This is a genomic window from Shewanella sp. SW24 (assembly GCF_025653395.1).
Lineage (GTDB): Bacteria > Pseudomonadota > Gammaproteobacteria > Enterobacterales > Shewanellaceae > Shewanella > Shewanella oncorhynchi.
This window is the reverse complement of the sequence record NZ_JAKKSH010000014.1, coordinates 57672-115342: the sequence shown is the minus strand read 5'-3', so window position 1 is coordinate 115342 and position 57671 is coordinate 57672. Positions and strand designations below refer to the sequence as shown.

Here is a 57671-nt window from a genome sequence, read left to right as displayed (position 1 = left end):
TTGGATAAATTCATCCTATTGCCCCTTCGCAGATATAGCTGCGTCCGAGTCATGAACTGTCACCGCTGCATTGCTGTTAACTGTGGTAGACAGTAATTTACGCGACAGGAAATATATCAAAGGTATCAGACAAATAAAGCCCCAATAGCTAGTGATTTGGCTCGCTACACTTGGCCAAGTAGCGCCATAACTCACGATACTAACATGGGACTCAATATAATGGCTCGATGGCATGATAAGTCGCCACCACTGGGCTAATTGCGGCATTTCGTGAGTCGGGAAAGTAATGCCCATAAAGGCAAACGCTGGCGCAAATAAAGCGGTACAAAAGCTGATGACCCGCGCACTGTCACGCATCACTACAAATATTAATAACACTAAGCTCCAGACTGCCAATAACATGACTAATTGCGCGAGCAATAATAGGGCTAAACTCCCCGCCATCGGCAGAGCAAGATACAAATACAGCCAAGCTAAAATAAAGCCGCCCTGCAGCATCAATATCGGCGTAAACAGCACCATTTTCGCCCACACCTTAGGCCAAAAATGTTCAGTTAAGAGATTCGACATGCCATCGGCCTGAGTGGTAGGCGCTAAATGCAACTCTCGATTTAAGCTGTTTGCCATCACTAACATAGATAACAACTGCCACAGCGCAATCAGCACTGGCGGTACTAAGAAACCTATGTAGTTGTTATTTCGGTTAAACAAGGCTGTTGTTTGGCTTTTGACTGGGCTTAAATTCACTGCGACTTGGGATTTCGGTGTACCATTTGCGAGCTGCTTTAAACCCGCAACTTGCTGTAATCCGTCGCCTAAACTCAGCTGAATTTGGCTTGAGAGTAACTTACCCACCAGCAAAAATTGACTGTTGTAGCGCACATCAATTGTAGGCTTATGGCCTGTAAGTAAATCCTTTTTCATATCATAGGGAAAAACCACAATAGCGTAGACTTTCGCCTGTTGCATCGCGCTTATCGCCGAGGATAAGTCGGTAAAACTTTGCGGATCGGTAACTGGGTTTGCCTTAAGCTGACGGGTCAACATGCGGCTCAATTGACTATGATCTTGGTCGACAATCGCCACGGGCAGTTGCCTTGGCAGACCTGCACTGAATAACCACCATAAGCATAAAATCCCCAGTAGTGGAATATAACTTATCAGCGCTAACTGCCAAGGGTCATGCCATAGGGCACGCAGCTCACGGCGAACTAACGCTGTGAGCAACGCCATAAAGCTTATGCTCGATGGCTGTAATTCGTCCTTAATCTTGTCCGCCGCGTTGGCGTGAGGCGTACGTTCAGTCACGACTTTTACTCACTGCGCAGCAGCACAGACATGCCGACACGCAGATCGGTAATCGGCTGGTTTGGACGCAATTCCACTTCAAAGGTTCGCATATCAAAATCATGGCCACTTTCAGTCGAACGCCAAGTGGCAAACTCACCCATCACACTGATATGGGACACAGTAAAATCCACATCCTGCCCGAGTGCCGGAATCGTTAATTGAATTGTTTGACCTTTTTTGAAACGTTTAAGTTGGTCTTCTCGCACTTGGAACACGGCCCAAGCATCCTGCATATCAATCAGACTGACAATCGGAAAACCACTGGGTGCCAATTCACCCGCCTGTAACAGCACGTCGCTGATCTCACCTGATTTAGGTGCGCGCATTTGGCTATCTTCCATAATGGCGCTAACTTCTTTCACTGCACCTTCAGCCTTACGGGCATTACCTGCCGCAGCCACTTTGGTTTCCGCCCGCGCACCTTCCTCGGCCATTTGGTACATGGCTAAGGCCGCTTGTTCTGTGTATTTTGCCGCTTGCCATTGGGTAAAGGCTTCATCGCGTTTTTGTCTTGCCGCCACACCTTCGTTAAATAAGTTTTCGACTCGGGTATAAGTGGTTTTAGCAAGTGTTGCTGCCGCCTGCGCCTTAAGCCATTGCTCCTTGGCTGCCATCACTTCTTGGCTGCGAGCACCGTTGTTGGCTTCAAGCTGCATCGCCTTAGCGGCATCACGACCACCTTCGGCCTGCATTAACTTTGCATCTAGCTCAGGACTGCGGATCGCAAATAATAAATCCCCTTGGGCAACACTATCACCGCGGCGCACGAGCACTTGCTCAACTCGGCCTGGCACCTTGGACGAAACATTGTACTCACGGGCTTCAATCTGGCCCTGCAACAAACTCTGCTGCGGGCTATAAGCGAGCTTGAGTCCATAGGCTAAGATAAGGCCTAATGCGACCAACGCCACAAGGGCAAGTATTCTGTTAGCGCGCATTGTTTGTCTCCTGCACTTGGGTAGGGGCTGTGGTACGACCGATAAATTCATCTAATTGACCACTGATGGCCATTAATCTGGCATAGGCTTGCACATAACGATAACGGGCAGCCAATTGCTGAGTTTTCACTGCGCTCAGTTTCAGCTCCGCATCGACTCTGTCGATAGAGGTTGAAAGCCCTTGATTAAAGGCGATTTCCCTAAGATGCAGGTTTTCAATAGCAAGTTCGAGCGAAGTATCAAGCGCCGTCACTTCTTCCTCGGCCTGTAATAATTGGCGATAGCTTTGATCCACCAGCAGGCTCAAGTCTTGTTTAGTTTGTGCCTTGGTATAACGAGCTTGTAAGAGTGCACTTTTCGCCGCTTCGACTTTACCGCTACGACCATCGCGGCTGATCAGTGGCACATTGACCCCAACCCCAACCATCCAGTCAGGTGTGATGCTCGTCAAGAGTGTGTCTTCTTCATACAAGGTGTAGTTACCGAAGAGGAAAACCGTTGGATGGTATTTACCTTTTTCCAACGCTATTAAACCGTTCGCTTGCGTTTCTTTCGCTTCGAGCAATTTGAGCGCCGGATGTTGGCTCAGGGTAATTTGGCTGAGTTGAGCGAATGAAGGAGCCTGTGGCAGTACAAATAAGGGAGAATTTGTGCTCACCTGACTTTGCTGCAGCATACGAGCCAGCGCGATCACTGCCATTTCATGTTGCCGACGAGCACTGCCTAAATTGACTTTAGCATTGTCTAGGGCGACCTGAGCATTGAGGCGCTCAACCTTAGCAATTTGCCCTTCGCGCTCTAGTGCTAAAGCATGATCAACATGCTTAGCTAACGAGCCAACCAGATCAGTCTGAGTATTCACCAATGCCAACGTCACATCGACAGCGTAATATCTGTCCACCAGCAGGGTAAATAAATCACGCGTTGCCAATTGTAATTCTTGTTGCTTCTCGGCCACCATAGCCGCGTGTATACCTTGAGCCGCAGTGATCTGTCCGCCCGTATAAATCGGCCACATTGCCTGTAAGCTGGCGCTAAAAATATCTTGTTCACTTAAGGGCAGCGGCGGAATACCCGCAATAATACCGCCAAGCGATGGCGGGATAGAAACCACAGAATTTAATTCTTTCAGATCAAACTCAATCGGTTTATCCAAATGAATATAGTTACCGCGAATGTCTAATGAGGGCAAATTTAAGCTCTCGCCCGCCTCTTGTTCACCCTTAGCGCGGTTAACTTCCTGCGATTGCGCTTGCAACTTGTCGCTCACCTTCAGCACTTGCTGCCAAGCATCAGTAAAGCTAATCGGCTGAGCATAGCCAGCCGAAGGCAATGATAATAGGCACAGCCATACCACACGTGATAGTTTCATTAACACCTCTAGAGTAGTTACTCTAATTTCCTTTGCGAATGATAACATTCATGGTGGGCAGCGACTAGAACCCATAGACGTAAGGTTCTAGGTTTTATGCTGTTCCGCCCACGGTAAGCTTATCGAGTTTTAGGGTCGGTTGACCCACACCCACAGGCACACTTTGACCATCTTTACCACAAACGCCCACACCTTGATCTAAAGCCATATCGTTACCGACCATAGAAATCTGGCTCATAGCCTCAGGGCCATTACCGATTAAAGTAGCCCCCTTAATGGCTTGAGTCACTTCACCATTTTCAATCAAATAGGCTTCGGATGCTGAGAACACAAACTTACCCGAAGTGATATCGACTTGACCACCGCCAAAGTTAGGGGCGTAAATGCCCTTCTTCACTGACTTAATAATCTCACTGGGATCTGACTCACCGGCCGTCATATAAGTATTGGTCATACGTGGCATAGGCAAATGCGCGTAGGATTCACGGCGGCCGTTACCCGTTGGCGCAACACCCATTAAGCGAGCATTGAGTTTGTCTTGGATGTAACCCTTTAAAATACCGTCTTCAATCAATACGGTTCTTTGGGTTTGTACACCTTCATCGTCGATACTCAGTGAACCACGACGATTAGGCAAGGTGCCATCGTCGACCACAGTCACTAACTTAGACGCAACTTGCTGACCAACCTTGCCGCTAAAGGCACTGCTGCCCTTACGGTTAAAGTCGCCTTCTAAACCATGTCCAACCGCTTCGTGGAGCAATACACCGGGCCAGCCATTACCTAACACCACTGGCATTTCACCCGCTGGTGCATCGATGGCATTTAGATTGACCTGCGCTTGACGCACGGCTTCGCGGGCAAAGGCGAAACACATAGGTAAACCTGTGTCATCGCTTGCCATTAAAACACCGTAGTCATGACGACCACCACCACCGGCGCCGCCACGTTCCCGTTTACCGTTTTCTTCCAAAATCACGCTACAGTTAAAACGCACCAGAGGACGGATATCGGCCGCAAGAGTGCCATCACTCGCAGCAACGAGGATTTCTTCGTGCACACCAGCAAGGCTAACCACCACTTGAATAATCCGGCTATCTAGACTGCGAATAAACGCATCGGCTTCTTTCAGCAGGTTGATTTTTTTGACTTCTTCCATCGCCGCAATCGGATCTAAGCTGTCGTATAACGCCAATGCTTTTTGACGTTTAAAGGCTTGTACCTGAGTCTGCTCACCCGCACTAGCAATGCCACGGGCAGCCTGTACTGCAGCGCTTAAGGCGGCAGGAGTGATGTCGTCGGCATAGGCAAAACCCGTTTTCTCACCGCTGATGGCCCGCACGCCCACACCGCGTTCAATATGGAAACTACCGTCTTTGATGATGCCGTCTTCCAGCACCCAAGATTCGTGGCGACTACCTTGAAAATAGAGATCGGAATAATCGATTTTGTGCTGATGTATGGTGTTTAGATAGGTTTGCAGGCCATCTAACGCTAACCCATTCTTCAATAAACTTTGCTCTACTTGTGCTAAAAATGGCATCTATGCTCTCTTTGACCCCAAGGGATCTTGATATTCTGAGTGTAAATTCGGTGTACTAATTCTATGTGTTAATGCTGCGTATCGACTCAAGCGCAAATTCAGCATTTCAACTCGTCTGCTGGCTATTGGCACATTATTTCAAGCTTGGTTCAAGGAAACGATTATGCTGCATGACGAGCATTTTACTGCGAATACTGTGCAGTTCGGTTAAGTCGACCTCAGCCTGTACCCAACCCGTACCGGTTTTAAGTTCAGCCAAAATATTCCCCCAAGGACCGACTATCATGCTCTGCCCCCAGGTTTCTCGACTGCCTTCGTTATGCTGTCCCCACTGAGCTGCAGCAAGAATAACGCATTGGGTTTCAATCGCTCTTGCCTGTAACAATACCTGCCAATGGGCTTCCCCCGTCACCTTAGTGAAGGCAGAAGGGACAGTAATAATCTCAGCCCCCGCAAGGCGCATCGCCCTAAACAAGTCGGGAAAGCGTAAATCATAACAGATGGTTAAGCCAATTTTGCCAAAAGGTGTATCGATAACGCTAATGTGATCACCGGGGCAAAAGGTTTCGCTCTCGCGATATTGTTTTGTACCATCGGCAACATCCACATCAAAAAGGTGTAGTTTATCGTAATACCCTAAAGTATCACCTTTATCATCAAACAGATAACTGCGACTATAGACACGACCATCCTCAGCCAACGCCGGAATAGTCCCCGCGACCATAAACACCCGATACTTGGCGGCCAGTGCACTTAACGCCGATTTGAGCGGACTCTGATGAACATCGCCCGCATAGGCAAGTTGCTGACTTTCATGGCCACCAAACAGTAAACTGCATTCGGGTAACACGACTAAATGGGGCGCATCGACATCCCGTTTGAGTTCGTTAAGCTGCGATTCGATAAACTGCAGATTGGCGCTGACGTCGCGACTGCTCTGACATTGCAACAGGCTGATATGCATTTTGATCTCCCTGAATTTGCTTAATCGGTTCTACTGCTTCGCGATGCTCTGGTATGGCTGGCACTTCTGGCGTAGGTACTGCTTGAGGTTGCTCCCGCTTTAAATCGGGCGCTTTAATTTGATCTGTTGCTGGCTTTAGCTCTTCTGACTTTGATTCTTCAGATCTGGCCTCTTCAGGCTTAACGTCTTGTGGCTCGAGCGCTTCTGGTTGTGTTGCTTGAAGCTGTGGCTCAGATTTAGCGTTGCTTGGTTTAACTTCAGTTGACTGAGCTTCAGTTAACTTAGTTTCAGTTGGCTTAGCTTCTGTTAATTGAGCCTCGGTCGATTTAGTTTCTACCGGCTGAGTGATATCGGCGTTATGACTCGCGGCTTCAGTCGGCACCGCTGGGCGCTCAACGCCAACCACAGGTAAAATAGATTCTGGAATTTCAATCTCTTTACTCTTACGCTCTAACTCTTCGACCACAGGCTCTGCCATAGTCCCTGTCACCCGAAAACGAATTTCTGAAATCACTTCAATCACAGGCTCAAGCACTTTTGTTAGGGCAAAGGCCCCCAGACCCAGTGTCCAAGCGCTGGTACTGAGCAATACGACAGTCGGCACACTTGAGGCCAACTGCGGCACAAAGTGGATATCGTAATTCAAACTTTCAGTGGTGAGATCCGTATAGCCACGCACCTTCATATTACCCGCGATGGCATCCATTTCAGTGTCAGTGGTTTTCACCACGCCATTATCAATCTGCAAATTGCCATTGAAAGAGTTGAAATACATGCCCTGACCGAAGACATCGGTGAAATCCAGCGACAGTTTACGCACCAGAGAATCTAAACTGAACAGGGAGAAAATCCGCGCGCCCTTGTCACTCACCTGAGATAAGTGGCCTTTGCCTAAGTTGAATTTCACCTTGCCATTTAAGGTTTCGAGGGAGAAGGCATAGGGAGCACCTTGCCAAGATAAGTCCGCATTAACCTTCAAGGGGGCTTCATTAACGCCAGGATCTATACCCAATTGAGCAGATAGATAACTAAACTGAGTGGCATTTAACTCAACACTGAGATCAGTTTTATTCTGTCCAGCCTGTTGCTGCCAAATGCCACTGCCCTGCAAATTGACATTGGGCGTAGTTAAAGACAATGTTTGAATCTTATATCCTGCCGCTTGTGGGCTCGCCTGCAAAACGAGCTTTCCAAAGGATTTATCGAAGAAACGAAAATCTTCCACATTCACTGCAACTGGCGGCAAGTTAGTGAGCACTTGATCACTGGCAAAATCGGCATCCGTGTTCGACTTTACCTTAGGTGAAAAATAAAATTTATTCGCCACAACTTTGAGACCTTGAGTTTTCCAATTTGGATAGAAATCGATCCAACCGTCAAATTCGTTGGCAACGGTATTAAAACGCCATCCCGTCTCGTTAGGCTTAGCATTAAGCCTAAGCTCCGTCAGTTCTTGCCCTAAAAGATCGAGCCGACCGATATGAGAATCGATACTCGCCACCGCGGGAAATAAACTTTTATGTGGAATATCATCAACTAAAATGCCCGTTTTCGGTATTTTCTCTTGACCAACAAAGGCATTAATCACAGGTAACCATTCGGCTAATTTGGCCTTACCGAGATCGATTTGAATATGACCTTGTTCCGTATTTCTGGCTTCATCCTCATCAAATAAACGCCCCAATAACAAGTCAAAATAACTAAAATTTGCACCTTTATCGGCATCAAAACCACCGATAAACTCGGCATGACTGGCAAGTTTGACATCGAGCGTCGCATCATCTTGATCGCCAACAAACTCAGCGACTAAAGGTCGTGGTTCATTTTCGGGTTTAGCAAAGTATCCTGGGAGCAACAGTTGCGTCCCCAGCATATCCGAAGTCACTTTGGCTTGGATTTGATAACCTTGCTCAGTAAATAGCATAGTCATAGCACCGTCCCAACTGATTTTTCCCTGATAAAAATCGCTCAAGGGATTGTGTAATTCATCGGGGAGACGGCTGAGATCCCAACGACTTTTCAGCGAAAGATTAAGGCCAAAATCTTTACCTTTAGGCTGAGTGTCGAAAGTTAAACTGAGCGGTTGTTCGAACAAGCGCGCTTTGATGCCTTTTCCTGTCACAACTTCATTCGCAAAGTCGACTACACCAGTCACGCCATGAAGTTGAAGCCCTGGCTGAGCAATATATACAGGCTTATTATCAAAACGGATTTGACCACGAATATCTTCAGCTTCACCTTCATACAGTGGAATGCTGATGTCTAAAGTGCCAGTGACAGCACCTTGCACTTGCACGACATCTAAGGTTTTACCTACTGAGTTCGCCAAAGGTGAGGCTTGTAACACCTTAGTCGCCGCACTGCCTTGAGTAGCAAGTTCGGCTTCAATCCTTAGCAGCGTCTGTTCACCAATGGCGGGAATAAATACATGGGCACCTGTGGCATCCACATTCATCAGCTTGCCTTGGTTTAACCAAAGATCCATGCGGGTATTTTCAAACAAAGCGTTAAGGGACAGATCTGTGACCGCTGGCCAGTCGGGTTGAAACTGAAATTGGGCATCTGTTAAGGTAAATGCTGCCTGAAACACGCCGCTATTATCGTCGAAGGGAAAACCACTTAACGAACCACGCCAAACAACTTGCGCATCTTGGGTCTGACCCGCTTTAAGCCCAGTATCCAAATACTCTGCCAGTGATTCACCCATCGCCTTATTAGGGAAATACTTGTCGGCATTGGCCACATTGTTGATACGAACATTGGCCGCCAGCGCCATGTGTGCAGCACCGCTAAAGTCCAAATTCAATGCAGCATCAACGCCGATATCTTCGTTTTCAAGCTGCAACTGAGGCACATTTAAACTCAGATGTTCAGTATCGAATTGACCATCAATTGGCGCCCCATTGAACACTAATGGCGCCGAAAATTCATCACCAAAATCAAGAGTGTACACTTGTTCAGGTAGAGAGAAATACAGCGTCTTATCTTGCCAGCGCAGGCTCACATCTATTGGATGAGTATTGGGAATACCCTCGACCTTCTGCCAATGCAACTGCTTCACTTCGGTACTGGCGAGCAAAGGCTGGTCGGCTTTTTGATACAGGCGGATTGGTCCAATATTCGCCTCGGGAGCTAACGCATGCCATTGACGTAATACAGCTTTATCGACTCCCGGGAATAGCGGCAGCAGCGGTAATAGACTCTGAGTGTTAACTTGATTCACATAGGCAAATAATTCATCGTTTTGACGCTTCGCGGCCAGCGTTAATGCCGGCCAATGCTCACCATTGGTGACAAAATCCAGTCCTGAACTTTGCACTTCCCAACCTGTCGCCTTTGGCTGCCAGACAATATCGCCCGCTTGAATTTCAAATTTCTGCGGCTCTTGCTTTAATGTCCATTGCAGCCAGCTCGGCTCAAAATGAACCATAGCAGAACTGATGCTGCGGTCGGCAAACGTAAGCCAAGCCTTAAGATTGACAACCCCTTCTAAGGGTAACTTTTGAGTGGAATCATAGGGATTAGGCTGACGTGAAGCCCATTCACCTAAATCCAAAGAGTTAGCCGCCAAATAAATCTGCCCAGTCAAACTGTCGGGATTTGCACCATCGCCCTTGATATCTAACTGTAATCCGAGAGACTCATGCTCAGAGGCATCACTATCAAGATACAACTCTCCCGCACCGCGGTGACGCTCCCCCTGATTGCGCCAGTTCAAATGACGAATATGGATCGGGCGAAACTCTTGGCGCATGCTCAGCAATTGCACTGTGGCATTGGTTAAGGAGAATCTATCGAGTTGTTTGAGTAACAGGGCATAAAGCCAATCGAGTTGCGGGGCTTTATTAATTGTGGCGGGATCGTTTTCAGTAAGCTTATCCATGTCTAAAGCGACATGGACACCCTCAAAATTGACATCTTCGATTCGTGGGGTGAGCGTGAGCAGCGATTGCCAAAAATCTAACTTCACTTGTACGTTCTTGATCATCAAGGTCACAGGCAGTTGTTCCTGTGGCGGGATCACTAAGTCATCGATGTTAAGTGCAGGACCAAATGCCTGCCAATGGGCGGATAACTCCCCCACTTGCACATCGACTTTATATTCGCTTTTTACGTAATTAACCAGTTGCTGGCGAACTTCATCAACCTGCGGTAATAGGCCACGGATCAAACTAACGGCAAGCGCAAACAAGACCAAAATAAGCGCCAGAAATTGCCAACAAAAACGGCTAAATTTTTTTGCAGTAAAAAGCGTAGCCACTACATCATCACCACATCATATTTATGCTGTGAGTACATAGGCTCATTTTGCAAACGGATGCGCTTACCTATGTAAACCTCAAGTTCAGCAATAAGATGATTATCATCGGTATGCAGACTTTGATACACGGCAGGCGAACAATACAACAGGAACTCATCAGCATCGTAGGCACGGTTTAAACGGATTATTTCGCGAAAGACCTCATAGGAAACCGTCTCGACTGTCTTCATGCTCCCCGTGCCATGACAGGCCGGACATTCGCCACAGACGACATGCTCTAAACTTTCGCGGGTACGCTTACGGGTCATTTCGACTAGACCTAACCCCGAAAAACCACTCACATTGGTTTTCACCCTATCCTTAGATAAAGCGCTGGTTAAGCTGCTAAGAACACGAGCCTTATGATCCGCCGTCATCATGTCGATAAAATCGATAATAATGATGCCGCCGAGATTACGCAGACGTAACTGCCTCGCTATCGCTTGGGTCGCTTCGAGGTTGGTATTAAAGATGGTTTCTTCAAGATTCCTGTGCCCCACAAAGGCGCCGGTATTGATATCCACAGTCGTCATGGCTTCGGTTTGATCTATGATCAAATAGCCACCAGACTTAAGCTCGACTTTACGGCCGAGTGCACGTTGAATTTCGTTCTCCACATCGTAGAGATCAAAAATAGGCGCAGGTCCTGAATAGTGCTCAATCTTATCGGCAATCTCTGGCATAAACTCCTGCGCAAAAGACTGCAACTCGGCAAAAGTGCGGCGAGAATCCACTTGAATACGGTCCAGCTCAGTACCGACAAAATCACGCACAATACGCACAGGTAAGGCTAAATCTTGATACAGGAGCGACACACCACTGCGTTTACGTCGCTCACTCACCTTTGACCAAACTCGGCGTAAAAATGCCGCATCTTGGGATAACTCATCTTCCCCTACGCCTTCGGCGGCGGTGCGGATAATAAAACCACCGTCATCATCAACATAGGGCAAAGTAATTTGTTTGAGGCGACTGCGTTCTTCTTCTAGTTCAATACGCTGGGAAACACCAACATGGCTAGAACCTGGCATAAAGACTAAATAACGGGAAGGCAGCGTGATATCGGTCGTTAGGCGTGCGCCCTTAGTGCCCAGCGGATCTTTAACCACTTGCACCATAATGTCTTGCCCTTGACGGACTAACTCGGCGATATCACGAACAACGAAATGACCTTTCTCAACATCAGCGACACACTCAGTGTGCGGCACTATGTCGGACGCATGTAAAAAAGCCGCTTTATCTAAGCCAATATCGACAAAGGCGGCTTGCATACCGGGTAACACACGGCTGATTTTACCTTTGTAAATATTACCCACTAAACCCCGTTTCATACGGCGTTCAATATGGACTTCTTGCAGCACACCATGCTCAACTAAAGCAACGCGCGCCTCAGATGGAGTTACGTTGATCAGTAATTCTGAACCCATCTTGCGCTGTATTTTATTTGGATTTAAGCGACTGGTATTCACGACTCACCCCATTCGGGAAACTAGATTAATTAATCGAAGTTACAAACTCTCTAAGCATGAAAACCGAATAAAGGAACAAGGTCAACGTCATTGGAGTACTCGATTCAGAGCCCTAAACGCCAATAAGGTTCATTCTAACCTCAAGCCAAAATCGCAATATAAGCAACCAGCAGCAGTTAAATAAAGCCAACTTCGGCTAACAACTCACGCGTTTCAACCAGAGGTAAACCTACAACGCCAGAATAACTGCCTTCAATTGCAGCCACAAAGCAACCGCCGAGCCCTTGAATGCCATAACTGCCCGCCTTATCCATGGGCTCTTTTGAAGCCACATAAGCCTCAATGTCAGTTGTCGATAAAGCGCAAAAACGCACTTGTGTTTCAACTAAGCGCACTGAGGTTTTTAAGGTTGAGTCAGACTCGCCTGCTTTGTAGGTCAGTGCCACAGCCGTCATCACAGTATGCGTTCGGCCAGACAGTTCACTGAGCGTTTGCTTAGCATCGGCCACATCCAGCGGTTTACCTAATATTTGATTTTCAAGCACTACGATAGTATCAGAACCTAATACAGCAGGCTGTGACATATCTGCGCATAATGCCAGTCCAGCTTGGGCTTTTTCAGCGGCTAAACGTCGTACATAATCCCTTGGCGCTTCGCCCTGTTGCACAGTTTCATCAATATCAGGTGCCACTTGCGTGAAACTAAACTCAGGACGACCGAATCCAATTTGTGCCAATAATTCTTTGCGACGTGGCGAAGTTGAAGCTAAAACTAAATCCACAGTTAACGAACCTTATAATGACGTCGAACCCGACGTAAAATCCAAAATATCCAAGGCCAGATCACTAATCCTGAAATCGCAGGTAAAAATAGATCTGTTTTGAAAACCGCCTCTTGCATCACAAATTCCACCCAGTAAATCACTAAGTGATAAATACAAATCAGTAGCATGATCACTAACGACTGCTGCCATTGAGGGAAGTTTCGCAAACGCTGGCAATGCAAGATAGCGATATAAATAACCAAAGACATGGCTAAAGAGCGCACACCTAAGGTGGCTCCCAATAAAATATCTAATACTAGGCCTAAAACCCATGCGGTTAAGATGTTGTATCTGTGGGGTAATGCGATAGACCAATAGAGAACAATCATTAATAGCCAGTCTGGACGCCAAGCATCAACAGCACTTGGTAAAGGCATGATCTGGCTGATCACGCCGATAAATAATGTCACCCAAACAATAAAGCGCCCATTGGCGGCCTGAAAACTCATTAATGCACCTCAGCCACAGGAGGAGTGGTTTCCGTTGACGGTTTGGTCGCAGGCGCGGTCACAGGTTTAGAAGCCTCTGCTGGCGTGACACTTCCGCCAGCAGGAACAGCGCTATCTGCTTTTGATACATTATCGCTCGATGAATGATCCGCAGCAGGCACGGTAGGCTGACTCGGTAAAGTCACACCAGAATCGGGGGATGGCCAAATCAACAATAAATAACGAATACGATCTAACGCCGCTAAAGGCTGGGCGGTGACTCGAGCGTAACTTTGACCATCTTCAGTCAACACTTCCATAACCCGCGCGACCGGATAACCTTCCGGGAAACGATTCCCTAAACCTGATGTGACCAGCAAATCGCCGACACGAATGTCAGTACTCTTGGCCACATGGCGCAGTTCTATTTCATCTAGCTCACCCGTACCATTGGCAACAAGGCGCACATCATTACGGGTGATACGCACAGGTAATCCGTGTGATACATCGGAGAGCAATAGCACCCTACTGGTCATTTCACTGACTTGTACCACTTGGCCAACAACCCCTTGGGCGTCGACCACAGGCTGCCCAACAAATACACCACTGCGTGAACCATGGTTTAACACCGCATAGTGATGGAAAGGATCGCTAGCCACCTCCAATACTTCAGCCACCATTTTGCGCGAATCAAGGTAGGCTGGTGAGCCCAACAGTGCGCGTAAACGTTCATTTTCTTGGCGTAAGTGTTCGAAACGCTGTAAGCGTTCACTCATCAGCAATTGCTGCCTGAGCAGCTCTTTATTCTGCAACGCTAACATATTGCGGGTGGCAAAACTTTCAGACGACCAGTCAAGCGCAACACCGGGCACGCTCGCTAAATACTGCAATGGACTAAAGAAAGAGGATAACGATTGCCGTACAGGATCGAGGCGATGATTAGCCACGAGCAAAGCCACCGACAAAATAATTGCCAGTGTCAGACGGAATTGGTTTGAAATACCACGAACAAAAATTGGCTTCATAGGAAAGCTAAGGCGGTGATTAACCGCCCCATACCGAAGTTAAATTAGGTTTCTTCGGAGAACAGATCGCCGCCGTGCATATCAATCATTTCGAGGGCTTTACCACCGCCACGTGCTACGCAGGTCAATGGATCGTCCGCCACCATTACAGGAATTCCGGTTTCTTGCATTAATAAACGGTCTAAATCACGCAATAAAGCGCCGCCGCCAGTTAACACCATACCGCGCTCAGAAATATCTGAAGCTAATTCTGGTGGAGATTGTTCTAACGCCACCATCACAGCACTTACGATGCCAGATAATGGCTCTTGTAAGGCTTCTAAAATTTCATTGCTGTTCAGTGTAAAGCTACGAGGTACACCTTCTGCCAAATTACGGCCGCGGACTTCGATCTCTAGCACTTCATCGCCAGGATAAGCAGTGCCGATAGTGTGCTTGATACGCTCAGCCGTGGCTTCACCAATCAAGCTCCCGTAATTACGGCGGACATAGTTGATGATCGCATCATCAAACTTATCACCGCCGATACGTACCGAAGACGAATACACTACACCATTAAGTGAAATAATCGCGACTTCAGTGGTACCACCACCGATATCCACCACCATAGAGCCGGTCGCTTCAGATACGGGTAAACCCGCACCAATCGCAGCTGCCATTGGTTCTTCAATTAAATACACTTCGCGAGCACCAGCGCCCATGGCTGATTCACGAATAGCACGGCGTTCTACTTGAGTAGCACCAACGGGCACACACACAAGCACGCGTGGACTTGGACGAAAAAAGCTATTGTTGTGCACTTGTTTAATAAAGTGCTGCAACATTTTCTCCGTCACATAAAAATCTGCAATAACACCGTCCTTCATTGGGCGGATAGCTTGGATATTGCCAGGCGTTCTGCCTAGCATTTGTTTAGCTTCTGTGCCGACCGCGGCAACAGATTTCTGACCGGAGCCACTACGCTCACCACGTATAGCAACAACAGAAGGCTCATTGAGGACTATGCCTTCGCCACGAACATAAATTAATGTGTTAGCTGTACCCAAATCGATCGATAGATCATTAGAAAAAATGCCGCGTAGCTTCTTAAACATGTAACTAGCCTGTATTCTGTGGAGTCAGAAGAAAAGAAAAATCAGCTAACTTTATCAATGCCACCCTGATTCCACAAGACCGATGAGGTTAACAATCGCTAATGAAGTGATTTTTTTTCAAATCGCCACGTAAAAAACAGTATTTAAGCGGAAAATACTGTTTATTGACGAAAATATCAGCAACAAAAAACGAGTAAACACACAATTCAGCAACAAATATCAAACTAAGGCATTGCATTTAGAATCTGTTACAAGCGTTTTCGTCGACTTCTAATAAGTAAAATGACAGCCCATTTCAAGGGAAAGCCTGAGTTCAATTTAATGAGAGAAATAACTCAGATTAGTTTACCTCACGCCAATAGATTATTTTGTCATGCCCTCGATAACGACCAAAATACGCACTTGCCCGCGGTTCAGTGACCCCTGTTGGCGATACGCCATTCCAATTCCAGTACCATTCTAGCCATGTCGGCACATCCAAGGGCGCCGTCACTTGGCCGCGGTATGGCAACCCACTTGTTGTAACGGCTTGCCAAAGCAACTCAAATTGGCCAGCTTGGAATGTTGCAGTCCCGCCAGAACGCACAACACTTTGTCCCGCCACTAAGTCGGGATCAAAATTGTAACCCAGAGCGGAACGATCAACCTGCGAACCCAAAGCATACACTGCCGTTGTGCAGTTATCGGCAGTATTTAAGGCCCAGCTGCTGCCATTCCAATATTCGGCTCGAGTCGGCATACGCAGTATTTCTGTCTCAGGACCATAGGTGTTATCCATCACCACACGGCCATGACGAAGGGTTTGAGTGCTGATTTTCTTAGCATTACAGTTAGTGCAAGTGCCTGTAGATGCCGCATCCATGTCTGGTGAGGCCACATAGCTGTAAAGCCCATTCGGCCGAGGATCGTTATCCATCAATTGCACGCCAATATCGAGCAGCTCGAAGGGGCCATCCTGATACAGATTCGTCGCCACATTTGGGGTCACCCGACTAAAGTTAGCTTGGTAAGAAGCATCGACCGTCGCCACACCTTGATTCCAACTATCAGCCTTTATACGTAAGTCACTTAAGCGACTCTGTAAATCGACACCATTATTGTTGTTTTCTCCCACCAGTTTTGCCGTGGCGAGGGAAAATGGCGGGAAATAGTTTTTCGTTATATCCCCCGCGATATTTAAAGCACTGAGCTCCATCGACATAGGGAACAACTGATCCATATAGCTAAAGCCGCCGCAGGCGGGTATGACCGATACGTTACTGACTAAAAATCTATCGGGCACAAAACGGCCAATATTGACAGAATTTGCGGTAGGGATATTTAAACTACTCGCAGAACCAAGGTAATTAGCCTTGGCCGTAGCTGAAATCTGGAATACTCCAACCTCGCTAATCGTTTGATTATTGATGGTATTCAGATTATTAATTTGCGCGCTATGGCTGTAAGAAGTTACACCTAACACACCATTGTTCGCGCCACTGGCTAGAGTTGGAGCGATCACTTTACTGGCTAGTGTCATAGCAGTATCAATAAAATTGGGCGTTGGCAGATTACCACTACAAAAATCGCTATCATTATCTACCTGCCAAGCCATAGCTTGCACCGTCATGCCAAAGGTTTGACCCGCTTTACGATAGACATTACACGTCATATTCGCGCTTGAGCAGCTAGCATTGGCATCTACAGGCTTAACACACAATCCCGCTGGTACGCTGACAAATTGGTCTGAACCTGCCATGACTAAGCCCTGTTCATCACCAGTACCTGTATATTTTGCATCTAATTGTAATTTACCTGCATCAGGGTAATTGACTGAAATGCTTGCTTGTCCGTTGGTATCAAACAGCAGGTTCACCGCCGTAGGCAAGGTACTCGAGGTGCCAATTGCCGTATTGTTGATGGTGACGGCTTTAGGCGAGATAGGCGCGCTTGGCGTTTGGTAACTGCTCCAGAAATTCAGCGTTTTGGTCTGGCTTTGGAAGCTTGGGACACACTGCTTCGTCACATCGGATTTCTTCACCGCTTTGACTAACACTTGCTCGGGGCGATTCGCACGCTTATCGGGTACATCGAATACAAAACCACTGTCGGCAAAGGTGAGTGAACAATTGTTCTCACTCAAGCCACCATTACCAATACGGCAAAGGGTTTTGCTTAAGGGTTTGGTGGTGGGATTAGAGCCCTTCACCCCTAAAGTCACTACACCGGGAGTATTTCGCCTCAGTTGCAGTTGCGCCGTGCCACCGCTAAAGCTCACTTGATTACCGCCAACCCATACGCCATCTGCCGCAGAATCAGGTAATAAGGTTGCGCTAATAGGTGCAGTAAAGAGTTGACTACAATTGGCATTGGCACAGGCTCTAATCGTTACCGTCTCAGCATTACAGGTCAGACCTTGACCCGTATGATCAAACTCAAAATGATCGATCTGAGCACCAATAGGATTCGATTTTAACGCACAAATTTGCACGTTATCGATTTCGTGGTTGTTATTTGAGCCCCCCGTTGAGCCCGTTAAAGACAATAAAAAATCACTTGGAATGGCCGCCTGACCATTTTGTGCTGCGGCGTTAAATGCGGGAACTAAAGTCACAAAACCCGAACCTGTATTACGCTCAATTTTCACAATAGATTGATTCGCGGCTTGCGAATCAATTGTGATTTTATACCTGTGCGCAGGCGATACATTATTGCCGTCTACCGCAGGCGATAAGCAACTACCGTTCGTATTAGTAGTGCCATTACTACAAGCGCCGCGTAAATAATTATACCCTGACGTGCCGACACCCGAACCGCGAACCGCAACGGACTGGCGTCGCTGGCCGACATTAGAACTACCGCCTTCACCAGAGAAGTTACCGAACTCATCAATACCAAACCCAAGCCAACCACCCGCGAACCCATTAATACCAGGTTTATAACCGTAACCCAATGGACCGCCAAAGGCACCAGGCTGCGGCGTTATAGAAGCATCCGATAACACTACCGCAATGCCGTCGGCACCATTGCCACCATAGGCATAGTGATCAAACTGGATCTCCACTAAGTTAGCTTTTCCAGGAAAGAGTCTTTGATAGGTAGATGCCGTAGATTGGTCAGATTTAGCTTCGGTTAAGCGTAATCGACCACTTCGAATAGATGGAGTAAAAGTGCCACTGCTACGGGAAACGACCCAATCACTGCTTAATGCACTTTGGGAGAAAGTGTCATTAAAACACTGTAATACCGGTACATAATCATTAATACGACCACTACTCATAACCAAATAACGGCTGGTGACTCGGCCATTGATAATCGAGTTATTATTTAGACTTAATGTTGCATCGCTATAAACTCGCCCATTGAGTACAGCATCACTATTTAGCTGAATATTGCTATAACCGATAATAAGAGCAGAAGCAGCATTATTTTCATTGAATTTACTGCCATTTAATTCAAACTGTTGCTTTATAAAAATGCGGACATTGCCTTGCAAAATCACCTTAGCATCTTGATTCAAAGTAAAACTATCTACCCAATAGTCCCCTTCAGGTAAAACGAGTGTCGCGCCACCCCCAATAGCGATAGCGTTAAATCGATACTCATTTTGAGTTGCCGATAGAGTCAGAGTACAAGCAGAATAAAGCGAAACATTGCTAAACTGACTTTGCCCATTACCACCAAGCGTTAATTGCTCGCCAGTATTACAAGAACCATAACCGCCACCAGCGCCGCTACTCGATAAAAAAGCGTTGTTCCCAGTTAAATTTAACCCTCGAATATCACTGCCATCAATAGTACATTTTCGCACTCCACCAGACCCGTTATCACAACTGTTATCAGCAAGCCCGCTGCCATCGTTACTCGAACAATAATCTAATCTAGCACCACCAGTACCATTAATGATGCCATTACCGTTTATCATCAGCTGTGCCGATGATATTTGATGGCATACATTAGAATTATCACCATGGTGTCCTTGAGCAACCTTGGCAAAAATAACAGTCTGGTCAATAGGGTCGAATGCCATCACTGACGAGGGAAAACTCAAGATAAGTGCTGCCAATATGGCACGATAAAAAAGATTAATTCCCACGAGCTTCTACCTCAACTTGTCGGCTAACACGGGTCTCGCCGCTTTCACATACTGCTTTACTGTTGATTCGATATTGGGTGGTTGTACCTACCGCATAGGCTTTGCACGTCAAGGTCACAGTGCAGGCATGGAAACCAGTTACATTAGGTGGATTCCAAGTGCTCGTTGCAGGGCAAATGCCAACTAAACCATTTAATGGGAACAATGTTGCCAATGCGGCATCGGCGCCACTGTTCGCGGCAGCAAAGGCACGAGTCCCCCACACCTCTTGGGTTAATCCAGTATCCCCATCCTGCACAATATTGATCAGGGCTGACGCCAGTAGAAACATCACAGTGATCACAAATACGCCAATAATCAATGCACTGCCGTGTTGACGCGCAGGCAGAGCGTGAGAGGACGATCTTGATAGTGATGATCTGGATGCTGAGTTACGCCCTACCGAGCGACAATGTGAATTAAGGGACATTGATCACCTGCACTTGATGTCGATATTGGAACGTCTCACCATTTACATTAAACCGCGGTTGTAAATGCACCATGGCATTATTCACTAGGCTAGATGGCGTTAAAATCAGCGGTAAATCAGCACCATTATTTAAAACATTTGCCACACTTTGCGCCATTAGCACGCCCGTGCCCATAGTGGCTGGATTTGGTTGAACGGTATTAAAGTTATAACCAGCATAACGCACTATTTGCAAATCATTACCGCTTGCCCCCTTTTCAAAGCAATAGCTCACAGGACTCGAACCAAAATAGATCCTTTGTCGTGGTGATGCTTCGGCAAAACGTGTTGGCGCAGTAAAAGTCAGTGTCACTTGATTAGCCAAGGTCAGAGGAGGTGTTTTAATCTGTGCTCGTTTTTGTCTCGCGCTGCTATACACATCGGCGTCAACCAAGGGATAGATCCAAGCGAATTGATTCACGCGAATCGCACTCGCGGTATTATCTAGAATAACTATGCCAGTACTCGCGGCCGCAGCGGGGATAATTGGCATAGCAAGATAAGTCGTGCTGGCCTCGATCGGTACAAATTCAACACATTGATAGGTCAGCGAATCGCTATTAAGACGCACACTGTTGGGCAAAGCACTACGTAGCTCACGGGTCATTCGCTCAACGGCAAAACGGCTCTGACTGAGTACCTGATCGACTGAACTCGACTCCACAAAAATCCGCGTACCAAAAATAATAAAGCTACTCACCCCGACCACAAGAATCCCCAGAATCAAGATAACGGTGACCATCTCGACCAAGGTAAAACCTAGTGTGGATTTTTTATTAACCGTAGATAAAGGTGAGGCCATCAGTAATTACTCCTCACCATATTGTAAGTAATCACTTCGTTGTCGGGCGTAGTCACATTAATCGTCACTAGCTTAGTATTGGACACTGCGCCATAGGCAACTGTGACGCTTAAGTGATAGTTAGGATAAGCATTTGCATAGGTTTGGGTCGAATTGAGCATAGTCGCGGTTTCATTTAAGCCTTTGTAATCATCCACATCGTTAAAGTTGTTACGACTCTCACCGAACTCAGGGCCTAATGACGTTGGACAATTACTACCGAGCGGACTACCACAGGCTGGTGTGCCACCATTGGCATTAGTGTTTTGATCGTAACGTTTACCCCAGATTTCATTCATCACCGAATGTGCAAGCTCAGCACTGCGTACTCTATGTAAGGTACTGGCCGCACGATCAGCTTGGGGGAATAACATGCTGGTTAGCATCACTATTGCAATGCCAATCACTAACATACCAATGACTAATTCGATAAGGGTAAAACCCAACAGGCGGGCTTGAATATGGCCTTTAGAGAGAGCATTACTTCGCATAAATATAGCCCTCGGAGGATATATTAATCATCACAGTGTCATTTGCGGTCACGCGAATACAATCACCATTACAGCTTGGAAAAAGTCGGCCATTGATATCGAAATCAAGGGTAAAGTTGCTGCTGTTAGTGCTCACTAGCACTAATTGAGCACCACCTTGAAAAGCTTGGGTATAAAGCGGGTTTGGCGATAATGCAGTACCAGAACAAACCGCCCCATTTCGGGCAGAGAATTGACTCACTTGATAGCCAGTGCCAGAAACAGTTACACGAAAACATCTGTCGGTATTATTGAGCGCTTTTTGCTGTACTTGACGCAGCTCGCTAATGAACTCGTTACGTAAACTATAGGCACTGTAGGAAGACTGAGTAAACAGGCGTGGCAGTACAACCACAGCAAGAATTGAAATCAAGATGATGGTCGTTACTAATTCTACTAAGGTAAATCCAGCTTGTTTTGACATAGAGAATTTAAGCATCACTCGCGTTAATTGCTGATTTCATGTACTAGGTTCAGTTTCTGCCAACGATATGATTAACGCAAATAAATGTCGGAAAACTCTTGGCGGACTCATTTATTTAAAATCATGTAAGAACCGCATTTTATCTAAAAAAAAGGCCTGCTAGGCAGGCCTTTTCATAAATGCATATTAACAATCAGAAGCATCAGGAATTGCAGAGAAAACAGGAGCAACTGTCGCACTTTCTGCTTGTTTATAAGTAAAACGACATTCTGCTGGAGCACCTTTTTGCCACATGGTCACAATACCCTGACCTTCAAATATAATCCAATCTGCACCGGTGTCAGTAGCAACTGTTGGATCTGTAGCACTGGTTCCTTCATCAAAGCTCACTTCTATAGCATTCTCCAACTCAATTTCTGTTGCTTGAAGATAGCCAAATTGCGTAACTGCGTTAGTACCTGTGCCAATATCAACAGAAGGAGGAGGAGTTGCTGTTGCTGCTTTTTTCTCTTCTCCAGCCAAGGCCGCTTTAGAATAAACCAAGCTATTTGCACCTTGGATTGAGGCTTTTAGGCCATTCAAAGCAGAAACACGCGCATCACCTTGCAGGTTAATAAACTTAGGTGCCGCTGTGACAGCAAGAATACCTAAGATAATGATCACTACGACTAATTCAATTAAGGTAAAACCTTGTTGTCTTTTCATATAAAACTACCTTTCTTTCTAAGTGAGTACTCGTGTGAGTACTAATTAAGTTAAGTCACTTTTAGACTCTATTACTTTTAAACTAAGCTACTTAAAACATGAACAAAATAAAACTATTAATTACGGCCTATGGTACAAATGGTGTTTGAGTGAAACTTAATACTCTGCCTGTGCCTGGGTTATACACTATTCCCTTAGCACCTACCGTTGTTAAATCAGGGGCAGGAGTGGGTACACCATTCGTTTGATTTAGCACCAGTGAAGCCACTTGGTGATAAACACATAAATCTAAACCTGCGACGACTGCGCCAGTAATTGAGTTAGCACTGCCGCCTGCGGCGTTAATAACACGAGCGGTATAACGTTGATTACGTGCATCTTGGTTAAATAATACGTTACGTGGAGCACTCTGCAACACAGTGTTAAACACTTCTTGGCAACTGGCATTTGTCATAGCTGTCGCACTGGTTACTGAAGTTCCCGTTGGATAGCCAAAACGTGTATCGACATTTACCGTGTTACCGTCGAGGATAACGCTGCTATTTTGACGCCCATCAACTTCCCACTGAGAACGCACAAAGCTCACTGCAGTCGATAAACCACCCGCAACACCGTCAACACTGGCATCTTCAGCATCATCGGTGACATTTAAGAATCGTGGGATCGCAGTTGCGGCGAGTAAACCCAAAATCACAATCACAATCACAAGTTCGATTAATGAGAACCCTGTTTGCTTAGTTTTCATATATATGTCCCCAGACCTCAGAAATTTTATTCTAACAGTTAAATCAATTTTAAAAAGCCATTGAGTTAACAATATTTTACGGAGCAGTCAAAAAAATGACCCTGCCAGAGTTCAGTTGATAGCCTAAACTATCGCCATTTTTAGACCGATAGTGGCAGCTATTATCCTTAGCCAAATAATCCGCCTCTAGACCTAAATTATCAGTTTCAGCGCCCATTAACTGTTGCCACAAATCTTGGCAACCTTGATCATTTAAGTGCTTAGGTTGTGGCCATCCTAAATCATTGATATCGACAACACTCGACTCAGTTTCTGGGGAGGGATTATCAAATACCTCCCAGTTCAACTGCAATTGCGCCGGCTTGCCCAAAGACAACCACTGGGAACGCACCATCACCAGCACATTTAAAAAACGGGCGTGTTCCACTTCCAATCCACGAGCCGCTATTTGCGGTAGCGTAAAAAAGTACTTAGCTCCGATCACCGCCATGATAACCAACACAATTCCAATGGCGATCATGCGTCCATAGATACGTAATAGATCGCTTTCAGCCTTTTGCTGAGTCTGCATTTAACCTCAGTCCCACGTATAAGATAGGAAATAAATATTATCCATATCGCTTACTTACCGCCTTTGACCACATTGAGCATATCCCACATTGGCAGGTATATCCCCAAGGCCAACACTAAGACAATCACGGCCACAAAACCGATCAAAATTGGCTCCAATTTCGCGGTGAGGTTCTTTAAATCATAGTCTACTTCGCCCTCATAGAAATCTGCCGCATCATTGAGTAATTGATCGATTTGCCCCGTTTCTTCACCCACAGCCACCATTTGCAGCACTAGTGGCGTAAATAACTTGCTCTGATTCGATACCCTCAGCATAGAGTCGCCAGACTCTATGCCACGGCGCATACCGACTATCTTGTCGTGCATGTAGGCATTATCTACCGCGTCGGCCACTAAACTTAAGGCCTGCGTCATCGGCACGCCCGCACTGAGCATCATAGAGAAACTGCGACAATAACGGGCTAACGTCGAACGCTCAATAATCGACCCTACGGCGGGAATGTGTAACTTCCACTTATCCCACTGCTTCTCACCTTTTTCCGTATGGTGCCAGTAACGAATGCCAATAATAGTGCCAATCAGCGCCACCAACATCAGCGCCCAATAATTCACGAATAGATTTGATGTGCCAATCAACACTTTTGTCGCCCACGGCAAGTCGGCGCCAAAGCGAGAAAACATCTCGGCAAACTTAGGGATCACCATGATATTGAGGATCACCATAGCGAGCGCAATCGCAATCAATACAAACATGGGATAACGCATGGCCGATTTAATTCGTCGCCGCGTCTCTTGCTCACGCTCGATATAACCTGAAAGTTGAATGAAGGCATCTTCTAACTTACCCGTGTTCTCCCCCACGTGCACCATAGAAACAAACAAAGAATCAAACACATCGGGATGTTGATTCATGGATGATGACAAGGGTCTCCCTGCGGTGAGCTGCTCAGAAATATCATTAAGCGCATCTTTCATTCGCTGGGAATGCGCCGTTTCAGATAAGCCTGCAATCGCCCGCAAAATAGGAATACCAGAACGGGTCAAGGAGTACATTTGTCGGGTAAAAATCTGTAATTCTTCTAACGCGACTTTCCCACCAAATAACTTAGTCAGTGAGAACGACTTAACTACTTTGGCGACTTTGACTTCAAGGGGGATAATGCCGCGCGCCAATAGCATGTCAGCAGCGGCACTTTCCGACGCGGCATCCAATTGTCCCGTAACGGATTGACCTTGACCACTGCGTCCACGGTATTGATAAATTGGCATAATTACGCCTCAACGCCTTGTTGGCTGATAATATCCTTCGACAAAGGTATCTGAGATTCACTCACGTCTTCCACCAACTTAGCGACCTCTTCAATCGTCGTCATGCCTTCGCTCAGATATTGCAAAGCTGACTCAGCGAGTGGGGTGAAGTTAGGGCTCTGCAACGCGGCACTGGCAAAATCCTGCGGATTACCAGTACGCATAGCATCGATCATCTTTTCATCTAGCTCGAGGATTTCAAAAATACCGATCCGCCCGCGATAACCACTGCCATTACAACTCTGGCAACCCGTGCCAATCCTAAAATTCGCATGGGTAAAATCTTTGCGGCTCACACTACTCAGCCAGGCTTTTTCCTGCGGTGTCGGTTGATACTCTACCCCACAGTTATGGCAGACACGGCGCACTAAACGCTGGGCAATAATCACCCTTAAGGCACTAGCAACTAAATAACTCGCAGCGCCCATATCGAGTAAACGCAGCGCACTGGTGACCGCATCGTTGGTATGCAAGGTCGATAGCACAAAGTGACCCGTTAATGCGCCCCTAAGACCAATCTCCACGGTTTCTTGGTCACGCATTTCCCCCACCATGATGATATCGGGGTCTTGACGTAAGGTAGTGCGTAATACATTTGAAAAGTTTAAGCCAATCTTATGGTTAACTTGTACTTGGTTGATCCGCGGCAATTGATATTCGACCGGATCTTCGACAGTGATGATCTTACGGTCGGCGGTATTAAGCTCGCTCAAAATACCGTACAAGGTGGTCGTTTTGCCGCTACCCGTTGGACCTGTGACCAGTAGCATGCCGTGGGGACGTTTGATCTGTTTACGAATACGCGCCAAAATAGCAGGCGGCATACCGGTTTCGTTTAAGGTCAATAAACCCGCCGATTGATCGAGCAAACGCATCACCACAGATTCGCCGTGGTAAATCGGCATAGTCGACATACGCACATCGATATGATGACCTTTGATTTCCATATGGAAACGACCATCCTGCGGCAAACGTTTTTCGGAAATATCGAGACCCGCCATCAACTTAAGTCGCAATACTAAAGCGGCAGCAATATTAACTTCATTCAGAATCGTTTCATGTAGCTGACCATCGATACGCTGGCGAATACGTAAGGCTTTATCACCGGGTTCGATATGAATATCCGAGGCGCGCATTTGCACCGCATCCTCAAAAATCGACTGCAGCAACTTAACCACTGTGGTTTCATTGTCACTATCGCCCGACGTGAGGCTGGCTAAATCGAACATCTCGTCGGCAGCGTATTCTTCTTCGAGTTTACCGGCAATCTGAGCAATTTGGTCTGTACGGCGATATAAGTTATCAAACGCTTGTAGCAGTTGCTGCTCGGGCGCTACAGCTAACTTCAAACGCTTAGGTGCGATAAGCATTTCGAGGTGATCGAGCGCCTGCAAATCGGCTGGATCACTCATAGCTACCAGTACGCTATCGCCCCTGTCTTCAACCGCTAAAGCGCGGAAACGTCGGGCTTGCACCTCAGGAATCAGATGCACGACTTCCGCTGGAATTGGCATTTTACTGATATCGAGCAAAGGCACATTCAATTGTTGCGACAAGAACTGCAGCAACTGATGCTCTGTAATCGATTGCAGATCAATGAGGGTACGACCCAGTTTTTTGCCCGTATTACGCTGCTCGCCTAACGCCTGTTGCAACTGCGCTTCGGTAATAATGGCTTCTTGAACTAACAGATCGCCCAAACGCATTTTTAATCTGGGTTTCATTGGCTATCTCCTAGCTGAGTCAAACGTTGTTCGATAAAGGCACTCGCCTGCGCCGATAAGCCTCTGTGGCCTAATGCAGTCCGATAGGCTTGGCGTGCTTGGGTAAATTGCTGCTGCGAATCAAGCGCATAAGCTAGTCCCATCCACCATTTAGCCTGTTGGGGTTCTTGTTGTAATAACTGCCTGTAGGCTTGTTCCGAAACGGAAAACTGCCCTAGCTTTTGTGCCAAATCCGATTGTGCCATCCACTTTTGTCTCGCCAGCGGATGCGTATCAGGTATGTTAGCTAACGTCACTAATGCGAGATCAGCCTGACCAGCGGCTTGCTGAACCCGAGCGAGCAATAAGGCAAAGTCTAATTGCTGCGGGAATAACAGCATACCTTGCTGCAACACTTCGCTGGCTTTGGCTAATTGACCTTGACCATAATGCAGCGCAGCCAATTGCTTGCGCGCTTCGTGCATACTGGGATCAAAGCCTAATGTTTGCTCATAATAACTAATAGCATCTTTGAGCTTGCCATCCCTTTCGGCCTCGCTCGCTAACGTAAACCGCTTCTTTGCCAGCTGCTTTGGCGTTAACTTCACCTCAGTAATCGCCATTTGCCCTTGTTCTTTGGGCGCGAGTTGATGAGTCCCCGTATCCGCTTTAAATTCTTGTACGTTAAGCCCATTACTCGCGTGACCTTCATTATCGGCGGCCACACTGGCCCGCTCCGACATCATTAACGCAGAGGGCGCAGCTACAGTGACCTCGGCGCTACGCACACTCGACGTCGCACGATTTGGCTGCGAGTGGCTTGGCTCGCTTACCGTATCGACCTTGTCATCTGCGAGTGCAAGGCTCACGTCTGCTTGTGGTTTTTGTCGCGGTTGCGAGTGTGGCTGAGCTTGTCGCTCTGATTCAGCCTCTTTTGCGGTTCCCAATTCTGGTGCCTGACTCGATGCCACTTCGGTGGCACTTGGTTCAACCTCTTCACTATTCGCTGTCATCGCTGCCGCAATCTTCTGTGTCGTCGCAAGCTTCAAGGGTTCAGCAGCGGCATCGACGTTAGGTGAAGATTCGTTTGAGACAAGACTCTCCATCCGTACAGGCTCAGTTTGAGCAGTTAATATATGTTGTTCCTGCGCTTGAGATGAAGCTGTCGCTTCCGCAGGCTTTGCCATGAAAAATTGCCAGCCATAAACCGTGCCGCCACCGAATAGCAGTGACACACCACAGAACAGCAGCCAGTGAGATGATGAACGCCTGCGAGCTAAATATTGCACCTGCGGTTGAGTGACGTTACTAAGTTCGTGCCCCTGCTGACGTTTGTCGAGATCCTGCAACATCTTGTTGATCACGCTCATACAACACTCCTCAAAACGTGTTGTAATCCCAAACCGAACACCACAGTTATCAGAGTGAAAAAAGGCAGCCATTTCCACGACAATAATCGGCGCACGCTCGCATCTTCAGTGTCTTGAATCGCCGCTTTAACGTGGGAGGTTTGCACACGCGTAGCACCCTCGCCGAAACTCAGTAACAAGGCTTTGTGGGCAAGAATATTGATCAATCTGGGGATCCCTCGGGACGCATAGGCAATCTGACGTGTTTCCCGTGATGTAAAGAGTGGTTCGCCCGCACGCCCTGCTATGGCTAATCTGTGACGAATATAAGCATCGGTTTCATCCCATGTCAGTGGGCGAAGGTTATAGCTAAAAGTAATACGTTGTCTTAATTGCCTGAATTCTTGGCGTTTAAGTCTTTCATCAAGTTCGGGTTGCCCAAATAACACCACCTGCAATAATTTGCGCGTCTCGGTTTCCAGATTAGTGAATAACCGCAGCGCCTCAAGACTGTCGTCCGGCAATGCCTGCGCTTCATCGAGTACCAATACGATGGCGTGCCCGTGGGCGCTCAAGGCTAAAAGCTGCTGTTGAATAAGTCCAGTGAGTTGCTGCTGGTCGATATTGCTGGTGTATTTAAGGCCCAGCTCACTCGCTACCGCCCAACGTAATTCAGTAGGAGTGAGATAAGGATTAGGCAAATATGCGCAATGAAACTGACTCGGCAATTCGTTGATAAGCTTGCGGCAAATCAACGTTTTACCAGTCCCCACCTCCCCTGTCACCTTGATAAAGCCTTCGCCCGTTTGCAGCGCGGTTTGCAACACTTGCAAGGCTTCCACATGTGGCGACAGGCCGAAAAAAAATCCGGTATTGGGTGTCAGTGAAAATGGAGGTTGGCTTAGGCCAAAATGCTTCTGATACATAGAAGCTTACTTTGTCTCCGGATACCAACGATCTAATAAGGTCTTAGAACGTTGTAGCTCAGTTTTCCAGGTATCAACGCCAACTACCGTAGGTTTTAACAGAATAATAAGCTCGGTTTTCTTCTTCTGCTTACTACGGTTTTTAAACAATTCACCGAGGAAAGGAATATCACCCAACAAAGGCACTTGCGATACCACTTCAATGTTTTCACTCTTCATCAAGCCACCGATGATGACTACGTCACCGGAGGCGGCGCGGATGACAGTATCAGACTCACGAATTTCACTCTGCGCTAAAGGTAGCTCCAACGAAGCGTCACTCACTTTGATGTCTTTAGTCTGCTCTTTCACATCGATAACGGATGGATGCACGTGCAATAACACATTGCCGTCACTATCAATTTGCGGCGTAACGTCTAAGGCAATGCCCGAGAAAAACGGCGTGAGCTCGACTTGTGGAGTGGTCACAGGCGTTGTGCCCGCTACTGTGGTCGATGAAACATCAGTGACAAAGTACTCATCAGTACCGACTTTGATCACCGCTTTTTGGTTATTCGATGCAGTCACCCTTGGGCTAGACAATACATCCACATCACCTTGGGTATCTAATAGGTTGATCATGGTCGTAAAGTCAGAACCTTTAATACTCAGCGAGGTCACACCACCAATCGCCGAGGTGATTTTATCGTTTAAACCAGGGCCCGCTGATGTTCCAAAATTCACATTCGTATTGCCAACATGTCCCAGCACATTATCCCATTGGATACCTTGCTGATAACCATCGGATAAGGTGACTTCGAGGATCTTCGCTTCTAAAATCACTTGGCGCTGCAAATGACTTTCTGCGGAATTTAAGAAAGTACGCACTTGGCGTAATTCACTAGGAAAAGCACGAATGGTCACTAAACCCGCCTGCGGCGTAACAACAACCTGACGACCGCCACCTGTTTCGCCGATTATCGAGGATAATGTCTCTTTCAAGTCCCCCCAAAAATCTGTCTTAGTACGCGAACGGATAAAAGTACCGTTGCTACTATCGCTACCGCCATTACTGCTCGAGTTATTGCCATTACTGCTGTTCGAATTATTGTTATTATTCGAGCCGCTATTGTTTGAATTGTTATTGTTCGAATTACTATTGGAATTATTGCTATCCGAAATCCGTCCTGAACTCACTGACGTCACAGATAAGCCATCGCGTTCCATATAGAGATAGTTCAGCGGAAACGTCTCGGTACGCATCCCAGCAGGAAACACTCTTAGGATGCGCCCTTCGCGACTCACTTCGTAGCCGTAGATATCTTCAACCACTTGAATTGCTTCAGTTAACGTCACACCTTTAAGGGATAATGAGATCGTACCTTGCACGTCAGGATGTACGGCGACACTCAGTGGTGTACCTTGGACTAAGCTTGGAAAAAATACTTTAGCATCAACATCGTGGGCTGATACATCGAAACGACGCTCAGTTTCCAATGTGGGGGTCAAACCTGATAGCAATGCGCCTGAATTCAATTCCCGCTGAACCGCATCCGGCATAGTCGCAGGCGGTGGCGTCGTTGATGCCGTTGCCGTCGCCATTGAGGCCGCTAATTCCGCCTTACTCGCCTCCGGCTGTGGCCTATTTGTGGTCTGACACGCCACAAGGCAAAGTGAGAGCAGAGGTGTAAAGTATTTAATCGCTTTCATCTGAGGTGTATTCCCTATCTCTCTGTTATTGCTTGAAACAATGTCAATTTCCGTCCATCGGACAGCGATACATAAGTGGGGGTAATTTTAACGATACTCAGCCCCTGAACGCTGTCGCCAACAGACAATATCTTGTTATTTATCACAGCATAAGCCGTGTTTCCTGAGCTTACTATGCTGTTAAGTACAAGCGCCTGATCCTGCATTTGACTCGCATTACTCTGCACAGCAAAGCCTTTACCGGGCAAAGTCGGATCGCGCAGCGATTCAGCAGACACCATAGTGCTACTAACCAATAACAACACACTGATAATATAAGACTTATTTAGAAACACTGATAAAGTCCTTATTAATACTCAAGGTATAAAGTTCAATCTCAACGGTCGCTTTTGGATATTCCGCGACTTTATAGTCGAGACGTTTCCAATAAAGTTTATCTGGCATGGCCTCAACGGCTTCAACAAAGCGCAACACAGAAAAATAATCGCCCTCTAGACTTAAGCGAATACCATGGCTATATAGATTGAGTTTTTTCTCTTCACCCACAGGTAACAAAGGGATGGGCGCTATCGACATAAACTTAATTAATTTAATCCCTTGCACTTGTCCTAGTAAATTACCCAGCAACTGCGGCATATAGTCAGCCGGCACCATATCCACCATCTGCTCATCGAGCTGGGCATCTAGGGCTTGATTTTGTTGCTGCAACAACACTAAACGCTGTTGGTAATCTTGATTGGGATCTAACGCTAAACGTTGCTGATACAAGTCAATCTGCTGAGCCGAAATCGCGTTTTCCTGCTCTAAGGCTTTTAGCTGTTGTGAAACAGCCACATGGGTTTTCCACAGGGACTCTAAGGGTAAATAACTCAGCATGCCGACCACGGCCAGAATGGCGACTGAGATCAACACTCGCTCACGGCGACTTAGCGCATCAAACTGTTGTCCTAATTGGGCTAACTTTTGCTTCATTGCGCGGCTTCCTCCTTGTTATCGCTTTTCAAGGTAAAGGCCAAAGGTTTATCTTCACCGCGATCCATGCTCATCGACGAGAAAGCTTGCCCCTTTAAAGTCTGCGTAGTTTTAAGTTTGCCAATCCACTGCGGAATGCTTTGAGGATGGTCGGCAAAACCTTCGAACATAAAATCTTGCTCATTAATGACGATATGACTAAGCCAAACACTCGCATCCGACACGACGGCTAAATCTTTAAGAACTGGCGCAAAACCACGGCTAGTTAAAGAAGTCCTAAGACTCAATTCTCCCATGAGTAATTGCTTCAGCTCTAACTGTTGTTCCGCTAAATCGACTCGCGCAACAAGATCGGCATCGGGTTTACGCGCAGCAATTTGTGCTTCTAATGCCTGTTTTTGGGTATCGAATTGCTGCTTTTGTTGGGCAGCCAACTGCTGGGCCTGTTGTAACTCACTGACTTGCCAGTAGCTATAACCACCTAAAAACGCAAATAAGATCGCAAAAACCAAGGCGTAGGCACTTAAACGCGCAAAGGTTAATCTTTGCTTCGGGGGCAATAATGAAGGAGTGTAAAGATTGACTCGGTATTTAATCACTCAGTACCTCGATAAAATTCAGCAAAGGCTAATCCCGCCATTCGCGCGCCAACACAGCTTTTATCAATGACATTCACAGCTTGATTGAAGTTTGCCGAGACTAACTTAGCTAAAGTATCCACGGCACCATCGGCGAGGAGTTCGATAGAAGATACCGGAGCCTGTCTCAATTGACTTTCAAAATAATCCATAGAGCGCTGAATTTCTAAGCTTAAATTGTCTGCCATGCCATAACTTAACTCATCCGCTTGAGTCTTATCCAATTGAGTAAATCCGCGCACGCGACGCTGCATATACAGCTGACCTTGCTTAACCACAGTCAGTAGCAATTCTTGACCGGGATTATGGCTTACTACCAGACGCGCTTGGTTGTCATCATTAAATAGGTTAGTTACGGCTAACTCTTCGATACTAATACCGAAAAGTTGTAAATCTTGTTCATGAATGGCCTGCACCATGCTCACTAACTTAGCTTTATCCACCACCACAACATTGATTTTATTACTCGGAATGGGTGACTCAAAGTAATCCAAATGGATTTGCGGTACAGGTAGCGTGACCATGTCTTTAATTGACCACAACAAGGCTTGGGATAACTCGACAGTATCGACATTCGGTTTATCGGTCAGCAGTAATTGATAAAGGCCTGAAGCCAAAATCAGCTGTAACTGTGCATTGGGAAAGGATTTAGCCACAGCAGCAAACGCCAATGACCAGTGCTCATCTTTCAGCTCAAAGGGTAACCACTGCTCAGCATTTTCTTTTTGGGCAGGTGCGTAAACCCATAATTTATCGGCGCAGACATAGACACCAAGGCTAGTCGGTTCTGTTCTCTTCTGCCAAAAGGCTAATCGACCTATAAGACTTTTTTCCATAAAGATGCCTATAACCAACTGAATTTAAAAGCTTGAGTAGTCTCTTTCGCACAAACTTCCTGTCACTCCACTCTCCAGTGCTCCTTGACCTATGACCTGCTCGATACAGAATAAAAACCGCAAACGTCATATTTTTGGCACTGGCTAGTTTAGCCGCAAATGCTCGTATTTTATAGATAAATACGTGAATAATAGGATCTATTTGTCTCTAAGACGATATTAATCACCCAAACACTGAACTTCCCTTACTTAGCCTCTATGGGTTCACTGAAATACATTCCCTGCGCTGCGCCAACACCGAGGATTTGCAGTGTCTGCCACTCTTCAAAGACTTCTACCCCTTCGGCGCAGACTTGTACTTCCGTTCGATATAAACCGCCAATCAAACTGCGGATAAATAATTGGTTTTCTGGTCGTAAATGAATATGACGCACGATGGATCTGTGTAACTTAATTAAATCAAAATGGCATTCGCGAATGTAATAAGTACCGACAACCTGCTGACCCACATGATCGACGCATAATCTCGCGCCCATTTTACGGATCATATCTAATTTAGGCTGCAACTTTTCTTGATGTTGAATAACGATATCTTCAGGCACTTCGAAAATCAGTCGCGTGGTGAGATGGCGATATTCTAATAGCGTCGTTTTTAGCCATTGAGTGAAGGCTCGGCTCATTAGCGAATCCAAACTCAGATTAATACTGTATATCTGCGGCGCTGATTTCTTAACTGTTTGAGCATTCGATACGCCGTCTGCTAATTCATTCGACAATAATAACAATACCCGCTCAATAATTTGCCGTTCGACCTGTGGCATTAAGCCACATTTATTCGCCATAGGAATGAAGAGTGTGGCACGGATTAACGCCCCCTGATTATCCCGAGCCCGCGTAAATATCTCTTTATGGTGCTCATTACCATCTGAATCAATTATCGGCTGGCTAAAGGGGAAGAATCGCCTTTGCACTAACGCATTTTCTAAAAAACTACGCCAACGCACTGAGCCTTTGGCAAATTCTTCATCAATCGCGCCTTTGTCGTACATAAACCAATTACTATTACCCTGTAATTGTGCCGCCCTCAAAGCCATATCGGCTTCTTCAATTAACTGAGCCGCATTATCGCCTGCGGTAAAATAAGCGCATCCGAGGTGGAAAAAGTTATCGCTATTCTCAACATCAGGCAAAGGCTGGCTTAGACATATCTTGAGTAATTTGCTGGCAAATTGATCCGCTTCAATTAAGGAGATTTGCGGCACGACTATGGCAAATTGATTATGGGAACGACGGGCAAAAATACTATTAGCTTGAGTTTGCAGCAATTGACTTATCGCATTAACTGTCGAGTTTAATAGCTCTTTCGTCACAGCTTCACCTTGGGATTGCTGCAATAAATCCAGATCATCCATTTCTAATAAATAGATTACCCCGTGGGCAAGCATAGCCTGATTATGACTAAGGGCGTCGAGACGATTATTCAAAAAGAGTCGGTTACCAATGCGCGTTTCCGCATCAAGAAAGGTATTAGAACGGATGAATTTGTCGAAACGCCCCCGCTCCTTTTGTGCGTCCTGTAACTCTTCTAACAACTTAGTCAAAGCACGGTTAATCAGCCTTGGTTTACCATTTCCGGGGGTAGCGAGAGCTTGCTCATGCTTACCTTGCAGAATCAATCGACTACGTAAGGCTAATTCTTCAATGCCATCGAGCTGCTGTGAAAACCATAAATAACCAAAACGCACTAAGGCAGCCACGGCTAAGATACCGACCAACAAAATCAGAATTTCATACCAACTGAAAGTGTAATGCTCGAATGGCTGAGTCAAGGTTAACTGCATACGCAAGCCAGATGTCGGCTCTAGCACATGGTCATACACCATCGCATTTTGCGTAGAAAGGTTGCCTTCATAGGCAAATAACACTTCATCTTTCAAGGTCAACCGAAAATTAACGGCATTGTAAGCAAGCAGCATGGGCGGTAGCCAAGCTTCTAGCTCCCAATCAGGTTGGTGTTGAAACTGATCGACTAACATAGTTTCGAGTTCAGCGACTTTTTGCTGCTGAAATTTATAGGTCAGCTGCACGAAACTCATCATAGCGCTCAGCAAAAATACGAAGGCGATAGCGGCTAATGACATTAACCAAAAGCTGGTTAATTTTGTAGTTAACATTCGGGTGAATTTCATCTATCCGCTATCCTGCAGGATTATTATAATTATTTGTGCGATTTTAACAGAAGCTCAACAAAAGTTGTCCGTTGATTATTCAGTAGCATAACCTAAAAGGCAACTAAGACGCTGTGACTTTAATGTCCACTTAAAAACAAAAAAGAGGCTAATTAGCCTCTTTTTAATGTTTTTACCACTTTTAGCCTAGTCGGCGTATTTAGGTAAAGTGGTGATCGCAGCCACACCAGAGTCGATAGCCGCTTGTGCAACCGCACGGGCGACATTTGGCAATAAACGTGGGTCCATAGGTTTTGGCAGCACATATTCAGGGCCAAAACTCAGCGACGTCACATTAGGATAAGCCTTCAACACACTCGCGGGCACAGGCTCTTTTGCCAGTGATGCAATTGCATGAACTGCCGCAATTTTCATCTCATCATTAATGCAAGACGCACGCACATCCAATGCACCACGGAAAATAAATGGGAAACACAATACGTTATTCACTTGGTTTGGATAGTCGCTACGACCCGTACCCATGATCAAATCACTACGCGTTGCATGAGCAAGTGCAGGTTTGATTTCAGGATCTGGGTTAGAACACGCAAAAATCACTGGCTTATCGGCCATCAGCGCGACTTCTTCTGCACCAATGACGTCAGGACCTGATAGACCTAAAAATACGTCTGCGCCTTTAATAACATCAAGAAGCGTGCGTTTCTCGGTATCATTCGCAAATAGTGCTTTATATTCATTAAGATCTGTACGGCCAGAATGAATAACACCTTTAGTGTCTAGCATGTAAATGTTGGCGCGATTCGCACCGCATTTTACCAGCATAGTCATACAAGCGATGGCAGCAGCACCCGCACCCATACACACAAAAGTCGCGTCGCTTATCAACTTGCCTTGAATTTCCAGCGCATTGATCATACCCGCCGCAGTCACGATTGCGGTGCCGTGTTGATCGTCATGGAATACTGGCACTTTACAACGAGCAATCAATTCACGTTCGATAACAAAGCATTCGGGCGCTTTAATATCTTCAAGATTGATACCACCAAAAGTGTCAGCAATCGCAGCAACAGTATTGATAAATTCCTCAGGCGTATTATGCGTAATCTCAATATCTGTCGAATCGATATTCGCAAAATGCTTGAACAATAATGCTTTACCTTCCATTACAGGTTTAGAAGCCAAAGGGCCCAAATTCCCTAAACCTAAGATAGCCGTACCATTGGTAATCACGGCAACCGTATTACCTTTATTGGTATAACGATACGCATTGTCAGGATCTGCAGCGATTTCGCGTACTGGCTCAGCCACACCAGGGCTATAAGCTAGGGCGAGATCGTGACTCGTTTCGGCGGGTTTGGTAAGGCAAACTGCGGTTTTGCCTGGTATGGGAAATTCATGATAATCGAGTGCTTGTTGACGAATATCTGACATTTTAAAATCCTGAAATGCGACATTTATAATTTATGAGAGTAAGACCTACCAACACACATCTAGTCTCACCAAAGGGTGATGTTAATAGTCTGGCTGGTCGGGGTAAGATACGCCAATAAGGGGAATTTATAAATAAGAGATTCATAAATTTCAATTTAGCCGCCAAATAGACCCTCTAAGCTTAGTTTTATAAACTTATCTCCTATAATAAAGCTGCATTTCTTAATATGTTTTGTAGGAAACAAACATATATTTTGTAGTTACTGCGCTAGTTGTAGCGACTTAATCTCAAAAATGTTGGTTAAATTACAATATATGGCGACTAGCATATTTATCTTATAGTTAATTGCTATAAATAAGTCGAATTATACACTTGAACTCTCAATACTGAATAAGTTGACGATTTATTGAGTGAAGTCGTACCAGCTAGATATGTAGAATAAGCGGAATAAAGAAAATCGACGAATAACACAAAGCAAAAAGGCGCCATAGGCGCCTTTTCTAGAAACATTGCAATCGCAATTATTTCTTTGCAAGCACTGCGAAGCGCTTGTTGAATTTGTCGATACGACCGCCGGTATCAACAACTTTTTGTGTACCAGTGTAGAATGGGTGACAAGCACCACATACGTCTAAATGCAGATCTTTACCAGCAGTAGAGTTTACTTTGATAACGTTACCACAAGTACAGTTTGCAGTGATGATAGCGTATGTTGGGTGGATACCTGGTTTCATTGGGGTTACCTCAAAAGTGTAAGGCCATGTCGCTCTTCCAACCCGTAGTCGGACACCACATGCATGTTAATAACAATATGTTTAGGGCGCAGAATGGTACAGCATACCTACAAGGGATACAAGTAGATTATCTGAGCGTTTGCCGGTTAATCCGTGTCTATTTTGACTTTAGTTAAGCGGCTTATTTTCCCGCTTCTTTAGCCTCAAATACCGCCCGCGCCTCTTTAGCATCAGAATGCTGATCCAAAATCATTTTCGAAGGACAAGATAGCACCGCATTGCTCTTGAGTGCATTGATTCTATTCTTCGAGAAAGCCACAGGATTTGCCTCATAAATCGCCAACATAGCGCCATATACACTCACATCCCAATCCTTGGCATATCGATTAGCGATACGCCACAACGTCTCGCCAGCAAGATACGTTAAATGGCAATGTTCGGGCGTCTGTGAGGCCGTTTCAGCAATATTCTGTTTTTGCTCATTATTTGCCGTTTTCACTATTTCGGGAACCACAGTTTCAGTTGCAGCGTTTTCAACAGCCCCTTTTTCAACAGCAATCGTCTCAGAGGTTTTAGCGAAGGCGTTTATCTCAGTAGCCGACGTATTTTGTTTGTTCGCGGCTTCAGGAAATCTAAAGCCAGTCACCACTTCTACCGTTGGTACTTTGGATTGGGTATTTGCAGCAGTAGCAACAGTCGCTGCGGGCGTTACCTCTGCAACTGGCTTTGGTTCTGCCACCACTTTTACAGGCTTAATGCCCACTTTATCCGCACTTTTTGGGGCGCCCGCTATGGTGGTCTTTTTAGTGTCCGAAACCGCTTTTATCGTTAACGCGGCAGAGGCAGGTTTAGCTGTGCCGAATAAATTGATACTTTTGACGTCATACCATCGGTCAAGACGATACTCTCTCACTAAGAGTTTAGCGCTACTATCCTTCACATCTTCAACGCCAGTGAGTAAAACTAAAAAGCGATTAATCTCCTCAACCATTAACCTTTCTTCGCCGCTTGCTTGCTGCACAACAAACTCTAAGCGCGACATATCTTGATTGTCTGCGATCACATTCACCCTGAGTTTAGGGTAAGCGCCTAATTCAAACATCCGGCTATTAATGCTCACATGGGAGACTTGTGCCATGCTAGGTGCGCTGCACACCAAAGCAAGTAGACCTAATGATTTCACTATATTAGCCATTTATTTACTCTCAACTATCCTTGGTAAACCATCATTAGGGCTAGCCCTAGCCAGCCGCGCTGAGTACACTAAACCACATTCTTGTCTAAGACTTGCCTGCATATGTCATTGTTTGTCGAAGTTGCGTTACCTGTGCCTATGCGGCAAACCTTTAGCTACCGCGTACCCGAATCCTATCCTAGTACACCGCAAATAGGTGTGCGCGTTAAAGTTCCCTTCGGTCGTCAACAATTGATCGGGTTAGTCACAGGTATCACTGAGTCTTGCAGCTTAGCCCCAAAGCAAATTAAGTCTGTGCTCGAGTTTATCGACGATAAACCTTTACTGCCTGAATCACTTTATAAATTAACTCTTTGGGCTGCGAGATACTATTTTTGCAGCCAAGGGCAGATGCTAACCCAAGCCTTACCAGTGGCCCTGCGTAAAGGGCTCGATGCCGCGCCACAAAAGATCCAATTCTGGCAATTAACTGAAATAGGCCAAAATATTGCGCCCGAAGCGGTTAAACGCGCACCCGCACAGAAAAAACTACTCGAGTTACTCAAAACCGCCAGCTTAACCCAAGAAGAGGTTATCAGCTTAGACATCAGTAAAGCGGCGCTTAAAGCCCTAGAAGATAAAGGCTGGGTGGCACGCCATGAAAAAATTGCCGAGCTTAATCTCGACTGGCGCACCACACTCGAAATGGACGAAACGCCACATAAACTCAATAAAGAACAAGCCGTCGCCGTTGCCACTTTAAATCTGCAACAAGGATATCACTGTACTTTATTAGAAGGCATTACCGGTTCGGGTAAAACGGAAGTCTATCTTGCTGTACTCGAAGAAATCCTCAAGCAAGGCAAACAAGCGTTAATTTTAGTGCCTGAAATCGGCTTAACACCCCAGACAATCAACCGCTTTAAGCGCCGTTTCAAAGTCAATGTTGCCATTTTGCATTCAGGGTTAACCGACAATCAGAGACTCGAAGCATGGCGCCAAGCCCGCTGTGGTCAGGCTGCAATCATTATCGGCACCCGCTCAGCCTTGTTCACACCTATGGCGTATCCCGGCATCATCATACTCGATGAAGAACACGACAGTAGTTTCAAACAACAGGAAGGCGTTGGTTATCATGCCCGCGACTTGGCAGTCATGCGTGGCCATTTAGAAGCGATTCCGGTGATTTTGGGCACAGCGACCCCCTCACTCGAAAGTCTACAAAATGCCTTAAGCGGCCGTTACCATCATTTACAATTGGGTGAACGCGCAGGTGCGGCTAAAAAAGTGCGCCAAGGCATTATCGACATTAAAAATATGCCGCTGAAAGCCGGTATGTCAGTGCCGTTACTGAACGAAATCCGCCTGCATTTAGACGCAGGCAACCAAGTCTTGTTGTTTCTCAATCGCCGCGGCTTCGCACCAGCCCTGCTTTGCCACGAGTGTGGGCACTTACACGAATGCGACCGCTGCGACGCGTTTTTCACTGTACATCAATCCCTTGGCGAAATTTGCTGTCACCATTGTGGCAATCAATACGCTATCCCCAAGCAGTGTCACAAATGTGGCAGTACTATGTTGATGGGCCAAGGCATAGGCACAGAACAGCTCGCCGAAGCGCTGCAACAAGAGTTTCCTAAACATCCAGTAGTGCGCATCGACCGTGATACGACCCGCCTTAAAGGTTCATTAGAAACCCACTTAAATGCGATTCATAAGGGGGAATATAAAATCCTCGTCGGCACGCAAATGCTAGCTAAGGGCCACCACTTCCCTGATGTGACGCTTGTTGGGTTACTCGATGTCGATGGCGCTTTATTTAGCGCCGACTTCCGCGCGCCCGAACGTTTTGGACAACTCTATACCCAAGTTGCAGGTCGCGCAGGGCGTGCCAGTAAACCCGGCACGGTATTATTGCAAACTCACCAGAGCGACAATCCTATTTTGCGGGATTTGCTGCACCGCGGTTATGGCGAGTTTGCTCGCAGCCAGCTCAAAGAACGTCAACAAGCACTGCTGCCGCCAGCATGGCACATGGTGTTGGTGCGCGCCGAAGCACATTTAGCCAGTGATGCCGATAACTTTCTCAACGCCTTTGCCGCGCTTTTGCCGCAAGATAAAGAATTTGAGGTGATTGGTCCTATGCCCGCGCCCTTAGATAAAAAAGCTGGCAAGTTCCGTCGCCAACTCTTATTCCAAGCTAAAAACCGCAACCGTCTGCAGCAAGAGTTTGAACGTATTCATCCGCTTGTAGAACAACTTATCGAAGCTAAACGCTGCCGATGGAGCTTAGACAGAGATCCGCTGGATCTCCTCTGAGTCGAGTATTTCACAATCATTTGATAAAAAATCATCGGGAAGATAGCAATTGTTAACCACAAACGGCTAAAATATGCGGTTATTCCCTGTATTCACTCTTAAAGTTAGTGCCGATTAGAACCCATGAAATCACATATCCAATCATTACTTGAACAAACTCTAGAATCCTTTAAACAACAAGGTATTGTGCCTGCTGACTTTGAAGCACGCATTCAGGTAGATCGAACCAAGGATAAGAGTCATGGCGACTTGGCAACCAACTTAGCCATGATGCTAACCAAGGTCGCAGGCAAGAATCCACGCGAATTAGCCCAACTGATCATAGATACCTTACCGGCTTCGGCTTTTGTGGCTAAGGTTGAAATTGCAGGACCAGGCTTTATCAACTTTTTCATCAACGACAGCGCCTTAGCAGATCAACTGCAAAATGCCGTCAACGATGAGCATTTAGGCATTAAGTTACCGACACCACAAACCGTTGTTGTCGATTACTCTTCACCCAACCTCGCCAAAGAAATGCATGTAGGCCATCTACGTTCAACCATCATTGGTGACAGTGTTGTGCGTGCGTTAGAATTTTTAGGCCACAAGGTTATTCGTCAAAACCATGTGGGCGACTGGGGCACACAATTTGGTATGTTGCTGGCCTATATGGAAGAGCTGCGCGCCAAAAATGGTGAAGAAGCTCAACTTGAACTGTCTGATTTAGAAAACTTTTATCGTGCTGCTAAACTGCGTTTCGACGAATCAGCAGAATTCGCCACCCGCGCTCGTCAGTTAGTGGTTGAACTGCAATCTGGCGACGAGTATTGCAACAAACTGTGGCGCGAATTTAACGATATTTCGTTAAGCCACTGCCATGAAGTCTACGCCCGTTTAGGTGTGAGCCTGACCCGCGCCGATGTACACGGTGAAAGTGCTTATAACGCCGATCTCGAGCAAGTGGTTAAAGATTTAGATGCCCAAGGTTTATTAACCGAAAGTAACGGCGCTAAAGTCGTATTCCAAGAAGCCTTCCGCAACAAAGAAGGTGAGCCATTGCCTGTTATCATCCAAAAAGCCGATGGCGGCTATTTGTATGCCACCTCAGATCTTGCAGCAATGCGCTACCGCTCGAACGTGTTAAAGGCCGATCGCGTCCTGTATTTTGTTGACCTACGTCAGGCACTGCATTTCCAACAAGTCTTTAGCCTAGCGAAACTGGCTAAGTTTGTCCGTGAAGATATGTCATTAGAACACTTAGGTTTTGGTACTATGAATGGCGAAGATGGCCGTCCATTCAAAACCCGTAGCGGCGGTGTCGTTAAGTTAGTTGACCTGCTAGAAGAGGCCAATGTGCGCGCGCTAGAACTCGTTCGTAGCAAAAATCCTGATATGGATGAGGCCACGCTGACTGAAATTGCCCGTGTCGTTGGGATCAGCGCCGTTAAATATGCTGACTTGTCGAAAAACCGCACCAGCGATTACATTTTCAGCTTTGAACAAATGCTCAGCTTCGAAGGCAATACCGCACCTTACCTGCTGTACGCTTACACCCGTGTTGCGGGCATATTCAAGCGAGTAACCGATCTGGATCTCAGCCAAGCGAAAATCGTGCTTGAGCATGAAAAAGAGAAAGATCTCGGTAATAAGTTGGCGCAGTTCGGTGAGATCCTCAATCGTGTTGTCGATAAAGGTCAGCCGCACGTACTGTGTGCTTATTTATACGAATTAGCGGGTGCTTTCTCTAGCTTTTACGAAGCTTGTCCAGTGCTTGCCGCCGATAATGACGCGCAAAAGAACAGCCGTTTATTACTCGCGCAACTGACGGCTCGTACGTTACAAAAAGGCCTAAATCTACTCGGTATTGAAACCTTAGAGCGGATGTAAGCCATGAGTAATCGCGATTATGCCAATAGAAGGCCGCAGTCGGGCGCTAAACCGCGCCCAATCCGCGCGACTCGCCCAACTCGAGCAAAGCCTTCACAATCTAAATCGGCGCCGCGTAAGAAGCTGCCGCTGACCTTGATAGGCTTTGTCATACTCGCTGTGGGTTGTTTCGTCTATTTCCTGTCAAGCATTAAAGATAATGCTAAGCAAGAAGTGAAGCCGATACCCGCTCCAGCCAAGAAAACGGAAGTACAAGTTAAGCCTCAAGAGACAGCGGTGCTTACTCCTAAGGTCAAAGAACCTGAACGCCAAGCGGTCGTTATCCCAGTAGAGACAACTGAAACTGCTGAGCTTATTGTTCCGCCAAAGAAGGATCCTAATGCTCTGCCACCACAACCAAAGGAAGAATGGACCTATCTGAACGAGCTTGAAAATAAGCATGTTGAGGTCGATATTCCCGATATTGTTGCGAGCAGAACACCGATGCAATATCAGTTGCAGTGTGCTTCTTTCCGCCAAGAATCACAGGCGAACGAGATGAAAGCTGTCATCGCTTTCCAAGGTTTAGAGGCGCAAGTGAGACAAGTCGAAGGTACGACTGGCGTATGGTACAAGGTTGCTTTAGGCCCCTTCGAGCGTAAACGTGATGCAGAGCGTAAACGTCATACACTGCAAAAAGCGGGGATTAATGGTTGCCAGATTCTGGCGATTCCTAAATAAGGCTTTAGCCTACTCCTGATAGACTATTAAGAATAAATAGCGGCCAGCGTTTTATCGCTCGTCGCTATTTTTTTATCCGTATAACATGACTCACTCATTGATTCTGCCTGCCCATAAAAACTCAGTTTTAAACAACAACTCATTTCAAATTTGCTGATCTACTAAATTTATAACCCATTATTTGTAAACAACAAAATCATTTATTAAGAAAGATTAATATGCAGTTTAATTGACCTAGATCAAACTTAGGCGTATCTCTTAATTAACAGCAAGACCGCTGTATCTGTGTCAAATCCAACCTCAGGGTGAAGTATTATGAATGCATTAATCGAGATAGAAGCCACCGAATTCAGCCAACTGTTCAAGAGTGGCGACATGCTGGGAATTAGGATGTTTATGGAACATGTGCGCATGCCGCTGGATGTTCAAGACAAGATTTATGACGAAATTTCTGCGCTTCAGCAATTAGAACAAAACCAAATTGCCAAGCTCATTGAAACCCACGCCCATTCCCAAATTCATGAACGCCTAGCTTATTAGCCTTCCATTCAATGAAAAATTTATCTATGCCCAACTGCAGCTTCTGGCGGTTCATTCAACAGAAGCTGTCTAACCCACCTACTCTTCATAACTCAGTATCCAATTACAGCCAAAAAATAAGGCCAAATACTTGGGTATTTGACCTTAATGAACTAGCTAGTTTCAGATTTTAACCACATAACCACAGCCTTAGCTCGGTTTTTCTTCCGTTAAGCCTATGCTATTCATCCAATAATCGAAATCCACCATATTACCCGGCAATACGACTCGACTATTCTTCTGGCTTAAGCCATCGAGCTGTTTAAAGTATTGCTCACCGAGTTGCATCCGCAGGGCATTGTGACCACCCGGCGCGGCAATAACAGAGGCGAGACGTTCAATCGATTCTGCCGTTGCGCGGGAAATGGTTAAAATTTCCTCAGCCTTACCTTCGGCTTCGTTAATCCGGCGCTGCATCTCACCTTCAGAACGGTTTACCGTTTCAGCTTTAACCCCTTCAGAACGGTTAATTTTACTCTGTTTGTCGCCTTCACTCTTAGCCAATAATGCACGGCGCTCACGCTCGGCATTTACTTGCATTTCCATGGCATTTTTAACGGTTTCAGGTGGTGTGATATTTTTAATTTCATAACGATGCACGCGTATTCCCCACAGGGCACCCGCTTGATCTAAGACTTGCACTACCTTAGCTGAAATCACATCACGCTCTTCAAACGTACGATCAAGATCAAGTGTCCCTATGACAGAGCGCGTCGTCGTTTGCGCCAACTGAATTGCTGCATAACGATAATCGGTAATACCATAGCTGGCCTTCACAGGGTCAGTCACAGAGATATAAATCACCCCATCCACTTCAACGTTTACTTCGTCGCTCGAGAAACATTCCTGCGGCGGTACGTCGATGGTTTCTTCTTTCAAATCATGAATAAAAGCCACTTTATCCACAAAGGGGATCAAAGTATGGAACCCCGCATCTAACGTACTGTGATACTTACCTAAACGCTCAACAATAAAAGCCGATTTAGTGGGTACTAGGCGGATCGATTGAAATAGTTTAATCACAAAAATGGCAAATATTAGTCCCCAAATTGCCATCACAATCAAATCTGTATCTACTGGAATATTCATTATCGCGCTCCTTTGCCAAGATTATTCTGGCCACTCATAGTCTGAGTGACTTGCTCCATACCTTCGAAGAAACCTTCAAGTTTTGCCATTTCAGCGGGAACAACAGAGACTTGTGCATCATTGAGGATCTTACCAACTTGAGCAATAAACTGTTCTTTTAATAGCATATTCATCGCATCTGTACCGCCATTGACGGCTAATGCTTGCGAGATCATTGCCATACCTTCGGATTTTGCTTTCGCTATGATAGCGATCTCCTGACCTGTACCTTTAGCTTCATTAATCCGTTTCTGTTTTTGACCTTCTGACAGGTTAATGGCCTCTTGGCGCTCACCTTCAGACATATTGATCATCGCGGCTTTTTCGGCATTCGCTAAGGTGATTTCGGCACGTTTACGGCGTTCAGCTTCCATCTGCTTCTCAAGGGTGTGGATAACATGGCGTGAAGGCGTGATATTACGAATTTCATAGCGCAATACCTTGATTCCCCATGGCTCGGAAGCCTTATCTATTTCCCGCACGATTGATTCATTTAAGCTATCACGCTCAGAGAAAGTCTCACTCAAACTCAGCTTGCCGATTTCAGATCGCATAGTGGTCTGGGCTAAATTCACCGCTGCTTTACGGTAGTTTTCAATACCATAACTCGCCAATTTGCCATCCATCACTTTGAGGTAGACCAAGCCGTCCACTTCAAGTTGAGTGTTATCTTTGGAGATACAACTCTGTGGCGGCACATCTAATACTTGCTCACGGGTATCGTGACGGTAGGAGACGCGATCGAAAAAAGGGATCAAAAAATGAAATCCAGGGCTTAATACTGCGCGGAATTTGCCAAGACGCTCAATGACATGCACTTCACGCATCGGCACAATTAACATCAACTTATAAAGAATAAAAAAGATAAATAAAATGACTAAGGTAAATACAAACATAGATTCCATCCTTTAGTTTTTGGAAGCTTCTATTGAAATAGGCTCAACGACTAGAGCGATATTTTCACGACAAATAATTCTGACTTCGGTACCCGCCTCGATAATGCTGCCATCGCCAAGCGCTGGCCATTCACTACCTTGAAACTCCACCCGCCCAGGTGTTTGCCCAGGACCTATGGTCTGCTTTACGCGAACAATTTGATTGTATAGTTCGATTGCTTCATCCGTGTTATCCACATGGGAATCACCACCAACGAGCCTCTGAGTGACTTGTCTGAAAGCCAATAACAACACAATGGCAGAGATAAACCACAGGGTCATGCTCTGCACGACACCTTCGACCAGTCCTATGCCTAACGCACCTGCCACGACTAAACAAGCCGCACCCAGCAACACTATTATGCCACCTGGAACCACTATTTCGGCGAGCATTAACACTAAACCAATCACTGCCCACACTAAAATCGGATTTGAAAACTCCATATTTCCCCCTGAAATGAGAGTGTCCTTTACTGCACTATAACAGCAGAGTTTCGGATAATCGACATAATATGTCAAAATTTACCCTATCAAAACGCACACTCAATCACCGATGACTTAATCCTCATTCTCCCATATCCGCCCACGAAAGCCGTTAGGTTGTTTTAAAATTAAGCATAATCAATTCAAAAAGATAGCACCCCCCAATCCACAAGCGGCGAAATAACAATAAAAAACATTAAAAATCAATCATCTAAAAATAAAATTCCTCACTAATGATTATGTGATTTTGACAACAACATTCGATAAAAACTTTGAATAAATGTAAATTTTTGCATATATTGCCCCCACTTTTGAGCAAGTCCTTTGACGTACACTCGCGCTAGGTTTGAACTTACCCATCAAACCATGCCATAGGTCAGAGAGCGGATTGAGTAAGACACGAATTAACTTCGACCTATACAACAGGAAATAACAATGAAAAAAACATGCCTATGCCTAGCACTAATGCTTTCTCCTCAAGCATTTGCGGGTGACTTAGTACAGTGGTGGGATTTCAGTGCAACAGCCCTCTATGGCGAAGACTACGATTTAGCGCCATCAGATAAACAAGCCACTATCACCCTAGAAACGGCTGGCGGCTGGAAATACGGTGATTGGTTTGCCTTCCAAGATTTTATCTATTTCAAAGGTAACGACACGGGCATGGAAAGCACTACCTATGGTGAAATTTCACCGCGTTTCAGTGCCAGCAAAATCCTCGGCGAGAAAATCGCCTTTGGCCCAGTAACAGACTTGTCTCTAGCGTTAACCTATGAAGAAGGTGAAGGTCCAGTCCATAGCCTACTTTACGGTCTAGGGGTCGACGTAGCAGTACCATACTTTACTTATCTTAACTTTAATACCTATCGCCGCGATGGTATGAGCACTGGTAACAATAGTGACGGCTGGCAGTTCACTCCTGTATTTCGTATCGATATCCCTGTTGGATCTGCCAACATAGTACTCGATGGCTTTATCGACTGGGTATTTGCCACCGACGATAACGGCTACGAGGAAAACTTCCATTTCAACCCACAGCTAAAATACGATCTCGGTAAGAGCCTGTTCGGTGATCATCAAGCCAATAAATTATTGGTGGGTATCGAATATGATCTGTGGACCAATAAATACGGGGTGAAAGGCGTCGATCAAGACACTTACTCTGTGATTGCTCAATACCATTTCTAATCGGTATCGGCATAGTTTTAAAGCAACAAAAAAGGTGCCATTGGCACCTTTTCTATTTTGAGCACTCACTTTGCAGGGGAGTGTCGCTTAGCTTAGTAAAAATTAAGCTAACAGTTTTTTCGCCGCTGCAACCACGATAGAAACCGCACTCACTTCAGTTTTCTTCATTGTGGCTTCATTAGGAATTTCTTGTTGGGTGCGGTTTACAATCACACCAGCAACGCAGGCTGCACGCCAACCTTGAGTGGCACACATAGTGAACAAAGTGGAAGACTCCATCTCATAGTTCAGTACGCCCATATCTTGCCATTCTTTCATTGAACCCGCGAAACGACGCGTTACACGGCCTGTGACAGTGTCATAACGCTCTTGGCCTGGGTAGAAAGTATCAGAAGAAGCTGTTACGCCAATGTGTGGCTCAACGCCAGCATCGCGACACGCTGCAACCATAGCAGTGGTACATTCAAAGTTTGCAACCGCTGGATATTCCATAGGTGCAAAATGTAAGCTCGCGCCATCTAAACGCACTGAAGCTTGAGTCACAATCACATCACCCACATTAACATGAGGTTGGATTGCGCCTGTAGTCCCTACACGCAGGAAGGTATTCACACCTAATTGTGCAAGTTCTTCTACTGCGATAGAAGTAGATGGACCACCAATACCGGTTGAACACACTACTACTGGCTTGCCATCGGCATACGCTAAATAGCTTGTATACTCGCGGTGGCTAGCAAGAAACGTCGCATTGTCCATTAGTTCAGCAATACGTTTTACACGCTCTGGATCACCAGGAACGATTGCTAAGGTTGCACCATCGAGCATCGCTTTGGTCAAACCTAAATGAAATACATCAGCCATTGTGAAAACCCCTTTCATTTTTGATAATTAAATTCTTATAAAATCGACTTTAACCTAGTATCGAAGCGGTGAAGGTTAACTTGATCACAGAATTATCGGCAAGAAGTAATTGTTTAGTCGTAATGAAATTACCAACTACACCAGCATCTGCTCACAAGATAGCAAATTTGCCCATATTTCGAATGTCAGTCTGATTTATACCAAACAAAGTGTGAACCAGATCCAGAACTCATGCCAGAGGCTGTGGCAACAAATACCTAAGATACTGATTTAAAATAGATTAAAATAAATCATCCATTAGTATTAATCTAAGTGACCGCTAAAAGTGATCTAAGTCACGTTTAACGACTTGGTATAAGGTTAGGGTTAAGGCATAACCTGAAGTGTAGTAAATGACGACAAGGAGAATGCCGATGTTTCCAGAGTACAGAGAATTAATTTCCACCCTGAAAACCCAAGATGCTCATTTTCAACGTAAGTTTAATGAGCATAATCAGTTAGACGAGGAAATCAAACAACTGGAAAAACGTGTCGCCAGTGATTTCAACCCCACTGTGAAAGAACTCAAAAGCAGAAAGTTACACTTAAAAGAGGAAATTTATCAGATCCTCAAATCCCACGAGTAATCCCGCTATTACTCTAAAGACAAATAAGGGCGCCTAAGCGCCTTTATTAATGTCACCACAATAGCTTACAGATAGTAATCCTTCAGCGGTGGGAAACCGTTAAAGCATACTGCTGAATACGTCGTCGTATAAGCCCCTGCGGTTAACCAATACATACGGTCGCCAATGGCTAAGTCATTTGGTAAGCCATAGCTATAGTGCTCATACATGATATCTGCACTGTCACAGGTTGGGCCGGCAATCACGCATTTATCCAGCTCGCCTTGACGCTCAGTATAAATCGGGAACTTAATCGCCTCGTCCATCGTTTCAATCAAGCCAGAGAATTTACCCACATCGGTAAACACCCAACGCTCTAACGCTGTGTAAGATTTTTTGCTGATCAGTACCACTTCAGACACTAAAATCCCCGCGTTAGAGATCAACGAACGACCTGGTTCCAAAATAATTTGTGGTAAATCATCACCAAAATCTTCCTTCAAGAAGTGAGTGATTTGCTCGGCATACACACCCAATTGATTGGTTTTATCAATATAGTTAGCAGGGAAACCGCCACCCATATTGATCATCTTCAAGGTGATATTGTGCTCATCACGCAGACGGTCAAAAATGCTTTTCACTTTACCAATAGCGGAATCCCAAGCACCTATGTCACGTTGCTGAGAACCCACATGGAAAGAAATACCAAAAGGCTCTAAGCCTAATTCCTGTGCCAATACTAATAGCTCATAGGCCATTTCGTTTTGGCAACCGAATTTCCGGGATAACGGCCAATCAGCAGTATCTGTACCTTCGGTCAGAATGCGCACATAAATACGTGAACCCGGCGCTTCTTCAGCGATCATTCGCAAATCGGCTTCTGAGTCAGATGCATACATACGCACGCCACGCTCATAAAATGCACGCACATCTTGACGCTTTTTAATGGTATTACCATAGCTGACTCGATCGGTTGTCACACCGACATTCATGACCATATCTAGCTCATAAATCGAGGCAATATCAAAGTTTGACCCTTTATCTTTTAGTAAAGATAAGATCTCGGCCGCGGGGTTTGCCTTAACTGCATAATAAACGTTGGCGTAAGGAAAACTATTAACCATGTCATCGTATTGTTTCGCTATGATACTGGTATCGATCACTACGAACGGGGTTGCTTTGTCTTTGGCAAACGCTTCAATACGCTTGAATGTGTCCATATCATAATAGTCAGCAACATCAATAGATTGAAATTGGCTCATTGGGCCAGAGTCTCCTTTGGGTCAGATAGATAACAGTAAGTGTGATGTATTAAAAACGTGCGCAGTAAACGATATTTTTTCGCTTTACGCAACGAATTTTTATGCTGAATTAATAACTTTTTATTCCCCAACTCTTTAAGGAACTGAACCATCAAAAAAAGGTGCTATAAAACAAATAATTATGCACACAAACCCTAAGGTAAATTTGTGTTCATTATCAGAATAAAAAGTGAATTTTTTACGACGTTATCGGAAGGGAGATGGATAGACTGGCTGGAGCCAAAATATCCATCTAAAAACAGTTATCTTGAAGTAACAATCACACAGTGAAAAGAAGACTAATGGATGCCTTAAAATACATCCGTTAAATCGAGTTGTTACTGCGGCTGATTGAGTTTTGCGAGGGCTTGGTTCAAGGCTTCACTGGAATCAAAATAGGCAATGTCCAAAATGTTACGCTGCTTGAGCAATATCATAGTGGCCATATCTTTGTTATCAGGTAATAAACGACTGATCTCACCATCCCTATCTAACCCAATCGCAAAAGGTAAATCTTGCATCTGTGGCACAGCGACAAATTTAGCGATCAAAGAAGGCATACCACTGATATCGGCAACATAAACTAAACCCGCTGGCATTTGAGTCGCGCTCAAGGGGGTAAGTGCATCCTTAATCACATCACCGCCTTTCATGCTGCGACTAAAGAGCAGCACTTGAGTCTCATCAGTCACATTAATGGTTTTATCATTTTGGTCGAGAAGTGAAATGGGATTAATCGCATCTCCGGCAACATAACTCGCAGCATACGCCCAGATTGGGGTTAACAGACAAGACAAACATAACAACAGCGTTTTCATAAACACTCGACTCCATTATTGGATAGGCGAACAGCATACCTGACTCCCCCTATCGACTCATTAAACCAACCACGATTACATGATACGCTTCACACATGAAGGGCGAAAAGTATTTGGTGGAATTTCTACGCTATAATCGCACAGTTAATTTTATTACAAGGATATCATAATGATAACACCTGGACTCGATCAAGAATTGCAGCAACTACAAGGCGTTTATCAACTCATCACCGAATTTGTAGTCACCTACAGCTTTCAACTCGTAGGTGCTTTGCTGATCTTTTTGTTAGGTTTATGGGTAGCCAGTAAAGTATCACGCTTAGTCGCTAAGCAATTCGACAAACACAATATCGATATCACCCTAAGCAATTTTGTCAGCAATCTTATCCGCATTCTGATCATCGTCATGGTCGGGATTATCGCCCTCGGCAAGATCGGCATCAGTATTACCCCTATGGTTGCGGCAATTGGTGCTGCCTCCCTCGGCGCAGGTTTAGCCTTACAAGGTATGCTAGCGAACTATGCCGCAGGCGTGACTATTATCGTCACCCGCCCTTTTGTAGTAGGCAATACTATTGAAATTAAAGGGGAAAGCGGCGTTGTTAAACGTATCCACTTAGGCATGACCATACTCACCAATGAGGAAGGCGAGCAAATCAGCATTCCTAATAAGCATATCGTCGGCGAAATCCTGCACAATTCCTTCAGCAATAAGCTAGTCGAAACCCAGTTCAATCTCAGTTACAACACAGATCCCGAACGAGCCATTAGTGTGATTACTGAGTTATTGAGCAATAATCCCTATGTTTATCAAGAGACCACACCTAATATCGGCATCAATGGTTTTAATACTAATGGAATTGAAATGGGGGTTCGTTACTGGGTGCCCACACAAAGCTATTTTCAACATAAATATAAGGTGAACCTCGCTCTTTATAACGCACTTAAGCAGGCGGGAATCGAGATTGCCTGCCCCATTAGGGAGATCCATCTGCAAGATAAATAACGCTAATGCCCATGGGATTGATCGGCTTAGTCGATCAGCCTAGCCCAAATTGTAAACTTGCATTCTTGTAAAAATTTACGTTTACTATACTCCCAAATATCGATAGTGATGGACTACTATGTTGTTGATACTAATAATTATTGCTTTTATTGTACTGTTTATTTTTTTCGCTAAATATCAAAAAAAACAAGCGCAAGCTAAAGCACTTGCCGCAGGTGATCCTACTGCGCTACTCAATCATGGCTTAACACTGATTAACCAAGGCGAAGTCAACTCTGGCCTAGATTATATTCAGCAGGCAGTCGATAAAGGCTTAGCCGTTGCCGCCATTGCTATGGCCGAACTTTATTCCGGTCGATTCCCACAAGTTCCCGCCGATCCCAAGGCATCTAACGATTGGTATAAAAAAGCCGCCGAAATAGAGCCTCAATATTTACCCATGCTCACACTACCTAATTTGCTCTCTTCTGAGTCGCAAACACTCGATGAGTTAATCGCACAGGCAGAACAGCTCAAACCTAATGCCGAAGCGGGGCAAGCCGAGTTTCAATATGAGCTTGCTTACTTGTATCTAAGCCAGCCCTTTCTCGATCCCGATGCTAACCAAGCAATTTACTGGTTCGAAAAAGCCGCCGCACAAGAAAACCAAAGAGCCTATTACCATTTAGCCACACTCTACTGGCATGATGAGCGCGTCACTTCGGACTATATCAAAGCACGTGAATACTTTGAGAAATCCGCAGCCGCTGATTATGAATTAGCAAAAGATGATCTAGGGCATATGCTTGCTGCAGGCCAAGGTGGACCTAAAGATTTAGCGCGTGCAGAGGCATTACTTAGCGAGCGCGCCGCAGACGATGATTTCCGCCAGTATTATCTTGGTAAACGTTTCCTCTACGGTGAAGATTTTGCTGTCGACTATGACAAGGCGCGCCATTGGTTAAGCCAATCTGTCGCTAGAGGTAATGACTTCGCTAAGATTGAATTTGCTCATCTTTTACTGAAAGCGCCACAAAATGAAAGTGATTACCAACAGGCTAAAATTGACTTTGAAGAATTCGCATTTAACTGGAATGAAGACGCACTGCTAGGCTTAGGCAAGATTTATGAGCAAGGTTTAGGCGTGAGTCGCCAACCAATTAAAGCGTTAATGTATTACCAGCTCGCGGCCATGAGCAATAGAGCCGATCATCTAAAAGAATTAGCCAGATTCAGTCAGCAACTAGGTACCTTAGAGATAAGAGAGGCTGAGCGTCTACGTGACAGTTTCTTGCATCAGCATCCAATCCCCGCTGAGCAACAACAATATTTTTATTTCTATAAGGCTGAATCATTTTTAAGTGGTGAAAAACCCACTCAAGAGGCTCTACAAGCGGCAGAAGCTTGGTACGTCAAATCGGCAGAGCTAGGTCATGAAATTGCTATGCGGGAGCTGGTCAATATTTACGGCGCAGAACAATTAAATAAACCTATACAAATGTTTATTTGGTCTAGTTTATTGCTACGTCATTTTGGTAAATACGGGATGAATAGCGCTCAACGACTCCATCAAAACACCGCAAAATCATGTTTAACCGAATCCGAACTTGCCTACGCCCAAACTCAAATTGAGGCTATTGAAACCCAATTAACACCCTATCTTGAGTCGGATAGGTAAGTTTCCTAGCAGCGAATGAGCCCCAGAAAAGGTTTGGTCAGATTTAACAGGCCAAACCGTTTGGTTACAAAATAGAGTGAATTTATAATTACTTAAAAAGCACAGTGGATGTATAAGCACTACAATCAATTATTGACCAAACCTGCGCAGCTAAACGACTCAAAAATAAAACCTAGTCGAATTAAATGTCCAGCCCGATAATTAAAACTGAGCATTTTAATAGGCAAGATGAATGAGGCTGATACTGATCATTGTCATTTCATGCTTATTTCTGTCCCAAGCAAGGGCAGAAACCTCTGCTGTTGTCTGGCAAGCACACTGCCGCGATAGGCATCCTGTTATTTATGTCGAAAATGGTGAGTGCAAAGGCCCAGGTGCAGCTGTCATCAATCAAGTTATCGCCCGCCTAGGTCACAAGATAAATTGGAGTAATGTGCCTTGGGCACGCACAATTAAAGTGGCAGAAATGGGGCAAGTCGACCTAATTCCTGTCCATTCGATGACGCCAGAGCGCAACGATTTTCTAGACCCTATGCTACTGGGATACGACAAGCGCTACGTCTATTACTTTGCCCTTGCAAATAGACAACTTGAAGTCAAACATTTCGATGAACTAAAACCTCATATCATTGGCGCACTTAGAGGCGCTTTTTACTGTCCGCAGTTTAATGACAATCAAAACCAACTAAAAGTGTCTTTTGTTAATGATAACGGTCAGTTAATCAATATGTTGAAGGTTGGACGTATCGATTTAGCCATCACCTCCGAACAGCATGAAATGCAATTTTTTGCCAAAGATCCCCAACTCAAACAGATGGCGTACGTAGATATCAGCAAAAATGGCCGCTATTTCAGTATTCCGCTCATGTCGCCGCAGCATCAATATGCCAAGCTCACCAGATAGTCGACGACATGCGTACCTCAGGTGAAATTACTCGGCTATTTGAGTCCTATGGCGTCGAGCCTCCGCTTAATCTCAGTGAATCGCCCTTAGCGACTCACTGATCTGAATACTGATAACCCAAAACTAACTTGGAATTAATTCGATCGAGCGGCTAAATGCCGTAACAAGGTCGCCAATGTTGGCGCAACTGCCTGATGGGAGGGATAACACAAACCAATACGACGGAACATTCTCGGACCATCAAATTTCACTTGCTTGAGCCTAGGCTCATCTTCAATCAAACCATCGGGTAAAAAACTCACGCCAAATCCGGCTAACACTAGCGACATCACTAGAGATTTTGACTCAGCCTTAGCGACCAAATTAAGCGACATATTGCTGCACGCCAATAAACCTATCGTTTGCTGATGGGCTTCACAGGGTGGACACTCAATAAAGTCAAAGCCATTGAGCTGCTCGGGGCGTAGGCTATCTACTTGGGCGAGGGCATGCTCCTTGGGTACGCACAGCACATAATCCTCCTCCCATAGCGGGAAAAACACTTCATCTTCATGGCGTAAACTGTCGATAGTTAAACGACAATCTGCGGGGCTTTGGTAATCCAACAGATCCAGATCGAGCTTCTCAATGGCTTGATTCACCTGTCGTAAAAATCCTGCCAAACGCCGCTGGCTTAAGTCTGGCATCACAGCCAAACGTAGCTTTTGCCGGCTTGCCTTCGCCATAAACAAGCCTGGTAACTTACTCGCCTCCTCGACTAATTTAACCGCCAAAGGGTATAGATAGTGCGCGCTGTCCAAAGGTTTAACACCTTTTTTGCTGCGCTCAAATAACTGACCACCAAGCTCTTCTTCGAGTTGCTTTAACCCAGCAGACAGTGAAGGCTGGCTCACAAAGCAACGGTTAGCCGCCGAGGTAATATTGTTCTCTTCAAAAATTGCGATAAAGAAACGCAGCAAACGCAAATCGACCATTTAATCTTCTCCGACAACCGACGAGTTCAGCACAAAGTTTCAACAATAGTGCCATAGGCTGAGCCTATCATATCCAGCTGGAATAAGTATTTTTCGACTGAAAATCCCCAGCCTATACTGGTTAACAGGTTCAAGACGCCGAACAACAGTTTGTTTACGGCTTACATTGGCTCCAATTAATAGGAAATACTAATGAATCAAGTTACTAAATCACTGGTTGTCATCACGGGCGCTTCATCGGGTATTGGCGCCGCTATGGCCAAAAGCTTTAGCGCTGCAGGCCACCCGCTGCTATTACTGGCACGCCGAGTTGAAGCAATGCAAGCGCTTGAATTACCAAACAGCCTTTCTATCAGCGTCGATGTCACCGACGGCGCAGCTATTAAAACCGCCATAACCCAAGCAGAAGCACAATTTGGCCCGGTCGGCTGTCTTATCAATAACGCGGGAATCATGCTACTAGGCCAAATCGATGTGCAAGATCCCAAGGAATGGAGCCGCATGCTCAATATCAATGTGATGGGCGTGCTTAATGGTATTCATGCGGTATTAGCCGGCATGAAAGCTCGCAAAACTGGCACTATCATTAATGTCAGCTCAGTGGCGGGGCGTAAAACCTTTCCAAACCACGCCGCTTACTGCGCTACTAAATTTGCCGTGCACGCCTTAACAGAAAACATTCGTGAAGAAGTCGCCATGGATGACGTACGCCTTATCACTATCGCCCCTGGCGCAGTAGAAACCGAGTTGTTGAGCCATACCACCAGCGATGACATTAAAGCGGGTTACCATGACTGGAAAGAAGAAATGGGCGGCGTTATCGCCCCTGAAAATGTCGCCGCTGCTGCGTTGTTTGCATGGCAACAACCGCAAAATGTGTGCGTACGCGAAATCGTTCTAGCACCAACGCGCCAGCAACCTTAATCCGTTCTGAGTCTACTTTTATCTAAGTTATCTTGCTTCGAAAGACAACCAAACCTATCCCCAAAATCAATAATGCCAGAGTCAACTCTGGCATTATTTACTTCCCAATAAAGCCTGCCAAACAGCTGCTAAGTTTCAACATCACTACTTTAGTGAGTGCATATTTTACAAAGTGTTAGCTTAATCACAGTCCATTTTTTGTGCTTTAGGCGCAAAACTCGAAACTCAAAGTTATCAGAGCTAATTTAGCACGTTGGCTAGTTCATTGTTTTTAAATCAGAAAAAAATAACCATACCCTTCCTCAATACCATCAATTAGATTTTTATCAATGAACTTTTTATCAATTAGATTTTTTTAATGAAAGTGATATACCTCAAATTTACACACCGTAGGATTTGATAAATTAATTTACAAAGTGGAATCAATAAAAACACTTAACCAACAAATAAATGTAAATGTTCACAAAAAGTAAGGAATGAGATGATGAAAACGTCAACTAAGATAGCAATTGTCATGGCAGTGATCGGCAGCTTAAGTATTAATGCGTATGCCGCAGAGGGAGGTAATCCAAAGAAAGGTAAACATTTGTACAAAAAAGAATGCAAAGCCTGCCATAGCCAAGGCGGTGAAGGTGGTGAACTCACGCCAATGGCCAAAACGATGAGCCAGTGGGATCGCTTCTTTGATAAAGATAAGCACAAATTCAAACCAGAGGTATTCAATGGCCTCTCGGAGCAAGAC

The 57671-nt window shown here is 45.6% G+C and carries 50 protein-coding genes and 1 pseudogene (2 of these 51 cut by a window edge); 11 read left to right on the top strand and 40 right to left on the bottom strand.

Annotated features, from left to right (window positions below):
• From L5M17_RS13345 to L5M17_RS13185, 33 genes are all read right to left on the bottom strand, one after another.
• A protein-coding gene (locus L5M17_RS13345; protein WP_263148068.1) for an ABC transporter permease crosses the window boundary here: on the bottom strand, nt 1-14 show its 5' end (the start). Its footprint begins 1174 nt before the window's first position; the window shows 14 of its 1188 coding nt (coding positions 1-14); its start codon is at nt 12-14; its stop codon lies beyond the left edge, outside the window.
• 1 nt (nt 15) lies between these two features.
• Nucleotides 16-1233: an ABC transporter permease gene (locus L5M17_RS13340; RefSeq protein WP_263148083.1), complete on the bottom strand. Its 1218-nt coding sequence runs from the start codon at nt 1231-1233 to the stop codon at nt 16-18.
• Between the two features lie 80 nt (nt 1234-1313).
• Entirely contained in the window at nt 1314-2288 is a 975-nt protein-coding gene (locus tag L5M17_RS13335; RefSeq protein WP_263148067.1) for an HlyD family secretion protein, read from the bottom strand.
• Nucleotides 2278-3660 (bottom strand): TolC family protein, encoded by a 1383-nt coding sequence (locus tag L5M17_RS13330; RefSeq protein WP_263148066.1) that lies wholly within the window; start codon nt 3658-3660, stop codon nt 2278-2280. The genes L5M17_RS13335 and L5M17_RS13330 overlap by 11 nt, the downstream gene beginning before the upstream one ends.
• 94 nt (nt 3661-3754) lie before the next feature.
• The gene (gene tldD, locus L5M17_RS13325; protein ID WP_113940074.1) at nt 3755-5203 is read right to left on the bottom strand and encodes a metalloprotease TldD; all 1449 of its coding nucleotides are present in this window, start codon (nt 5201-5203) and stop codon (nt 3755-3757) included.
• Nucleotides 5204-5336: 133 nt separating this feature from the next.
• Nucleotides 5337-6167: a carbon-nitrogen hydrolase family protein gene (locus tag L5M17_RS13320; RefSeq protein WP_263148064.1), complete on the bottom strand. Its 831-nt coding sequence runs from the start codon at nt 6165-6167 to the stop codon at nt 5337-5339.
• Complete coding sequence (locus L5M17_RS13315; RefSeq protein ID WP_263148062.1) at nt 6091-10428, bottom strand: YhdP family protein; 4338 nt, start codon at nt 10426-10428, stop codon at nt 6091-6093. Before L5M17_RS13315 ends, L5M17_RS13320 begins: the two co-directional genes overlap by 77 nt.
• Nucleotides 10428-11894, bottom strand: coding sequence for a ribonuclease G (gene rng, locus L5M17_RS13310; protein WP_168825804.1), 1467 nt, complete (start codon nt 11892-11894; stop codon nt 10428-10430). Before rng ends, L5M17_RS13315 begins: the two co-directional genes overlap by 1 nt.
• Nucleotides 11895-12112: 218 nt before the next feature.
• Nucleotides 12113-12718, bottom strand: a complete 606-nt coding sequence (locus tag L5M17_RS13305; protein WP_263148060.1) for a Maf family protein — start codon at nt 12716-12718, stop codon at nt 12113-12115.
• 2 nt (nt 12719-12720) lie between these two features.
• On the bottom strand, nt 12721-13209 hold the full coding sequence (mreD, locus tag L5M17_RS13300; RefSeq protein ID WP_105251286.1) for a rod shape-determining protein MreD: 489 nt from the start codon (nt 13207-13209) through the stop codon (nt 12721-12723).
• Entirely contained in the window at nt 13209-14213 is a 1005-nt protein-coding gene (gene mreC / locus L5M17_RS13295; protein ID WP_263148058.1) for a rod shape-determining protein MreC, read from the bottom strand. The genes mreD and mreC overlap by 1 nt, the downstream gene beginning before the upstream one ends.
• Nucleotides 14214-14257: 44 nt before the next feature.
• A complete protein-coding gene (locus L5M17_RS13290) occupies nt 14258-15307 on the bottom strand; it encodes a rod shape-determining protein (protein WP_105251284.1) in 1050 nt (349 codons plus the stop codon).
• A 340-nt stretch (nt 15308-15647) separates the two neighbouring features.
• A complete protein-coding gene (locus L5M17_RS13285) occupies nt 15648-19382 on the bottom strand; it encodes a DUF6701 domain-containing protein (RefSeq protein ID WP_263148056.1) in 3735 nt (1244 codons plus the stop codon).
• A complete protein-coding gene (locus L5M17_RS13280; protein WP_263148054.1) occupies nt 19372-19851 on the bottom strand; it encodes an MSHA biogenesis protein MshP in 480 nt (159 codons plus the stop codon). Before L5M17_RS13280 ends, L5M17_RS13285 begins: the two co-directional genes overlap by 11 nt.
• Nucleotides 19841-20692 (bottom strand): PilW family protein, encoded by an 852-nt coding sequence (locus L5M17_RS13275; RefSeq protein ID WP_263148052.1) that lies wholly within the window; start codon nt 20690-20692, stop codon nt 19841-19843. Before L5M17_RS13275 ends, L5M17_RS13280 begins: the two co-directional genes overlap by 11 nt.
• Entirely contained in the window at nt 20692-21222 is a 531-nt protein-coding gene (locus L5M17_RS13270; RefSeq protein WP_263148050.1) for a type II secretion system protein, read from the bottom strand. Before L5M17_RS13270 ends, L5M17_RS13275 begins: the two co-directional genes overlap by 1 nt.
• On the bottom strand, nt 21212-21700 hold the full coding sequence (locus L5M17_RS13265; RefSeq protein ID WP_263148081.1) for a type II secretion system protein: 489 nt from the start codon (nt 21698-21700) through the stop codon (nt 21212-21214). The genes L5M17_RS13270 and L5M17_RS13265 overlap by 11 nt, the downstream gene beginning before the upstream one ends.
• A gap of 171 nt (nt 21701-21871) precedes the next feature.
• The gene (locus L5M17_RS13260; RefSeq protein ID WP_263148049.1) at nt 21872-22390 is read right to left on the bottom strand and encodes a type II secretion system protein; all 519 of its coding nucleotides are present in this window, start codon (nt 22388-22390) and stop codon (nt 21872-21874) included.
• Between the two features lie 127 nt (nt 22391-22517).
• Nucleotides 22518-23135 (bottom strand): prepilin-type N-terminal cleavage/methylation domain-containing protein, encoded by a 618-nt coding sequence (locus tag L5M17_RS13255; RefSeq protein ID WP_105251278.1) that lies wholly within the window; start codon nt 23133-23135, stop codon nt 22518-22520.
• Nucleotides 23136-23211: 76 nt separating this feature from the next.
• Nucleotides 23212-23706 (bottom strand): MSHA biogenesis protein MshF, encoded by a 495-nt coding sequence (locus L5M17_RS13250; RefSeq protein WP_263148047.1) that lies wholly within the window; start codon nt 23704-23706, stop codon nt 23212-23214.
• A 50-nt stretch (nt 23707-23756) separates the two neighbouring features.
• The gene (locus L5M17_RS13245) at nt 23757-24977 is read right to left on the bottom strand and encodes a type II secretion system F family protein (RefSeq protein ID WP_011847942.1); all 1221 of its coding nucleotides are present in this window, start codon (nt 24975-24977) and stop codon (nt 23757-23759) included.
• 2 nt (nt 24978-24979) lie between these two features.
• The gene (locus L5M17_RS13240; RefSeq protein WP_263148044.1) at nt 24980-26740 is read right to left on the bottom strand and encodes a GspE/PulE family protein; all 1761 of its coding nucleotides are present in this window, start codon (nt 26738-26740) and stop codon (nt 24980-24982) included.
• On the bottom strand, nt 26737-28089 hold the full coding sequence (locus L5M17_RS13235) for a tetratricopeptide repeat protein (protein ID WP_263148042.1): 1353 nt from the start codon (nt 28087-28089) through the stop codon (nt 26737-26739). Before L5M17_RS13235 ends, L5M17_RS13240 begins: the two co-directional genes overlap by 4 nt.
• Nucleotides 28086-28994 (bottom strand): ExeA family protein, encoded by a 909-nt coding sequence (locus L5M17_RS13230; protein WP_263148039.1) that lies wholly within the window; start codon nt 28992-28994, stop codon nt 28086-28088. Before L5M17_RS13230 ends, L5M17_RS13235 begins: the two co-directional genes overlap by 4 nt.
• A gap of 6 nt (nt 28995-29000) precedes the next feature.
• On the bottom strand, nt 29001-30683 hold the full coding sequence (mshL, locus tag L5M17_RS13225; RefSeq protein ID WP_198573054.1) for a pilus (MSHA type) biogenesis protein MshL: 1683 nt from the start codon (nt 30681-30683) through the stop codon (nt 29001-29003).
• A gap of 14 nt (nt 30684-30697) precedes the next feature.
• On the bottom strand, nt 30698-31018 hold the full coding sequence (locus L5M17_RS13220; RefSeq protein WP_263148036.1) for an MSHA biogenesis protein MshK: 321 nt from the start codon (nt 31016-31018) through the stop codon (nt 30698-30700).
• Nucleotides 31005-31655 (bottom strand): MSHA biogenesis protein MshJ, encoded by a 651-nt coding sequence (locus tag L5M17_RS13215; RefSeq protein ID WP_131523452.1) that lies wholly within the window; start codon nt 31653-31655, stop codon nt 31005-31007. Before L5M17_RS13215 ends, L5M17_RS13220 begins: the two co-directional genes overlap by 14 nt.
• Entirely contained in the window at nt 31652-32254 is a 603-nt protein-coding gene (locus L5M17_RS13210; RefSeq protein WP_263148034.1) for a fimbrial assembly protein, read from the bottom strand. Before L5M17_RS13210 ends, L5M17_RS13215 begins: the two co-directional genes overlap by 4 nt.
• Nucleotides 32251-33129, bottom strand: coding sequence for an MSHA biogenesis protein MshI (locus L5M17_RS13205; protein ID WP_105251268.1), 879 nt, complete (start codon nt 33127-33129; stop codon nt 32251-32253). The genes L5M17_RS13210 and L5M17_RS13205 overlap by 4 nt, the downstream gene beginning before the upstream one ends.
• 245 nt (nt 33130-33374) lie before the next feature.
• Nucleotides 33375-35318, bottom strand: coding sequence for an RNase E specificity factor CsrD (gene csrD, locus L5M17_RS13200; protein ID WP_263148030.1), 1944 nt, complete (start codon nt 35316-35318; stop codon nt 33375-33377).
• Between the two features lie 186 nt (nt 35319-35504).
• Entirely contained in the window at nt 35505-36749 is a 1245-nt protein-coding gene (locus tag L5M17_RS13195) for a malic enzyme-like NAD(P)-binding protein (protein ID WP_105251266.1), read from the bottom strand.
• A 522-nt stretch (nt 36750-37271) separates the two neighbouring features.
• Nucleotides 37272-37484, bottom strand: coding sequence for a 50S ribosomal protein L31 (rpmE, locus tag L5M17_RS13190; protein ID WP_063883331.1), 213 nt, complete (start codon nt 37482-37484; stop codon nt 37272-37274).
• A 181-nt stretch (nt 37485-37665) separates the two neighbouring features.
• The gene (locus L5M17_RS13185; protein ID WP_263148027.1) at nt 37666-38679 is read right to left on the bottom strand and encodes a FimV/HubP family polar landmark protein; all 1014 of its coding nucleotides are present in this window, start codon (nt 38677-38679) and stop codon (nt 37666-37668) included.
• Nucleotides 38680-38781: 102 nt separating this feature from the next.
• On the opposite strand from L5M17_RS13185, the gene priA reads away from it, so the two are divergent.
• The 4 genes from priA (at nt 38782) to L5M17_RS13165 (ending at nt 44106) form a co-directional block, all read left to right on the top strand.
• A complete protein-coding gene (gene priA, locus L5M17_RS13180; protein WP_263148024.1) occupies nt 38782-40977 on the top strand; it encodes a primosomal protein N' in 2196 nt (731 codons plus the stop codon).
• A gap of 123 nt (nt 40978-41100) precedes the next feature.
• Nucleotides 41101-42846, top strand: a complete 1746-nt coding sequence (gene argS / locus L5M17_RS13175; protein WP_105251263.1) for an arginine--tRNA ligase — start codon at nt 41101-41103, stop codon at nt 42844-42846.
• Between the two features lie 3 nt (nt 42847-42849).
• Complete coding sequence (locus tag L5M17_RS13170; RefSeq protein ID WP_168825699.1) at nt 42850-43566, top strand: SPOR domain-containing protein; 717 nt, start codon at nt 42850-42852, stop codon at nt 43564-43566.
• A 315-nt stretch (nt 43567-43881) separates the two neighbouring features.
• Nucleotides 43882-44106: a hypothetical protein gene (locus L5M17_RS13165; protein WP_006083282.1), complete on the top strand. Its 225-nt coding sequence runs from the start codon at nt 43882-43884 to the stop codon at nt 44104-44106.
• A 189-nt stretch (nt 44107-44295) separates the two neighbouring features.
• On the opposite strand, the gene L5M17_RS13160 is transcribed toward L5M17_RS13165, so the two are convergent.
• From L5M17_RS13160 to L5M17_RS13150, 3 genes are read right to left on the bottom strand one after another with little or no spacing between them, the layout of a single operon-like run.
• On the bottom strand, nt 44296-45234 hold the full coding sequence (locus L5M17_RS13160; protein WP_168825701.1) for an SPFH domain-containing protein: 939 nt from the start codon (nt 45232-45234) through the stop codon (nt 44296-44298).
• A complete protein-coding gene (locus L5M17_RS13155; protein WP_105251260.1) occupies nt 45234-46169 on the bottom strand; it encodes an SPFH domain-containing protein in 936 nt (311 codons plus the stop codon). Before L5M17_RS13155 ends, L5M17_RS13160 begins: the two co-directional genes overlap by 1 nt.
• A 12-nt stretch (nt 46170-46181) precedes the next feature.
• On the bottom strand, nt 46182-46652 hold the full coding sequence (locus L5M17_RS13150) for an NfeD family protein (RefSeq protein WP_113940097.1): 471 nt from the start codon (nt 46650-46652) through the stop codon (nt 46182-46184).
• A 474-nt stretch (nt 46653-47126) separates the two neighbouring features.
• On the opposite strand from L5M17_RS13150, the gene L5M17_RS13145 reads away from it, so the two are divergent.
• Nucleotides 47127-47879: an outer membrane protein OmpK gene (locus tag L5M17_RS13145; protein ID WP_263148021.1), complete on the top strand. Its 753-nt coding sequence runs from the start codon at nt 47127-47129 to the stop codon at nt 47877-47879.
• Between the two features lie 102 nt (nt 47880-47981).
• Here L5M17_RS13145 and udp read toward each other — a convergent pair whose 3' ends face one another.
• Complete coding sequence (udp, locus tag L5M17_RS13140; protein ID WP_105251257.1) at nt 47982-48740, bottom strand: uridine phosphorylase; 759 nt, start codon at nt 48738-48740, stop codon at nt 47982-47984.
• A 413-nt stretch (nt 48741-49153) separates the two neighbouring features.
• Here udp and L5M17_RS13135 point away from each other — a divergent pair, with 413 nt between their 5' ends.
• Complete coding sequence (locus L5M17_RS13135) at nt 49154-49366, top strand: YdcH family protein (protein ID WP_006083288.1); 213 nt, start codon at nt 49154-49156, stop codon at nt 49364-49366.
• 65 nt (nt 49367-49431) lie between these two features.
• Here the strand turns inward: L5M17_RS13135 and L5M17_RS13130 are convergent, their stop codons facing one another.
• Together L5M17_RS13130 and L5M17_RS13125 are read right to left on the bottom strand one after the other, a co-directional pair.
• On the bottom strand, nt 49432-50607 hold the full coding sequence (locus L5M17_RS13130) for a type III PLP-dependent enzyme (protein ID WP_105251256.1): 1176 nt from the start codon (nt 50605-50607) through the stop codon (nt 49432-49434).
• Between the two features lie 377 nt (nt 50608-50984).
• Complete coding sequence (locus tag L5M17_RS13125; RefSeq protein ID WP_219250687.1) at nt 50985-51464, bottom strand: hypothetical protein; 480 nt, start codon at nt 51462-51464, stop codon at nt 50985-50987.
• 169 nt (nt 51465-51633) lie between these two features.
• Here L5M17_RS13125 and L5M17_RS13120 point away from each other — a divergent pair, with 169 nt between their 5' ends.
• From L5M17_RS13120 to L5M17_RS13110, 3 genes and pseudogenes are all read left to right on the top strand, one after another.
• The gene (locus tag L5M17_RS13120; protein ID WP_263148019.1) at nt 51634-52470 is read left to right on the top strand and encodes a mechanosensitive ion channel family protein; all 837 of its coding nucleotides are present in this window, start codon (nt 51634-51636) and stop codon (nt 52468-52470) included.
• 118 nt (nt 52471-52588) lie between these two features.
• Nucleotides 52589-54127 carry a tetratricopeptide repeat protein gene (locus L5M17_RS13115; RefSeq protein WP_263148016.1) on the top strand — a complete coding sequence of 513 codons (1539 nt, stop codon included), beginning with the start codon at nt 52589-52591 and terminating at the stop codon, nt 54125-54127.
• Between the two features lie 232 nt (nt 54128-54359).
• A pseudogene (locus L5M17_RS13110) lies at nt 54360-55132 on the top strand (substrate-binding periplasmic protein).
• A 33-nt stretch (nt 55133-55165) separates the two neighbouring features.
• Here the strand turns inward: L5M17_RS13110 and L5M17_RS13105 are convergent.
• Nucleotides 55166-56005 carry a LysR family transcriptional regulator gene (locus L5M17_RS13105; RefSeq protein ID WP_263148011.1) on the bottom strand — a complete coding sequence of 280 codons (840 nt, stop codon included), beginning with the start codon at nt 56003-56005 and terminating at the stop codon, nt 55166-55168.
• 192 nt (nt 56006-56197) lie between these two features.
• Here L5M17_RS13105 and L5M17_RS13100 point away from each other — a divergent pair, with 192 nt between their 5' ends.
• The gene (locus L5M17_RS13100) at nt 56198-56929 is read left to right on the top strand and encodes an SDR family oxidoreductase (RefSeq protein WP_168825713.1); all 732 of its coding nucleotides are present in this window, start codon (nt 56198-56200) and stop codon (nt 56927-56929) included.
• 481 nt (nt 56930-57410) lie between these two features.
• Nucleotides 57411-57671: the 5' portion of a c-type cytochrome gene (locus tag L5M17_RS13095; RefSeq protein WP_173247219.1), read on the top strand. It continues 69 nt past the right edge of the window; 261 of the gene's 330 nt are visible here — the first part of the coding sequence; the start codon lies at nt 57411-57413; the stop codon falls past the right edge of the window.

Bases quoted from the DNA above. Each gene is read 5' to 3' on its own strand.
- L5M17_RS13160 (WP_168825701.1), bottom strand. From the start codon at position 45,234: ATGAATATTCCAGTAGATACAGATTTGATTGTGATGGCAATTTGGGGA.
- L5M17_RS13135 (WP_006083288.1), top strand. From the start codon at position 49,154: ATGTTTCCAGAGTACAGAGAATTAATTTCCACCCTGAAAACCCAAGAT.
- udp (WP_105251257.1), bottom strand. From the start codon at position 48,740: ATGGCTGATGTATTTCATTTAGGTTTGACCAAAGCGATGCTCGATGGT.
- L5M17_RS13145 (WP_263148021.1), top strand. From the start codon at position 47,127: ATGAAAAAAACATGCCTATGCCTAGCACTAATGCTTTCTCCTCAAGCA.
- L5M17_RS13250 (WP_263148047.1), bottom strand. From the start codon at position 23,706: ATGCAGACTCAGCAAAAGGCTGAAAGCGATCTATTACGTATCTATGGA.
- L5M17_RS13260 (WP_263148049.1), bottom strand. From the start codon at position 22,390: ATGAAAAGACAACAAGGTTTTACCTTAATTGAATTAGTCGTAGTGATC.
- L5M17_RS13245 (WP_011847942.1), bottom strand. From the start codon at position 24,977: ATGCCAATTTATCAATACCGTGGACGCAGTGGTCAAGGTCAATCCGTT.
- L5M17_RS13170 (WP_168825699.1), top strand. From the start codon at position 42,850: ATGAGTAATCGCGATTATGCCAATAGAAGGCCGCAGTCGGGCGCTAAA.
- mreD (WP_105251286.1), bottom strand. From the start codon at position 13,209: ATGAGTTTTCAGGCCGCCAATGGGCGCTTTATTGTTTGGGTGACATTA.
- L5M17_RS13215 (WP_131523452.1), bottom strand. From the start codon at position 31,655: ATGAAGCAAAAGTTAGCCCAATTAGGACAACAGTTTGATGCGCTAAGT.
- mreC (WP_263148058.1), bottom strand. From the start codon at position 14,213: ATGAAGCCAATTTTTGTTCGTGGTATTTCAAACCAATTCCGTCTGACA.
- rng (WP_168825804.1), bottom strand. From the start codon at position 11,894: ATGGGTTCAGAATTACTGATCAACGTAACTCCATCTGAGGCGCGCGTT.
- L5M17_RS13115 (WP_263148016.1), top strand. From the start codon at position 52,589: ATGTTGTTGATACTAATAATTATTGCTTTTATTGTACTGTTTATTTTT.
- argS (WP_105251263.1), top strand. From the start codon at position 41,101: ATGAAATCACATATCCAATCATTACTTGAACAAACTCTAGAATCCTTT.
- mshL (WP_198573054.1), bottom strand. From the start codon at position 30,683: ATGAAAGCGATTAAATACTTTACACCTCTGCTCTCACTTTGCCTTGTG.
- L5M17_RS13100 (WP_168825713.1), top strand. From the start codon at position 56,198: ATGAATCAAGTTACTAAATCACTGGTTGTCATCACGGGCGCTTCATCG.
- csrD (WP_263148030.1), bottom strand. From the start codon at position 35,318: ATGAAATTCACCCGAATGTTAACTACAAAATTAACCAGCTTTTGGTTA.
- L5M17_RS13230 (WP_263148039.1), bottom strand. From the start codon at position 28,994: ATGTATCAGAAGCATTTTGGCCTAAGCCAACCTCCATTTTCACTGACA.
- L5M17_RS13205 (WP_105251268.1), bottom strand. From the start codon at position 33,129: ATGGAAAAAAGTCTTATAGGTCGATTAGCCTTTTGGCAGAAGAGAACA.
- L5M17_RS13240 (WP_263148044.1), bottom strand. From the start codon at position 26,740: ATGAAACCCAGATTAAAAATGCGTTTGGGCGATCTGTTAGTTCAAGAA.
- L5M17_RS13280 (WP_263148054.1), bottom strand. From the start codon at position 19,851: ATGTCCCTTAATTCACATTGTCGCTCGGTAGGGCGTAACTCAGCATCC.
- L5M17_RS13105 (WP_263148011.1), bottom strand. From the start codon at position 56,005: ATGGTCGATTTGCGTTTGCTGCGTTTCTTTATCGCAATTTTTGAAGAG.
- priA (WP_263148024.1), top strand. From the start codon at position 38,782: ATGTCATTGTTTGTCGAAGTTGCGTTACCTGTGCCTATGCGGCAAACC.
- L5M17_RS13320 (WP_263148064.1), bottom strand. From the start codon at position 6,167: ATGCATATCAGCCTGTTGCAATGTCAGAGCAGTCGCGACGTCAGCGCC.
- L5M17_RS13235 (WP_263148042.1), bottom strand. From the start codon at position 28,089: ATGAGCGTGATCAACAAGATGTTGCAGGATCTCGACAAACGTCAGCAG.
- L5M17_RS13125 (WP_219250687.1), bottom strand. From the start codon at position 51,464: ATGAAAACGCTGTTGTTATGTTTGTCTTGTCTGTTAACCCCAATCTGG.
- L5M17_RS13330 (WP_263148066.1), bottom strand. From the start codon at position 3,660: ATGAAACTATCACGTGTGGTATGGCTGTGCCTATTATCATTGCCTTCG.
- L5M17_RS13275 (WP_263148052.1), bottom strand. From the start codon at position 20,692: ATGGCCTCACCTTTATCTACGGTTAATAAAAAATCCACACTAGGTTTT.
- L5M17_RS13255 (WP_105251278.1), bottom strand. From the start codon at position 23,135: ATGAAAACTAAGCAAACAGGGTTCTCATTAATCGAACTTGTGATTGTG.
- rpmE (WP_063883331.1), bottom strand. From the start codon at position 37,484: ATGAAACCAGGTATCCACCCAACATACGCTATCATCACTGCAAACTGT.
- L5M17_RS13185 (WP_263148027.1), bottom strand. From the start codon at position 38,679: ATGGCTAATATAGTGAAATCATTAGGTCTACTTGCTTTGGTGTGCAGC.
- L5M17_RS13120 (WP_263148019.1), top strand. From the start codon at position 51,634: ATGATAACACCTGGACTCGATCAAGAATTGCAGCAACTACAAGGCGTT.
- L5M17_RS13265 (WP_263148081.1), bottom strand. From the start codon at position 21,700: ATGCTTAAATTCTCTATGTCAAAACAAGCTGGATTTACCTTAGTAGAA.
- L5M17_RS13270 (WP_263148050.1), bottom strand. From the start codon at position 21,222: ATGCGAAGTAATGCTCTCTCTAAAGGCCATATTCAAGCCCGCCTGTTG.
- L5M17_RS13150 (WP_113940097.1), bottom strand. From the start codon at position 46,652: ATGGAGTTTTCAAATCCGATTTTAGTGTGGGCAGTGATTGGTTTAGTG.
- L5M17_RS13335 (WP_263148067.1), bottom strand. From the start codon at position 2,288: ATGCGCGCTAACAGAATACTTGCCCTTGTGGCGTTGGTCGCATTAGGC.
- tldD (WP_113940074.1), bottom strand. From the start codon at position 5,203: ATGCCATTTTTAGCACAAGTAGAGCAAAGTTTATTGAAGAATGGGTTA.
- L5M17_RS13195 (WP_105251266.1), bottom strand. From the start codon at position 36,749: ATGTCAGATATTCGTCAACAAGCACTCGATTATCATGAATTTCCCATA.
- L5M17_RS13290 (WP_105251284.1), bottom strand. From the start codon at position 15,307: ATGTTTAAGAAGCTACGCGGCATTTTTTCTAATGATCTATCGATCGAT.
- L5M17_RS13155 (WP_105251260.1), bottom strand. From the start codon at position 46,169: ATGTTTGTATTTACCTTAGTCATTTTATTTATCTTTTTTATTCTTTAT.
- L5M17_RS13340 (WP_263148083.1), bottom strand. From the start codon at position 1,233: ATGGCGTTGCTCACAGCGTTAGTTCGCCGTGAGCTGCGTGCCCTATGG.
- L5M17_RS13130 (WP_105251256.1), bottom strand. From the start codon at position 50,607: ATGAGCCAATTTCAATCTATTGATGTTGCTGACTATTATGATATGGAC.
- L5M17_RS13165 (WP_006083282.1), top strand. From the start codon at position 43,882: ATGAATGCATTAATCGAGATAGAAGCCACCGAATTCAGCCAACTGTTC.